General features: G+C 68.1%; 52 protein-coding genes and 1 tRNA gene (1 of these 53 cut by a window edge). 25 read left to right on the top strand and 28 right to left on the bottom strand.

Annotated features, from left to right (window positions below; genetic code table 11):
* The 5 genes from B5Y19_RS08490 to B5Y19_RS08470 form a co-directional block, all read right to left on the bottom strand.
* Window positions 1–467, bottom strand: the 5' portion of a protein-coding gene (locus B5Y19_RS08490; protein ID WP_055730796.1) for a F0F1 ATP synthase subunit A. 298 nt of this gene lie to the left of the window's left edge; only the first 467 of its 765 coding nucleotides appear in the window; its start codon is at window positions 465–467; the stop codon falls past the left edge of the window.
* A 43-nt stretch (window positions 468–510) separates the two neighbouring features.
* Window positions 511–861, bottom strand: coding sequence for an AtpZ/AtpI family protein (locus B5Y19_RS08485; protein WP_079591340.1), 351 nt, complete (start codon window positions 859–861; stop codon window positions 511–513).
* Between the two features lie 353 nt (window positions 862–1214).
* On the bottom strand, window positions 1215–4670 hold the full coding sequence (smc, locus tag B5Y19_RS08480; protein ID WP_079591339.1) for a chromosome segregation protein SMC: 3456 nt from the start codon (window positions 4668–4670) through the stop codon (window positions 1215–1217).
* A gap of 171 nt (window positions 4671–4841) precedes the next feature.
* On the bottom strand, window positions 4842–5462 hold the full coding sequence (locus B5Y19_RS08475) for a DsbA family protein (protein WP_055727074.1): 621 nt from the start codon (window positions 5460–5462) through the stop codon (window positions 4842–4844).
* Between the two features lie 94 nt (window positions 5463–5556).
* Window positions 5557–6054: a DUF721 domain-containing protein gene (locus B5Y19_RS08470; RefSeq protein WP_055727073.1), complete on the bottom strand. Its 498-nt coding sequence runs from the start codon at window positions 6052–6054 to the stop codon at window positions 5557–5559.
* 131 nt (window positions 6055–6185) lie between these two features.
* On the opposite strand from B5Y19_RS08470, the gene B5Y19_RS08465 reads away from it, so the two are divergent.
* The 5 genes from B5Y19_RS08465 (at window position 6186) to mutY (ending at window position 9781) form a co-directional block, all read left to right on the top strand.
* Window positions 6186–6395: a hypothetical protein gene (locus B5Y19_RS08465; protein WP_055727072.1), complete on the top strand. Its 210-nt coding sequence runs from the start codon at window positions 6186–6188 to the stop codon at window positions 6393–6395.
* Between the two features lie 52 nt (window positions 6396–6447).
* Window positions 6448–6825 carry a YkvA family protein gene (locus tag B5Y19_RS08460; RefSeq protein ID WP_055727071.1) on the top strand — a complete coding sequence of 126 codons (378 nt, stop codon included), beginning with the start codon at window positions 6448–6450 and terminating at the stop codon, window positions 6823–6825.
* Between the two features lie 124 nt (window positions 6826–6949).
* Window positions 6950–7399 (top strand): ribose 5-phosphate isomerase B, encoded by a 450-nt coding sequence (gene rpiB / locus B5Y19_RS08455; RefSeq protein ID WP_055727070.1) that lies wholly within the window; start codon window positions 6950–6952, stop codon window positions 7397–7399.
* 299 nt (window positions 7400–7698) lie between these two features.
* Window positions 7699–8526 (top strand): hypothetical protein, encoded by an 828-nt coding sequence (locus B5Y19_RS08450; protein WP_139384317.1) that lies wholly within the window; start codon window positions 7699–7701, stop codon window positions 8524–8526.
* 166 nt (window positions 8527–8692) lie between these two features.
* Window positions 8693–9781, top strand: coding sequence for an A/G-specific adenine glycosylase (gene mutY / locus B5Y19_RS08445; protein WP_055727068.1), 1089 nt, complete (start codon window positions 8693–8695; stop codon window positions 9779–9781).
* A 66-nt stretch (window positions 9782–9847) separates the two neighbouring features.
* Here mutY and B5Y19_RS08440 read toward each other — a convergent pair whose 3' ends face one another.
* The 4 genes from B5Y19_RS08440 to B5Y19_RS08425 all read right to left on the bottom strand — a co-directional run bounded on the left by B5Y19_RS08440 (window position 9848) and on the right by B5Y19_RS08425 (window position 14291).
* A complete protein-coding gene (locus tag B5Y19_RS08440; protein WP_055727067.1) occupies window positions 9848–10576 on the bottom strand; it encodes a papain-like cysteine protease family protein in 729 nt (242 codons plus the stop codon).
* A 104-nt stretch (window positions 10577–10680) separates the two neighbouring features.
* Complete coding sequence (locus B5Y19_RS08435; protein WP_079591336.1) at window positions 10681–11883, bottom strand: site-specific DNA-methyltransferase; 1203 nt, start codon at window positions 11881–11883, stop codon at window positions 10681–10683.
* A 423-nt stretch (window positions 11884–12306) separates the two neighbouring features.
* Entirely contained in the window at window positions 12307–12960 is a 654-nt protein-coding gene (locus B5Y19_RS08430; protein WP_411914147.1) for a ribonuclease HII, read from the bottom strand.
* A gap of 137 nt (window positions 12961–13097) precedes the next feature.
* Complete coding sequence (locus B5Y19_RS08425; protein ID WP_079591335.1) at window positions 13098–14291, bottom strand: PA0069 family radical SAM protein; 1194 nt, start codon at window positions 14289–14291, stop codon at window positions 13098–13100.
* 122 nt (window positions 14292–14413) lie between these two features.
* Here B5Y19_RS08425 and B5Y19_RS26060 point away from each other — a divergent pair, with 122 nt between their 5' ends.
* Together B5Y19_RS26060 and B5Y19_RS26595 are read left to right on the top strand one after the other, a co-directional pair.
* Window positions 14414–14896: a glycosyltransferase family 2 protein gene (locus B5Y19_RS26060; protein ID WP_055727064.1), complete on the top strand. Its 483-nt coding sequence runs from the start codon at window positions 14414–14416 to the stop codon at window positions 14894–14896.
* A 184-nt stretch (window positions 14897–15080) separates the two neighbouring features.
* The gene (locus tag B5Y19_RS26595; RefSeq protein WP_280174379.1) at window positions 15081–15209 is read left to right on the top strand and encodes a hypothetical protein; all 129 of its coding nucleotides are present in this window, start codon (window positions 15081–15083) and stop codon (window positions 15207–15209) included.
* Window positions 15210–15425: 216 nt separating this feature from the next.
* On the opposite strand, the gene B5Y19_RS08415 is transcribed toward B5Y19_RS26595, so the two are convergent.
* Window positions 15426–15767, bottom strand: coding sequence for a hypothetical protein (locus B5Y19_RS08415; protein ID WP_055727063.1), 342 nt, complete (start codon window positions 15765–15767; stop codon window positions 15426–15428).
* A 169-nt stretch (window positions 15768–15936) separates the two neighbouring features.
* Between B5Y19_RS08415 and B5Y19_RS08410 the strand changes: the two genes are divergently transcribed.
* Entirely contained in the window at window positions 15937–16455 is a 519-nt protein-coding gene (locus B5Y19_RS08410) for a 2'-5' RNA ligase family protein (RefSeq protein ID WP_055727062.1), read from the top strand.
* A 23-nt stretch (window positions 16456–16478) separates the two neighbouring features.
* Here the strand turns inward: B5Y19_RS08410 and ypfJ are convergent, their stop codons facing one another.
* The 4 genes from ypfJ to B5Y19_RS08390 form a co-directional block, all read right to left on the bottom strand.
* The gene (gene ypfJ / locus B5Y19_RS08405; protein WP_055727061.1) at window positions 16479–17366 is read right to left on the bottom strand and encodes a KPN_02809 family neutral zinc metallopeptidase; all 888 of its coding nucleotides are present in this window, start codon (window positions 17364–17366) and stop codon (window positions 16479–16481) included.
* Between the two features lie 98 nt (window positions 17367–17464).
* Window positions 17465–18469 carry a cytochrome d ubiquinol oxidase subunit II gene (gene cydB, locus B5Y19_RS08400; RefSeq protein ID WP_079591332.1) on the bottom strand — a complete coding sequence of 335 codons (1005 nt, stop codon included), beginning with the start codon at window positions 18467–18469 and terminating at the stop codon, window positions 17465–17467.
* Window positions 18470–18480: 11 nt separating this feature from the next.
* On the bottom strand, window positions 18481–19911 hold the full coding sequence (locus B5Y19_RS08395; protein ID WP_055727059.1) for a cytochrome ubiquinol oxidase subunit I: 1431 nt from the start codon (window positions 19909–19911) through the stop codon (window positions 18481–18483).
* 115 nt (window positions 19912–20026) lie between these two features.
* Window positions 20027–20848, bottom strand: a complete 822-nt coding sequence (locus B5Y19_RS08390; RefSeq protein ID WP_079591331.1) for a uracil-DNA glycosylase — start codon at window positions 20846–20848, stop codon at window positions 20027–20029.
* A 179-nt stretch (window positions 20849–21027) separates the two neighbouring features.
* Between B5Y19_RS08390 and B5Y19_RS08385 the strand changes: the two genes are divergently transcribed.
* The 3 genes from B5Y19_RS08385 (at window position 21028) to B5Y19_RS08375 (ending at window position 25846) form a co-directional block, all read left to right on the top strand.
* Window positions 21028–22701: an electron transfer flavoprotein-ubiquinone oxidoreductase gene (locus B5Y19_RS08385; RefSeq protein WP_411914149.1), complete on the top strand. Its 1674-nt coding sequence runs from the start codon at window positions 21028–21030 to the stop codon at window positions 22699–22701.
* 475 nt (window positions 22702–23176) lie between these two features.
* Window positions 23177–24934 (top strand): tetratricopeptide repeat protein, encoded by a 1758-nt coding sequence (locus B5Y19_RS08380; protein WP_139384345.1) that lies wholly within the window; start codon window positions 23177–23179, stop codon window positions 24932–24934.
* A gap of 36 nt (window positions 24935–24970) precedes the next feature.
* Entirely contained in the window at window positions 24971–25846 is an 876-nt protein-coding gene (locus B5Y19_RS08375) for a 4-(cytidine 5'-diphospho)-2-C-methyl-D-erythritol kinase (protein ID WP_055727101.1), read from the top strand.
* Between the two features lie 62 nt (window positions 25847–25908).
* On the opposite strand, the gene B5Y19_RS08370 is transcribed toward B5Y19_RS08375, so the two are convergent.
* Window positions 25909–26925 (bottom strand): polyprenyl synthetase family protein, encoded by a 1017-nt coding sequence (locus B5Y19_RS08370; RefSeq protein ID WP_055727102.1) that lies wholly within the window; start codon window positions 26923–26925, stop codon window positions 25909–25911.
* Window positions 26926–27174: 249 nt separating this feature from the next.
* Between B5Y19_RS08370 and B5Y19_RS08365 the strand changes: the two genes are divergently transcribed.
* The gene (locus B5Y19_RS08365; RefSeq protein ID WP_055727103.1) at window positions 27175–27399 is read left to right on the top strand and encodes a putative signal transducing protein; all 225 of its coding nucleotides are present in this window, start codon (window positions 27175–27177) and stop codon (window positions 27397–27399) included.
* Window positions 27392–28174 carry a tRNA1(Val) (adenine(37)-N6)-methyltransferase gene (locus B5Y19_RS08360; RefSeq protein ID WP_055727104.1) on the top strand — a complete coding sequence of 261 codons (783 nt, stop codon included), beginning with the start codon at window positions 27392–27394 and terminating at the stop codon, window positions 28172–28174. The genes B5Y19_RS08365 and B5Y19_RS08360 overlap by 8 nt, the downstream gene beginning before the upstream one ends.
* Here B5Y19_RS08360 and B5Y19_RS08355 read toward each other — a convergent pair.
* The 3 genes from B5Y19_RS08355 to B5Y19_RS08345 form a co-directional block, all read right to left on the bottom strand.
* Complete coding sequence (locus tag B5Y19_RS08355; RefSeq protein ID WP_244555532.1) at window positions 28165–28455, bottom strand: hypothetical protein; 291 nt, start codon at window positions 28453–28455, stop codon at window positions 28165–28167. The two genes, B5Y19_RS08360 and B5Y19_RS08355, sit on opposite strands and share 10 nt — an antisense overlap.
* Window positions 28456–28602: 147 nt before the next feature.
* Entirely contained in the window at window positions 28603–28875 is a 273-nt protein-coding gene (locus B5Y19_RS08350; protein ID WP_139384315.1) for a hypothetical protein, read from the bottom strand.
* A 144-nt stretch (window positions 28876–29019) separates the two neighbouring features.
* Window positions 29020–29313, bottom strand: coding sequence for a hypothetical protein (locus B5Y19_RS08345; protein ID WP_055727107.1), 294 nt, complete (start codon window positions 29311–29313; stop codon window positions 29020–29022).
* A gap of 252 nt (window positions 29314–29565) precedes the next feature.
* Here B5Y19_RS08345 and B5Y19_RS08340 point away from each other — a divergent pair, with 252 nt between their 5' ends.
* The 6 genes from B5Y19_RS08340 (at window position 29566) to upp (ending at window position 36510) form a co-directional block, all read left to right on the top strand.
* On the top strand, window positions 29566–30483 hold the full coding sequence (locus tag B5Y19_RS08340) for a glycine--tRNA ligase subunit alpha (RefSeq protein ID WP_055727108.1): 918 nt from the start codon (window positions 29566–29568) through the stop codon (window positions 30481–30483).
* Complete coding sequence (gene glyS / locus B5Y19_RS08335; RefSeq protein WP_055727109.1) at window positions 30483–32621, top strand: glycine--tRNA ligase subunit beta; 2139 nt, start codon at window positions 30483–30485, stop codon at window positions 32619–32621. The genes B5Y19_RS08340 and glyS overlap by 1 nt, the downstream gene beginning before the upstream one ends.
* A gap of 362 nt (window positions 32622–32983) precedes the next feature.
* Window positions 32984–33145, top strand: coding sequence for a Thivi_2564 family membrane protein (locus B5Y19_RS26055; RefSeq protein WP_176168593.1), 162 nt, complete (start codon window positions 32984–32986; stop codon window positions 33143–33145).
* Window positions 33146–33244: 99 nt separating this feature from the next.
* Window positions 33245–34507 (top strand): GTP cyclohydrolase II, encoded by a 1263-nt coding sequence (locus tag B5Y19_RS08330; protein WP_055727110.1) that lies wholly within the window; start codon window positions 33245–33247, stop codon window positions 34505–34507.
* A 27-nt stretch (window positions 34508–34534) separates the two neighbouring features.
* Window positions 34535–35752: a URC4/urg3 family protein gene (locus B5Y19_RS08325; RefSeq protein WP_055727111.1), complete on the top strand. Its 1218-nt coding sequence runs from the start codon at window positions 34535–34537 to the stop codon at window positions 35750–35752.
* Between the two features lie 116 nt (window positions 35753–35868).
* Complete coding sequence (upp, locus tag B5Y19_RS08320) at window positions 35869–36510, top strand: uracil phosphoribosyltransferase (protein WP_055727112.1); 642 nt, start codon at window positions 35869–35871, stop codon at window positions 36508–36510.
* 50 nt (window positions 36511–36560) lie between these two features.
* On the opposite strand, the gene B5Y19_RS26795 is transcribed toward upp, so the two are convergent.
* From B5Y19_RS26795 to B5Y19_RS08280, 8 genes are all read right to left on the bottom strand, one after another.
* Complete coding sequence (locus tag B5Y19_RS26795; RefSeq protein ID WP_055727113.1) at window positions 36561–36971, bottom strand: DUF1236 domain-containing protein; 411 nt, start codon at window positions 36969–36971, stop codon at window positions 36561–36563.
* A gap of 137 nt (window positions 36972–37108) precedes the next feature.
* Window positions 37109–37543 carry a DUF1236 domain-containing protein gene (locus B5Y19_RS08310; RefSeq protein WP_079591330.1) on the bottom strand — a complete coding sequence of 145 codons (435 nt, stop codon included), beginning with the start codon at window positions 37541–37543 and terminating at the stop codon, window positions 37109–37111.
* A 231-nt stretch (window positions 37544–37774) separates the two neighbouring features.
* Complete coding sequence (locus tag B5Y19_RS08305) at window positions 37775–38749, bottom strand: tripartite tricarboxylate transporter substrate-binding protein (protein ID WP_055729862.1); 975 nt, start codon at window positions 38747–38749, stop codon at window positions 37775–37777.
* A gap of 62 nt (window positions 38750–38811) precedes the next feature.
* On the bottom strand, window positions 38812–40314 hold the full coding sequence (locus B5Y19_RS08300) for a tripartite tricarboxylate transporter permease (RefSeq protein ID WP_055729863.1): 1503 nt from the start codon (window positions 40312–40314) through the stop codon (window positions 38812–38814).
* Between the two features lie 3 nt (window positions 40315–40317).
* A complete protein-coding gene (locus B5Y19_RS08295) occupies window positions 40318–40836 on the bottom strand; it encodes a tripartite tricarboxylate transporter TctB family protein (RefSeq protein WP_055729864.1) in 519 nt (172 codons plus the stop codon).
* Window positions 40836–41822 carry a LysR family transcriptional regulator gene (locus B5Y19_RS08290; protein WP_055729865.1) on the bottom strand — a complete coding sequence of 329 codons (987 nt, stop codon included), beginning with the start codon at window positions 41820–41822 and terminating at the stop codon, window positions 40836–40838. Before B5Y19_RS08290 ends, B5Y19_RS08295 begins: the two co-directional genes overlap by 1 nt.
* 128 nt (window positions 41823–41950) lie before the next feature.
* On the bottom strand, window positions 41951–42877 hold the full coding sequence (locus B5Y19_RS08285; RefSeq protein WP_244555531.1) for a DMT family transporter: 927 nt from the start codon (window positions 42875–42877) through the stop codon (window positions 41951–41953).
* Between the two features lie 72 nt (window positions 42878–42949).
* Entirely contained in the window at window positions 42950–43612 is a 663-nt protein-coding gene (locus B5Y19_RS08280) for a glutathione S-transferase family protein (RefSeq protein WP_055729867.1), read from the bottom strand.
* A gap of 332 nt (window positions 43613–43944) precedes the next feature.
* Here B5Y19_RS08280 and mgtE point away from each other — a divergent pair, with 332 nt between their 5' ends.
* Window positions 43945–45312, top strand: a complete 1368-nt coding sequence (mgtE, locus tag B5Y19_RS08275) for a magnesium transporter (protein WP_055729868.1) — start codon at window positions 43945–43947, stop codon at window positions 45310–45312.
* Between the two features lie 11 nt (window positions 45313–45323).
* Here mgtE and B5Y19_RS08270 read toward each other — a convergent pair whose 3' ends face one another.
* Together B5Y19_RS08270 and B5Y19_RS08265 are read right to left on the bottom strand one after the other, a co-directional pair.
* Window positions 45324–47039, bottom strand: a complete 1716-nt coding sequence (locus B5Y19_RS08270) for a GGDEF domain-containing protein (RefSeq protein ID WP_055729869.1) — start codon at window positions 47037–47039, stop codon at window positions 45324–45326.
* Between the two features lie 180 nt (window positions 47040–47219).
* Entirely contained in the window at window positions 47220–50084 is a 2865-nt protein-coding gene (locus tag B5Y19_RS08265; RefSeq protein ID WP_055729870.1) for an ATP-binding protein, read from the bottom strand.
* A gap of 222 nt (window positions 50085–50306) precedes the next feature.
* Between B5Y19_RS08265 and B5Y19_RS08260 the strand changes: the two genes are divergently transcribed.
* The 5 genes from B5Y19_RS08260 to B5Y19_RS08240 all read left to right on the top strand — a co-directional run.
* Window positions 50307–50702 (top strand): phasin, encoded by a 396-nt coding sequence (locus B5Y19_RS08260; protein WP_055729871.1) that lies wholly within the window; start codon window positions 50307–50309, stop codon window positions 50700–50702.
* Between the two features lie 93 nt (window positions 50703–50795).
* Complete coding sequence (locus B5Y19_RS26590) at window positions 50796–51623, top strand: phasin family protein (protein WP_055729872.1); 828 nt, start codon at window positions 50796–50798, stop codon at window positions 51621–51623.
* A gap of 147 nt (window positions 51624–51770) precedes the next feature.
* Window positions 51771–51847, top strand: a tRNA-His gene (locus B5Y19_RS08250).
* A gap of 338 nt (window positions 51848–52185) precedes the next feature.
* A complete protein-coding gene (locus B5Y19_RS08245; RefSeq protein WP_139384314.1) occupies window positions 52186–53427 on the top strand; it encodes a hypothetical protein in 1242 nt (413 codons plus the stop codon).
* Window positions 53424–54808: autotransporter outer membrane beta-barrel domain-containing protein (locus B5Y19_RS08240; RefSeq protein ID WP_139384313.1), on the top strand; the 1385-nt coding region annotated here is incomplete at its 3' end. The genes B5Y19_RS08245 and B5Y19_RS08240, both read left to right, overlap by 4 nt.

Below are 54808 nucleotides of genomic sequence, written 5' to 3'. Positions count from 1 at the left end.
CAGCCGGGGACGCCCGACGGCACGAACAGGCCGAAGAAATGGGTGCCGTGCTTCACGACGCCGTAGATCACCACGATGCTGATGACGAGCAGCGCCAGGGCGGCGGTGACGATGATCTGGCTGGTGACGGTGAAGGAGCCCGGCAGCAGGCCGAGCAGGTTGCTCGCCAGCACGAACATGAACAGCGAGAATACGAAGGGGAAGAACTTCAGGCCGTCCTTGCCCATGACGCCGGTCATGGTCGAGGCCACGAATTCATAGGCCATCTCGGCGAGCGACTGCAGGCGGCCGGGAACGACCGAACGCTGGCTCGAGCCATAGATCATGATCGCCGAGACGACGGCGAGCACGATCACCATCCACAGCGAGGTGTTGGTGAAGGAGAGATCGACGCCGAACGGCTTCAGCTCCACGATCGGGTTGATGTGGAATTGGTGGATCGGATCGATTCCGCCGCCAGCCGCCATGATCTCGTCCCTCGTCGCGCGGCCTTGCGGGCCGCCCCTTCGGTCAATCTTCCTTCGGGTCGCCCTTCGACCCGGAGGTCGGGCGCGAACCGAGCCGATAGACGGATCTGAAGCCCGCGATGGTTCCGATCACCATGAAGGCGATCAGCAGGAACGGGGACGTTCCCAGCCATCGGTCGCCGAGGTACCCGATCAGGGCGCCTGCGATGATGCCACCTGCGAGATCCGTCGCGGCGCGAAAGCCTGAGGACATTGCGCCCGCAAGGGCCTTGTCCTGTCCAACCGAGCTCGCGCCCGGCTTATCGCTCTCCTCCGCCCGCTTGATCGCGGACTTCAGGGAACCCAGTCTTGCGCGCAACTCCGAATCTGAGGCGTTTGGGTCGGGTTCGGACATGGTCTTGGCTCCGTCTTGATCGCGATAACGCCGCGATCTCGCGAAAAACCACTATAACCTCTGCCAAACCCGCGCATCGAGCCGTCGTCAGCACGGCCTCCTTTATTGACAGCCCCCCGCGCTGTCAAGGCACGTTGATAACATCTAACGCATTGGAATATTTAGAAAAACGGGTCAGATGCGACATTCTTGCCGCAATGCGGCGCCGATTGTGGCATTTTTTCATCCGGGCCGACGCGCTTTCCCACCCGCTCCGTGCCGTCATTGCGAGGAGGCGATCCAGGGAGACCGGGCCGAAGCTCTCGGCGAATCCTCCTGGATTGCTTCGCTGCGCTCGCAATGGCGGTTCGAGCCTAACCCGCCTCGCGGATGCGCTCGGCGGTGGAGAGGTCGACCGAAACCATCTGGCTGACGCCGCGCTCGGCCATGGTCACGCCGAAGAGGCGCTGCATCCGCGCCATGGTGATCGGGTTGTGGGTGATCAGGATGAAGCGCGTCTCGGTGTTCCGCGCCATGTCGACGAGCAGGTCGCAGTAGCGCTCGACATTGGCGTCGTCGAGCGGCGCGTCGACCTCGTCGAGCACGCAGATCGGCGAGGGATTGGTCAGGAACACCGCGAAGATTAGCGCGGTCGCGGTCAGCGCCTGCTCGCCGCCGGAGAGCAGCGTCATCACCTGCGGTTTCTTGCCGGGCGGGCGGGCGAAGATCTCGAGCCCGGCATCGAGCGGGTCTTCCGAATCCACCAGCCTGAGCTCGGCCTCGCCGCCGCCGAACAGGATGCCGAACAGCCGCTGGAAATGCTGGTTGACGATGTCGAAGGCGGCGATCAGCCGCTCGCGCCCTTCGCGGTTGAGCGCGCCGATCGCCTGGCGCAGGCGCCTGATCGCCTCGGTCAGGTCGTCGCGCTCGCCGGACAGCCCCTCGCGCTTGGTCCTGACTTCCGTGAGCTCGTCCTCGGCCCGCAGGTTGACGGCGCCGAGCCGCTCGCGCTCGCCCTTGAGGTTGGCGAGCCGCCGCTCGACCGCCTCCGGCTCCGGCAAGGCGTCGCCCGGCTTGATGCCGGCGATTCCCTGCAGCCCTTCGAGCCCGGTTTCGAGACGGTCCTCGATCTCGCGCGTGATGTCGGCCACGCGCTGGCGCGCCGCCTCCAGCCGCGCCTCGGCCGAGGCGCGGCGCTCGCGCGCGCCGGAGAGGCCTTCGAGCGCGATGCGGGCCTGCCGGTCGGCCTCGGCCAGCGCGGTCTCGCCGGCGGCGAGCCTGTCGGCCGCCTCGCGCCGTGCGCCTTCCGCCTGCTCGATCTCGGCGACGATTCGGCGCCGCTCGCTCAGGAAGGTGTCGGGCGCTTCCAGCAATGCCTGCCGCTCGGCCCCGGCCGCCGCGATCCGGCGCCGGGTCTCTTCGGCGGTCTGCAGGCTTGCTGCCGCGCGCTCGCGCCAGGCCGCAATGTCGGCGGCGATGGCGGCGCGGCGCCCGGCCCGCAGCTCGGCCTCCCGTGCCAGGGTCTGGACCCGGGCGCGTGCATCGGAGGCCGCCGCCCGGCATTCGCCCAGATGCAGCCGCGCCTTGAGCAGGGTGTTCTCGAGCTCGGCAGGGGCGGGGAGTGCCGCCAGTCCCGTCTCATGCGTCGTTGCCTGGGCGGCCGCGTCGGAGACGGCGGCCCCGAGCCGCTTGATCGCCTCGGCCAGGGTCGAGCGCTTGACCAGCGTCTCCGCCGCCTTGCGCTCGGCAGCGGCGAGCTGCTCGCGGGACTCGTCGACGCCGCGGCGTGCCTGCCGGGCCTCTTCGATCGCTGTCGTTTCCGCCTGCGCCGCCTGGCGGGCCGCGAGGGTGACGGCTTCCAGCGCCCGGCGGGCTTCCTCCGCCGCCACGCGCGCCGCCTTGGCCTCGCGCTCCAGATCCGCGAGGCGGTTTTTCTCGGAGAGTCGCCGCGCCGCCGGGGAGGGCGCTTCGGCGGCACTGGTGAAGCCGTCCCAGCGCCAGAGATCGCCTTCGCGCGAGACCAGGATCTGCCCCTGCTTCAGCTGACGCCGCAGCGCTTCGCCCTTGCCGCGCGCGACGATGCCGATCTGTGCCAGCCGCCGCCGCAGGGCCACTGGAGCCCTGACATGGTCGAGCAGCGGCTCGGCTGCTTCGGGCAAGGCGGGGTCGTCGCTGCCTTCGCCGGTATCGTCCCAATGTGCGGGGGCGGCGGCTTCTGTTGAGGCGTCGAGATCGTCGCCGAGGGCTGCGCCCAGCGCGACCTCGTAGCCCTTGGCGACGCTCAGCGCTTCGAGAATGGCGGGCCAGCGATCGCCGGCCGCCGGCGCGAGCAGCTTGCGCAGCGTGCCGATCTCGGTGTCGAGACGCTGTGCCCGGCGGTCGGCCTCGGCGAGCGGGTTGCGCAGCTCCGCCTCGCGCTCGCGTGCCGCTACGACTGCCGCTCGCGCCTTGCCGACATCGGCTTCGGCGGCCTTCATCGCCTTCTCGGCCGTTGCCAGGGCTTCGCGCAGCCTGTCGAGCAGCGTCTTCGCATTGGACGAATCGAGGATTTCGAGCTCGCGGCGCAGCTTGTCGCGCTCGCCGCTGGCGCGGTCCTGCCGCTGACGCGCCTCACGCAGCGACTGTTCCAGCGCGCTTCGGCGGGCCGCGAGATCGGAGAGAGCGGCCTGCGCGGCGGCATGCTCGCCTTCCGCCACGGCCAGCGCCCCTTCCGCTTCGCGCCGCGCCGCCTCCGCCGCTTCCGCGCCCGAGCCTGCACCGTCGCCCTCGCGGGCGAGCGCCTCGTCCTCCGCCGACAGCCGGGCGAGGCTTTCGGCCGCGTCGCGCCCGACGCTCTCCTGCCGCGCGAGATCGGCCTCGAGCTCGCCAAGCCGGCGCCCGAGTTCTTCTGCCCGCTGCCGGGCGCGGCGATTCTCGGCTTCGAGTTCGTCGAGGCCGCGCTTCAGCCGGACCAGTGCGGCGGCGGCGGCAGCTTCGCCTTCGCGCAGCGCCGGCATCTCATGGGCGGCGATGGCCTGCCGCTTGGCGGCTTCCGCCTGGATGCCGGTCTGGTCGGCGACGCCGCGCACCGCCTCCTCCAGCACATGCGAGGCCTGGGCTTCCTGGGCTCGGGCGTCATGCAGCGCGATCAGCGCCAGCGTCGCCTCGGCGCGACGGATATCGGCGGCGAGGCTGCGATAGCGCCCGGCCTGCCGCGCCTGCCGTTGCAGCGCCTCGATCTGCCCGTCGATTTCGCCGAGCACGTCTTCCAGGCGGGTCAGGTTCTCCTCGGCGCCCCTGAGCCGGAGCTCGGCCTCGTGGCGGCGGCTGTGCAGGCCGGCGATGCCGGCGGCATCCTCAAGGATGCGCCGGCGCGACTGCGGCTTGGCCGAGATGATCTCGCTGATCTGCCCTTGCCGCACCAGCGCCGGCGAGCGCGCCCCGGTTGCGGCGTCGGCGAAGAGGAGCTGCACGTCCCGGGCGCGGACTTCCTTGCCGTTGATGCGGTAGGTCGAACCTTCCTCGCGCTCGATCCGGCGCGTGACTTCGAGGACGTCGGTGTCGTTGAAGGCGGCCGGGGCCTTGCGGTCGCTGTTGTCTAGGGTCAGCGAGACCTCGGCCATGTTGCGGGCCGGGCGCTCGTTCGAGCCGCCGAAGATGACGTCGTCCATCCCCGAGCCGCGCATGTTCTTGAACGAGCTTTCGCCCATCACCCAGCGCAGGGCTTCGACGAGGTTGGACTTGCCGCAGCCATTGGGCCCGACGATGCCGGTCAGCCCCGGCTCGATCGCGAACTCGGTCGGCTCGACGAAGGTCTTGAAGCCGGTAAGCTTGAGGCGCGTCAGGTGCATGGCCGCGCCTCGCCTCTTGTCCTCACGGGCGTCATCCCGGGCGACCGCACTGAGACCCGGGATCCATTCCGGAACGCCTCCGTTTGGGGTTCGGGCATGGATCCCGGCTCTGCGCCGCTTGGCGGCCTGGCCGGGATGACGGCGTGAGCCGGTACTGCGAAAGCCGTCCGCTCACTTGGCGAGGAGCGGCTCCAGGATCTTGTCGAACTCGGCGATCGTGAGCGCACCGGAACGCTTCTGCCCGTTGATGAAAAAGGTCGGCGTCGAATCCACGCCAGCCTTGGCCCCGCCATCCTTCACGACCGTGACGGCGTCATAGATATCCTGCCGTTTCAAGCAGGCTTCGAAGGATTCCTGTGTGAAACCGGCCTGCTTGACCAGGGCGGACAGCGCATCGACCGGCTTCTCCGTGAAGGCCCAGTTGCGCTGCTGCGCGAACAGCAGGTCCGTCATCGGATAGAACTTCTCGTTGCCGTTGCAGCGCGACAGCATGAAGCCGGCCGTCGCCAGCGGATCGAGCGGGAACTCGCGCAGCGTGAAGCGCACCTTCCCGGTGTCGATGTACTTCTTCTTGAGCTCCGGCCAGGCCTCGGCGTGGAAATGCGCGCAGTGGCTGCAGGTCAGCGAGGCGTATTCGATGATCGTGACCTTGGCATCGGGCGAGCCGAGCCAGACATCGCCCAGCGGGCCGGCCTCGGGCATCTTGGTCTGGGCCCGCGCGGCGTTGAGGCCGGCGAGCGCGGCAGCGGCGATGCCGGCTGCGCCGGTCAGGAGCTGTCGCCTGTTCGTCATCGTGAGAAATCCCCGGAAAGGTCGAAATCGGTGGCGGAGCTATAGAGGTGAACGCGATTGTGGCAAGAGCGCATCGTGCCGCGCGGGGCCCTGCTCACGAAGCCGTGTCAGGGGCTCGCGCTTTCGCGTTGAGCGCGACGGCCCTGCCGAGCCGCGCCAGCGCCTCGCGTAAGCCCTCGTCGGCGACGCAGGCGACCTGCGCCTCGACGCGGGCGGCCTCCTCGCCGTCGAGCTTCGGCATCGGCCTGGCTGCGACCGGAGCCGCGACCGGCCCCTGCTTGAGCACGAGCTTGCCGACGGCGCGCCAGCCGAGATGGGTGTTGACCCGCTCGACCACCAGCGGCCCGAGCTGCTGCATCTCCAACGCGAAGGCGCCCTCGACGCGCACGACCATCGTGGCGGGTTCGGCCGGCTCGCCCGGCGCCGGACGGCGGCGCGGCCAGTCGATCTTGAGCGGGCGCGAGCGCGCGGCGAGCCGCTCGCCGACGATCTCGGGCCAGAGCGCGACGATGGCGCGCCCGGCAAAGCCCTGCGCGGCGAGAGCGGGCGCGATGCAGTCGTCGATCAGTTCTGCGAGGGGTCTGGCGGCCATGGCTTCATTGTGGGGGCGAGGCATGCTGCCCGCAAGCGGGAGATGCAGTCGATTGTGAGCGGCAGAAGGTTTGGCTCGCCGTCTCGGCTATGCGATCGTCGCTCCATCGCCAGTGAACAAGCGAGGGGCCTATGGATACGACCCAGGCGGCCAAGGACCGCATCACGCAAGTCCTGAAAAAGCATCTGGAGCTTGCGCAGGAACAGCTGGAAATGGCCGAGCAAGGCGTCCTTCTGTCGATCGAGGGTGCGCCGGAAGGGGTCAACCTGACCAAGGAAGCTCTGGCCATCCGCGTCGAGCAGTTGCAAGGGGCTCTCGATCGGCATCTGGGGCGCGGCTGAGGGCCCGCTCCCCACCGTTGCGGGCTTGTCCAGCTCATGCCACAGGTCCTCGATGCTGAAGCGCGTGAAGCAATGGGCACGACGGCTGAAGCGTGATGGCGTCACTCTCTGGATCGCGGCCCGCGATCCACGGACTCCCCGGCTCGCCAAGGTGATCGCAGCGGCAGTCGCCGCCTACGCTTTGAGCCCGGTCGACCTCGTTCCGGATTTCATTCCGATTCTCGGCTATCTGGACGATCTGTTGATCGTCCCGGCCGGAATCGCCCTGGCCGTTCGCCTCATTCCACCGGACCTGATGAACGATTTTCGCCGGCAGGCGGACGAGCGCGCCGCGCGACCGCGCAGCCTGTCAGGGGCGGTCGTCATCGTTTGCGTCTGGATATCTTGCCTGGCCGCTCTCGGCTTCTGGGCTCTGCGGTATTTCCGATAGCGGGCCGTCTCCGTTTTCGGCAGATTTCCGTCACGCGGTCGCTGGCAGAATTGACGAAGCAGGAAGCGCCTGATCCAACTCGGCCGAGCCGCCAGATTGCCTCGGAAAACGGGACGACTTCGCCGTGACAGCCAACAACCGCATCGCACTCTCGAGCGACCATACCGCCATTCAGCTCCGACAGGCCATTGCCGCTCATGTCGCCGCGCAGGGCTGGGAGGTGGTCGATATCGGCCCGACCACGTCGGAGAGCACTGACTATCCGCAGCACGGCAAGGCGGCGGCGCGGCTCGTCGCCTCCGGTGATTGCCGGCTCGGCATCATCCTGTGCGGCAGCGGCCAGGGCATCATGATGGCGGCGAACAAGGTCGAGGGCATCCGTTGCGGCGTCTGCTCCGACACGTTCTCGGCCCGCATGATCCGCCAGCACAATGACGCCAACATGCTGTCGATCGGCGCGCGCGTGGTGGGGGACTGGCTGGCGCTCGATATCGTCGATGCGTTCCTGACCGCCCCGTTCGAGGGTGGCCGGCATGCGACGCGGGTCGCGATGATCGGGTCGCCGGAGAGCTAGCGCCGTTCTTCGCTCGCCCGGTACGGCCGGCATCGCCGGGCGCCGCCCTGCGTGCGGGCGCGAGCGATGCCGTCATCGATTGGTTCGGCGAGCATGGCTGTACTGTGGGCACGACGCTTGTCGGCCGCAAGCGGCTGCATAGGAATGTGCTGCGCGATCGCCGCCGGTCGGCGACGCAGGACGGTGAGATCAGATTCGGTTGTGAAGATGTTCCACCGCACCGAAATGACCGTCGAACTCGATCGATCCATCAAGATCGCGCTGCCGCGATAGGCTGCTCCCATCAAGACATAAGGAAGATGATGTCGTTTTTTGCACGTGCCGGCCTCCTATTGGCCCTTGCATTGACCATGCCGACCGCTGTCGCCGCGCAGGGCACGCGGGTTTTCGATGCCCCCGATGGCTCCTATACGTTCAGCTATCCCCTGAATTTCGCGCTGGATCACGAGTTCGCCGATGGAACCGGCGACGTGACCGGCGTAACCGCGTCTTCGCCGACGAATGGCGATGTCATCGTCACCTTTCTCGGCCCTCGCGACGCGGGAGATTTCAAGGAGGTGAGCGAGACGACACGGCCCGACATCACGGACGCGTTCACGAAAGCGGTCGCGCGTTTGGCCTCGACCACGCTCAAATCCTCGTCCATGACCACGATGCTCGGCCGGCCCGCCGTCGACATGATCTTCCAGAACGCTCGAATGCCTTTCAGCAAGGAGCGTCCGCAGATCAAACGCTATGTTTTCACGATAGCGAGCGGCAAGGCTTACAATTTCGAATGCATCTACCGGGCAGACAAGGCCGAGCAATTCGCTCCGGCTTGTGATCTCGCCGTCTCGACGGTCCGGTTGCGGGACGGCGCGGCGAAAGCGAAGCCTGCGGCTGCGAACGATGGTGGCGGGGCTGCCCCTCCCGCTGCCGGAAGCTGCACCAGGGAGGAGCTCAACAAGCGTTCCATGCAGGTGACGGATATCACCTCCAACATGCTGATGAAGGATCAGTCGCCGGCGATGATCGAGCGCCTCAAGAAGGCCCATGACGCGATGAGGGCGGTCGACGAGCGTGCCAGCGCGGCTCCTTCCGCGCAGGATTGCAAGGACATCGACGCCATCATCGCTACGCTGAAATAGCGGCGTTGCGAGGCGGATCCCGCGCGCCTTGCTTGCAAAGCTCGGCATGCCCGGCGCGGCTTTCGCGCCGGGTCAAAAGGGCGGCGTTCCCGAGTGCGAGTCCAAACGCGATTTCCGTGATCCGCCAACCCTTCCATCGCCACGCCTTCTCGCGTTAGACCGGGGCATGGACGTCGCCGTTTCGATGCCTCGCGCCGCCGATCTTCTCGCCTGGTACGATCGGCATCGCCGGGCGCTGCCTTGGCGCGCGGGCGTGGGCGAGCGGCCCGATCCCTACCGGGTCTGGGCCTCCGAGATCATGCTGCAGCAGACCACGGTCACGGCGGTGAAGCCCTATTACGAACGCTTTATGGCCCGCTTCCCCACGGTGGCGGCGCTCGCAGCCGCGCCTTCCGAGGATGTCATGCAGGCCTGGGCCGGGCTCGGCTATTATTCCCGCGCCCGCAACCTCCATGCCTGCGCCAAGGCGGTGATGGAGCTGAATGGCGGCCGTTTTCCCGATAACGAGGAGGGGTTGCGCGCCTTGCCAGGCATCGGCGCCTATACGGCCGGCGCCGTCGCGGCGATCGCCTTCGGCCGGCCGGCCGCGGCCGTCGACGGCAATGTCGAACGCGTCATGACGCGGCTCTTCGCGATCGCGGACGAGTTGCCGGGGGCGAGGCCGCTGATTCGCGACAAGGTGCTGACCCTATTGCCGCATGACCGGCCGGGGGATTTCGCTCAGGCCCTGATGGATCTCGGCGCCACCATCTGCACGCCGCGCAACCCGGCCTGCGGGCTTTGCCCCTGGCGCGAGCCCTGCCAGGCGCGGGAGGAGGGCACGCAGGAGAGCTTTCCGCGCAAGGCGCCGAAGAAGGCGGGCCAGACCCGCTACGGCGCCGCCTTCGTTCTGACGCGTGCCGACGGCGCCATCCTGCTCAGGACACGGCCGGCCAAGGGGCTGCTCGGCGGCATGGCCGAGGTCCCGACCAGCGAATGGCGCGCCGATTACGAGCTCGACGGCGCCGCGCAGGACGCGCCGCTGGCCTTGCGCTGGACGCAGGTTGCGCAGCCGGTGCGCCACGTCTTCACCCATTTTCCGCTGGAGCTGACGGTGTTCACCGGCAGCGTGCCGACGCCGACGCCGGCACCGCCCGGCATGCGCTTCACGCCGCTGGCCGATCTCGCCGGCGAGCCGCTGCCGAGCGTCATGCTGAAGGTCGTCGAGCGCGCCGGGCTCTTTCGCATCGGTCCTAAAAGTGGAGTCCACCTTTAGGAAGAATTCCATGCGATAACAAATGCATAGGTCGCCGTTATCGCGTCCGGCAGGACGCGCGGCGATCTAGCGCTCGAAGACGCGGTAGGTCATCGTCGGCAGGTCGACCGACCATTTGAAGTAGCCCTTCGAGTAGATCTTGCCGCGGTTCGGCGGCCAGGGGTCGTGGATGCGTAGCGTCGTGCCAGTGCCGTCCGGATTGCCGTCGCCGCGCATGCCGACCACCACGATCATGTGGCCCGGGCTGCCGCGCCCGGCGGTGTATTCGTCGACGCGCCAGAGCATGTCGAACATCAGCGGCCCGCGCGAGAGCGCCTGCCTGAGCAGCTCGACCGACCAGGACATCGGCGCGTTGCAGCGCAGCCCGTGGATGCGGCCATAGCGCTGCCCGGTCACGACCGCCTGGTCGCTCTCCGACGAATTCGCCAGGGAGCCATCGGGAAGGATCATGTCCGGCGGCGTCTTCGCGATGATGATCGGAACGGTCGAGTTCTTCATCATCGCGGTCGAGGTCGCCCAGCAGGTCGTGTTGGTGGGCTGGGCGATGAAGGCGACCTTGTGCAGGATCGGCGTGAAGGCCTCGGTGTCATAGAGGCAGGATTGGGTCGCCGGCCCCGCCTCGGCATCCTCGACCAGCCAGTTCTTGCGCTGGAACGCGAGTACCGCGCTGCGGGTCAGGGCGCCGAACTGGCTGTCGGGCACGAGCGCTGGCCGCGGTTTCAGCTTGGCGTTGAGCGCTTCCTGAAGCTTCTTGACCTCGGTCCCGTGGGAGCCGGTCTTGAGGATCGTGGCCATGGTGCTCCCGCCCTCGCTGTCATGCATTCAGGATGCGCGCCCCGGCGGCGGGTGCGCGTCCTCTGAACGGATGACGGGAGGGCGGAGGCTCGTGGGGCGGCGGCTTAGGCGGCCGCCATCTGCGCCCTGATCTCGCCGCGCAGCGCGTCGAGAACGGTCAGCCCGCCCTGGCGCTCGACATGCCAGAAGGTCCAGCCATTGCAGGCCGGCAGGCCCTGCGCCAGCGCGCCGACCTTGTGAATCGAGCCGACCGCCGGGCCGAGCAACAGCGTGCCGTCGGCACGCACCACGGCCTTGTAGCGGCGCTTCTCGTCATGGACGGTCTCGCCCGCCTTCACCAGCCCGGCTTCCACCAGGCTGAGGAAGGGCACGCGCGGCTCGCTGCGCTTCGAGGGCGCGGTGGAGAAGGCTTCGGGCGCGAGCGGCGTCACCGCTGCGATGCGCTCACGCGCCGCCTTGGCGTAGACCGGATCGCGTTCAAGGCCGATGAAGCGGCGGCCGAGCGCCTTGGCGACGGCGCCGGTTGTCCCCGTTCCGAAGAAGGGGTCGAGCACGACGTCGCCGGGGTTGCTCGCCGAGAGCAGCACGCGGGCGAGCAGCGCTTCCGGCTTCTGCGTCGGATGCACCTTGGCGCCGTTGTCGTCCTTCAGGCGCTCCTCGCCGGTGCAGAGCGGCAGGTACCAGTCCGAGCGCATCTGCAGGTCGTCATTGCCGCCCTTCAGCGCCTCGTAATGGAAGGTGTATTTCGAGCTCTCGCCGCGGGCCGCCCAGATCAGCGTCTCATGGGCGTTGGTGAAGCGCCGGCCGCGGAAATTCGGCATCGGATTGGCCTTGCGCCAGACGATGTCGTTCAGCATCCAGAAGCCGAGATCCTGCAGCGTCGCGCCGACGCGGAAGATGTTGTGGTAGCTGCCGATGACCCACAGCGCCCCATCCGGCTTCAGCACGCGCCGCGCGGCCGCAAGCCAGGCGCGGGTGAACGCGTCATAGTCGGAGAAGGAGGCGAACTTGTCCCAGTCGTCGTCGACGGCGTCGACGAGGCTGTCGTCGGGCCGGCGCAGATCGCCACCGAGCTGGAGGTTATAGGGCGGGTCGGCAAAGATCAGATCGACACTTGCCGGAGGCAGGGCCTCCATCGCCGCGACGCAGTCGCCGACGAGGACCTGATCGAGCGGCAGCTCCTGCGGAGTGCTGCTGGTGTGGAGAAGGCTCTTGGCCTTCATCCGGGCCCCCAGCGCTGGCCGTCCGGTACGCGAAACCTGAATCCGGACGGGAGCGCTGGCGGTCCCGGTACGCGAGATACCCATGACGCCAAGACCGTTACGCAACTTCAACGAGCGCGATATTGGCCGGGACAGGGTAAAGGCCGGGTTTCCACGTTGAAAAAAATGCGTCCCGTTTTGGGGCTGCAGAAATTGCCTAGCCTATTGGCAAAAAAGGAGAATTCCTAACAGGAATTAACGTTTCTCGGTGCCGCTGGGGCAGCGCGGGCATCTGCGGCACGGGCTCTATGCCGCCATTGCGAGGCTTCGCGTAGCAAAGAGCCTGCAAGCCTTGGAAACGACACTCCCATCATGGTCGGGCTTGTCCCGACCATCCACGTCTTCGTCGATCGAGGTCGAGTTCGACGAAACCGGAACAGCGCCGTGTTCATGGGTTCCGGGCTCAGGCCTTTAGTCTGCCTCGGAATGACGGCGCGCTTCGTCCGAAAATGGGGCGTCGGCCGTTTCCTACCGGAACCAGACGCCCTTCACGGGGGCGAAGGAATAGCGGTGCTCGGGGCAGGGGCCGTGTTCGGCGATGGCCCGGCGATGCTGCGGGGTCGCATAGCCGACATGGCCGGAAAAGCCGTAGGCCGGATAGCGCCGGCACAGCCGCGCCATCATCCGGTCGCGGGTCACCTTGGCGACGATCGAGGCCGCGGCGATGGACGCGACCGCTCCATCGCCCTGGATGATCGCCTCGCAGCCGCAGCCGAACTGCGGCGGGTCGTTGCCGTCGACCAGCACATGCAGCGGCGCGAGCGGCAGGCCTGCGACTGCCCGGCGCATCGCCAGCAGCGTCGCCTGCCGGATATTGATCCGGTCGATCTCGGCGGCGGTCGCGCTGGCGACGCTGACGGCGAGCGCCCGCTCCATGATCTCGCCGAAGAGTTCTTCGCGCACGGGCGCGGGCAGCTTCTTCGAATCGTCGAGCCCGTGCGGCACCCGAGCGGGGTCGAGGATGACGGCGGCCGCCACGACGGGCCCCGCCAGCGGCCCGCGGCCGACCTCGTCGATGCCGGCGAGCGGCCACAGGCCGTTGGCGATGGCGTTCGTCTCGCGGTTGAAGTCGGCGGGCATGGCGGGGTTATGCAGCATCCATTCCCAAGGAGCCAGAGACATTCCCGGCCCTCTGCGCTGGATTGCGTTTCGCTCGCTCCGCCATGGGCCGGGCTTGTCCCGGCCATCCGCGTCTTCGTCATGCTGTGTTCAAGGCGTGGATGCTCGCCATAACGGCGGGCAGGGCGTCGATCTGCTCTTCAGAACAGGCTGAGCTGCGCCTTTTCCTTTTCCGGCTTCAGGAACAGGTCGGTGCGCAGCCGCCGCCGGGTCGCGTTGAAGCCGATGCGCTCGGCCGCCAGCTCGAAGCGCCGCCCGATCATCCAGGCATAGGGGCCGGAGCCGACCATGCGCTGGCCCCATTGCGAATCGTAGTCCTTGCCGCCGCGCGTCGAGCGGATCAGCGACATCACGTGCCGGAGCTTGTCCGGGTGATGGGTCAGCAGCCATTCCTGCACGATGTCGCGCACCTCGAGCGGCAATCTGAGCAGGACGTAGCCGGCCTCCTGCGCACCGGCTGCCTTGGCGGAATCGAGGATGCGCTCGATCTCGTGCTCGTTGATCGCCGGCACGATCGGCGCGACCAGAACCGTCACCGGGATGCCGGCTTCCGACAATCTCCTGATCGTCTCCAGCCGCTTCATTGGCGAGGCGGCGCGCGGCTCCATCCCCCGCGCGGTCTTGGGATCGAGCGTCGTCACCGAGATCGCGACCTTGGCCAGCCCCTTCGCGGCCATCGGCGCCAGGATATCGATGTCGCGCTGGACCAGCGCCGATTTGGTGACGATGCCCACGGGATGATTGAACTTCGCCAGAACCTCGAGGATCTGCCGCATGATCCGGAGTTTCTTCTCGATGGGCTGGTAGGCGTCGGTATTGGTGCCGATCGCGATGGTGCGCGGCTGGTAGGAGGGGGCGGAAAGCTCCTTCTCCAGCAGCGCCGCCGCGTCGGGCTTGGCCGTCAGCTTGCTCTCGAAGTCGAGGCCCGGCGACAGCCCGAGATAGGCATGGGTCGGCCGCGCGAAGCAGTAGACGCAGCCATGCTCGCAGCCGCGATAGGGGTTGATCGAGCGGTCGAAGGAGATGTCGGGCGAGTCGTTGCGCGTGATGATGTTGCGCGCCTTCTCATAGGCGATCTCCGTCTTGAACGGCGGCAGTTCCTCCAGCGAGCCCCAGCCATCATCCTCCGCGACGCGCTGTTCGGCCTCGTAGCGCCCGCCGGGGTTGATGGTGGCGCCGCGCCCGCGGCGCCGTTCCGGGTCGATGCGGCTGCCGACATAGGCCATCGGGTCGGCAGGCGCGACGATCGGAGCGGAGATGCTCGCCGTCTGCCCGTCATGCCGCTTGAGCGCGCGGGGCGCCTTCGGCTGCGAGGTTGGTTTTGGCTGAAGCATGATCGAGAGCCGTATCGCTGATCGGAATCATCGTCGCTGATGGGCGCTATTGTGAACATAACGAGAACAAAGCGCAAGCGGCAGGATTGCGGCGTGCTGCGCTGCCGCATAAGACTCTGCGTATGCTCACAGCCGTGATCAGGGCAGACGGTTCCCCGCAAGCACTTGCCGCCACGCTCTCCGTGCTGGTCCCGGCCGTGGCCGAAGGCTTTTTGGGGCATGCCGTGATCGTCGACCCGGCGGGCAACCTCGAGATCGAGCGCATCGCCGATGCGACGGGAGCCCGCTATCTCAGCGGCGGGGGCGAGGCCTGGCAACGCGGCGCGGGCGAGGCGCGGGGCGACTGGATCGTTCTGCTCGATGCCGGAGACGTGCCTCAGACGCATTGGGTGGAGACGGCGGAGCGCCATCTCCTGCTGGCATCCGGGCAGCCGGCGCTGATTCCGCTGGAGGGCGGGGTGGCTTCCCTGCGGGAGCGCGCTGCCGTCGCCTTCGCCGGCCGGCAGCTCCGGCCCGGGCTGATCCTGCCGAAGGCGGCGGCACAGGCCGGGCGGCTGGGGCGGCGGCCGAAACGCCTGCCGGTGCGGCGGGCCAGGGCCGGCTAGAGCGGCTGCGGGCGCCCGTCACGGGGAAGGGGCGGACGCTGCCTTTTGTCGCAAGAATCCGGGCCGGAGCGGCGCCTCTCGGCATGGCAAGCGCTATGTGGCGTTGCGTCAAACTTGTGCATCGCAACATAAATCCCTATCTTCCGCCTGCCCGAAGCACCTCACCGATTGAAAGGAGAGACTCATGCTTGATCGGCACGATTCCGATGGCGCGCTCGAGACCGAGTGCGAGCAGGCGGAAGATCGCGAGGAGCGGCAGGACGAAACGGAGACGTTTTCGCCCCGCGAGCACCAGCAAGGATTCTGGAGCTGAAGCCAGATCCGGCCGGGCTGACTGAGCCCGGTCAGTGATTGTGTCTCTCCGCTGTCGAAGGAGGGCGCCTGGCCCAATCGGATCGCCCTGCCATCCGATCGGACGAGGCGCTGGACGCGTCACGAAGACGAAGCGGAGGGCTGAATGCAGCCCTCCGCCCCAAAATCCAGGCATCGAGATCAGCCCCACCGAGCTTTTCCGGTGGGGCTCTGCGGATCACCAGCGGTCGTAGTAGTGGCGGCGGTAGCCATGGGCCGGCGCCCAGGGCGGCGGTCCGCCATAGCGGGGGCCGTAGCCATATCCGCGCCCATAGCCATACCCATAGCCACGGTCGTAGCCATAGCCGCCGCGCCCATAGCGCTGCCGCTCCAGATTCTGCTGGATGATCATCATCCGCTCGCGCTTCGCCGCACTGGCGGTGAAGGCGGCGGGCAGTCCGTCGAGCTGCTGCGCGACGGCTGGCGCAAGCGCCTCGCTGGCCAGCGCCGTGGGGGTGTGCAGAACGGTCGCGGTTGCCGCGCTGGCCACGAGGGCCGCAGCGATCACAAGCCGACGCATGGGATTCTCCTTCTTCAAGTCTCGCCCACTTGAGCAGGTCCATGAGTAACGCAGGATGAACGGCGCGGTTCGGCCGGCGGGAAGGGCTTCCCGCTGCACGGGGCGTTTCCCGGCTGCAGGCCTCCGTCGAGATTGCGATGGCCGGGAAAGCGGTTCACAGCTTCCGGCGATGATCGGCATCACCCTCCACACCGCGTCGGAAGCGCGCCCGTTCTGGCTCCTGGTCGACAGGGCGGCCGGGCTCGAAGCCTCGTCCTCGATCCGTGCCCTGGGCTATCCACCGCATGTCACGCTGGTGCGCTATACGGGCACCTCTCCCGATCTATTGCGTGATGCCGCGGGGCTGCTCGAGACGGAGGCGCCGTTCTCGCTGACCTTCGATCGCGTCGGCATTTTCGACGTCGATCCGATCGTTCTGTGGCTGTCGCCGCAGCGCGACCGGCGCCTCGTCGATCTGCACGCGAAGATTCATAGGGTGGTCGACCCGGCGCTGTGCGATCCGCATTATCGCCCGGAGCAATGGCGGCCGCACCTGACGCTTGCCATGGCCATCCCCCGGACTGAGCGTGAGCGGGCGCTTGCACTCGTCGCGCAGCGCTTTGAACCGTTCAGCCTGGTCTTCGATGTCGCCGAATGCGTCGCCTGGCCGCCGATTCGCGTCCTGAGCACGCTGCGGCTCGGCGGCTGAGCCCCATCCCGCGGCTGGTGCGCCTACACCTGGTTCCGGAACGTGTCGCAGCTCTGCATCGAGCCCGACTGGAAGCCGATATTGAACCACTTCGTCCGCTGCGCCGAGGAGCCATGGGTGAAGGAATCGGGCACGACAACGCCCTGCGAGGCGCGCTGCAGCTTGTCGTCGCCGATGGCGGAGGCGGTGCGGATCGCCTCCTCGATGTCGCCCTGGTCGAGCCGGCCCATCGCCTGGATGTTATGCGCCCAGACACCGGCGAAGCAGTCCGCCTGCAGCTCGATTCGGACCGAGATCGCGTTCGCATCGCGTTCGGAGGAGCGTTCGCGGATCTGGTTGGCCTTGGGCAGGATGCCGAGCAGGTTCTGGATGTGGTGGCCGACCTCGTGGCCGATCACATAGGCATAGGCGAAGTCGCCGCCGCCACCGAGCTTGCGCTGCATCTCCTGGAAGAAGGAGGTGTCGAGATAGACCCGCTTGTCGACCGGGCAATAGAACGGCCCCATCGCCGACTGGGCCGTGCCGCAGCCCGAGCGATCGATGCCGGAGAACAGCACCAGCCGCGGCGCCTGGTAGCGCATGTTGGCCTGCTGCGGCAGCACCTTCGACCAGACGTCCTCATTCTGCGCCAGGACGGCGGAGACGAAGCGGCCCATCTCGTCCTGCGGCGGGCCGGAGGAGCGGCGCGTCTCCTGCGTCTGCTGGCGCCCGCCGATGCCGCCGATCATCTCCGCCCCGCCGATCAGCAGGCGGGGATCGATGCCGAGCGCCCAACCGAGCAGGCCGAGCACGACCATCGTGCCGATGCCGATGCCGCCGCGCCCGCCCGGCATGCCGGCGAAGCCGCCGCCACCACCGCTGCCGCGCCGGTCCTCGAGGTTCTCGGACTGGCGATAGTCTTCCCACTGCATGGACGGTTCCTCGACGAAACTCCCCGCAATCTCGCCAAGAGCGGCGGGGAACTCAAGTCGTCTTTGCACCCACCCGGCTGAACGCCGGCTGACCGCGCTCAGTGGTAGCCGCTGTCGGCCCTGACCTTGCCGCGGAAGGTCCAGTACACGAAGGCCGTGTAGAACAGGATCATCGGCAGCAGGAACGAGACCCCGATCAAGACGAAGATGTGAGAGGAGGGCGCTGCGGCCGCATCCCAGATCGTCACGTCCGGCGGCACGAGATAGGGGAAATTCGAGATCGACAGCCCCAGGAAGCAGAGCAGGAAGATCGCGATGGTCAGCGCGAAGGGCGTGAACTCATGCGCGCCGTGGAGCCGCCGCCAGGCCAGGTAGCCGCACAGCGCCGTCAGCACCGGGAAGGGCCAGAGCCAGGCGAGATTGGCCGGGGTGAACCAGCGCTCGGCGATGCGCGGATGCGCATAGGGGGTCCATAGCGAGACCAGGGCGGCGAAGGCCAGCAGGCCGATCAGCAGCGTCTTCGCCTGGCGCCGCGCCCGTTCGGCGACGGGGCCCTCGGTCTTGAAGACAAGCCAGGTCGCGCCGAGCAGGGCGTAGCCGACGACGACGCCGGCGCCGCACATCACCGTGAACGGCGTCAGCCAGTCGAAGGGGCCGCCCGCGAACTGGCCGTTCTCGACCTTGATGCCCTGGATCAGCCCACCGAGCACGAGGCCCTGCGCGAAGGCGGCCACCGTCGACCCCAGCCAGAAGGCGAGGTCCCAGCGCCGGTGATGCGGCTTGGCCACCCAGCGGAACTCGAAGGCGACGCCGCGGAAGATCAGCGCCAGCAGCATCAGGATGATCGGGATGTAGAAGGCCGGCATGATGATGGCGTAGGCCTGCGGGAAGGCGACCCAGAGGCCGCCTCCGCCCAGCACCAGCCAGGTCTCGTTGCCGTCCCAGAAGGGCGCGACCGAGTTCATCATTTGATCGCGCTCGCCTTCCTCCTTCGTTGTCGGAAACAGGATGGCGATGCCGAGGTCGAAGCCGTCGAGCACGACATAGAGCATCACGGCGGTGCCGATCAGCCCGGCCCAGATCACGGGGAGATACCATTCCATGGCCTGTCTCCTCAGATCGCCGGCTGGATCTTGTCGTCGCCGGGGTGGCCGTCGCCGAAGATCGCGGCGGCTTCGCCCTGCGCCGCCTTGAGCGTGCGCTTCGACGGCTGTTCGGGCGGGTCCTCGCCGGATATCTCGTCCGGTCCCTTGTCGATCAGCCTGTTGATCAGCAGGATTCCGGCGGTGAACACGACCGAATAGACGCAGACGAACAGGGCGAGCGAGATCGCGACCTGTGTCGTCGTCACCGGCGAGACTGCGTCGGCGGAGCGGATGATGCCTGTCGCCAGCCAGGGCTGGCGGCCGACCTCGGTGACGAACCAGCCCGCCAGGATGGCGAGGAAGCCCGCCGGCCAGGAATACTGTGCGATCCAGAGCCAGCGCCGCGATTCGAACACCGTGCCCTTGCGCCAGAGCCAGGCGCCGACCCAGCCGAACAGGATCATCAGCACGCCGATCCCGACCATCGCCCGGAAGGCGAAGAAGGGGATCAGGACGGGCGGGCGGTCCTGCGGCGCGAAATCCTTCAGGCTCGGGAACAGCGCGTCCATGCTGCCATGGGTCAGCAGGCTGGCGACGCCGGGGATCGAGATCTCGAAGCGGTTGAGCTCGGCCTTCTCGTCGGGCCAGCCGAAGAGCACGAGGGCGCCCGGCTTCGAGGAATCCCAATGCGCCTCGATCGCGGCGAGCTTGGCCGGCTGGTAGGTCGCGGTGTCGCGGCCGTGGAAGTCGCCGATCACGGCCTGGAGCGGCGCGGTCAGCGCGATCATCAGGATCGCCATGCGCACCATCGTCTTGGCCGATTCGGTGCGGTGCCCGGCGAGCAGATGGCGCGCGCCGGTCGCCAGCACGACGAAGGCGGTCGTCAGATAGGCCGCGGTCATCATATGGGCGAAGCGCAGCGGGAAGGTCGGGCTGAAGACGATCTTCATCCAGTCGACCGGATAGGCGACGCCGTCGCGCACCTCATGCCCGACCGGGTACTGCATCCAGCTGTTGGCGGAGAGGATCCAGAAGCCCGAGAGCGCCGTGCCGCCGGCGACGATCACCGCCGAGGTGAAGTGCAGCCAGGGCGGCACCCGCTTCCAGCCGAACAGCATCACGCCGAGGAAGGAGGCCTCGAGGAAGAAGGCCGAGAGCACCTCGTAGCCGATCAGCGGGCCGACGATGTTGCCGACGGCCGTCGAGAACCGGCTCCAGTTCGTGCCGAACTGATAGGACAGCACGATGCCGGAGACCACGCCCATCGCGAAGGACACCGCGAAGATCTTGGTCCAGAACCGGGCGAGCAGGTGGAACTTCTGGTCTCCTGTCTTCAGCCAGAGGCCGAGCAGCGTCGCGATATAGGCCGAGAGCCCGATCGTGAAGGCCGGGAAGACGATGTGGAAGGAGACAGTGAAGGCGAACTGGAGGCGTGAGAGCAGAAAGGCATCGATGACCATCGCAGAACTCCTCCGGCCACGCCAAGACGGCGCTGGGTTCCGCCCGCTGGGGCGCTTCTGGATGTGATCTAATGTGAGCTTGCCCTGCTCGGCGCCTGCGCGCAACGTCGCTGCGTCAATTCTTCCCGTCGAGCGCCGCCCTGAGCGCGCGCAGGTCGCGCCAGGACAGGCGCTTGTCGAGCGGCCGGCGCAGCAGATAGGCCGGGTGCAGCGTCGCGATCGCGCGGATGCGCCGCGCGCCGGTGTCGTACTCCACCCATTTGCCGCGCGAGGCCATGATCCCCTTGAAGCCGAGCAGGCCCTGCGCCGAAGGCGCGCCGACGCAGACCAGGATGTCGGGGTCGGCAAGTTCGATCTGGCGCTGGATGAAGGGCAGGCAGATCGCCACCTCCTGCGGCGTCGGCGTGCGGTTGCCCGGCGGGCGCCAGGGCAGCAGGTTGGCGATGTAGACGTCGTTCTGGCGGTTGAGCCCGATCGCGGCCAGCATGCGGTCGAGCAACTGCCCGGAGCGCCCGACGAAGGGCAGGCCGAGCCGGTCCTCGTCGGCGCCCGGCGCTTCGCCGACCATCATCACCCGGCCCTCGGGATTGCCGTCGGCGAAGACGAGGTTCTTGGCGGTGGCTTTCAGCGCGCAGCCCTCGAACTTGGCCAGCGCTTCCTTCAATTCGTCGAGCGTGCGCGCCTCGCGGGCGAGGGCCTTGGCGCTGACGGTCGCGTCGTCGGGCGCAGTCGCGGCCGCCGCGATCGGCCGGGCCGGCGCGGCCGGGCGGCCGGGCAGCGACCGCAGCTGCGGCCGACCGGCGCCGGCGGGCGCCGGCTCGGCGAAATGGTTGCGCGGCGTTTCGTCGAGCGCTTCCGTGACGCCCATCTCGGCGTACCAGCTCAGGAGCTCGTAGGGGTCAGGCGCGTCGGGGCCGGCTGCATCGGACAGGCTCATGGGCGCATCCTATACGCTGCAAGGCCGCTCCGCGAGCCAACGCAGTTGCAAAATGGAACGAGCGCTTGGATAGAGGGGTTCCAGACTGAGCAGCCGCCACGCGTTGAATGAGGCGGTAAGATGGTTCATATATAAACTAATTACTGCGGCGCGGGCTGCTGGCGGAGGGCAGGATGGATCTGAAGGAAGCGCAGAGCGAACCGCGCGAGAGCATGGACTATGACGTCGTCATCGTCGGTGCGGGCCCTGCAGGTCTGGCCGCGGCGATCCGGCTGAAGCAGCTCGACGAGAACATCTCCGTCGTCGTGGTCGAGAAGGGGGCCGAGGTCGGCGCCCACATCCTTTCCGGCGCCGTGATCGACCCGATCGGCCTCGATCGGCTGGTGCCGGACTGGCGCCAAGATCCCGAGCGTCCCCTGACCACCGAGGTCAAGGAAGACGTCTTCTATTTCCTGACCCAGCCGAACGGCATCCGCTTGCCGAATTTCGGCATGCCGTCGCTGATGAACAACCACGGCAACTTCGTCGGCTCGCTCGGGCTGGTGGCGAAGTTCCTGGCGGGGCGGGCCGAGGCGCTGGGCGTCGAGATCTATCCGGGCTTCGCCGCTGCCGAGCTGCTCTACAATGAGGACGGCTCGGTTGCCGGCATCGCCACCGGCGACATGGGCATCGCCAAGGACGGCACGGTCTCCGACCGCTTCACCCGCGGCATGGAGCTGCGCGGCCGCTACACGCTGCTGGGCGAGGGCGCGCGCGGCTCGCTCTCCAAGATCGCGATCAAGAAATACGGCCTCGACGCCGGTCGCGAACCGCAGAAATACGGCATCGGCCTGAAGGAGCTCTGGCAGGTCAAGCCGGAGAAGTTCCACAAGGGCCGCGTCCAGCACTCCTTCGGCTGGCCGCTCGACAACCGCACCGGCGGGGGCTCCTTCCTCTACCATTTCGACGACAACCTCGTCGCGGTCGGCTTCGTCGTCCATCTCAACTACGAGAACCCGACGCTCTCGCCCTTCGACGAGTTCCAGCGCTTCAAGACCCACCCGTTGATCCGTGACACCTTCGAAGGCGGCAAGCGCATCTCCTATGGCTCGCGCGCCATCACCGAGGGCGGTTTCCAGTCGGTGCCGAAGCTGACCTTCCCGGGTGGCGCGCTGATCGGCTGCGCCGCCGGCTTCGTCAACGTGCCGCGGATCAAGGGCAGCCACAACGCGGTGCTCTCGGGCATGCTGGCGGCGGAGAAGCTCGTGCCGGCGCTGCAGGCGGGCCGCAGCCACGACGAGGTCGTCGAGATCGAGAACGAATGGCGCGACAGCGCCATCGGCAAGGACCTGAAGCGAGTCCGCAACGTCAAGCCGCTCTGGTCGAAGTTCGGCACGCTCGTCGGCATCGGGCTCGGCGGCATCGACATGTGGCTGAACCAGCTCTTCGGCTGGTCGCCCTTCGGCACGCTCAAGCACGGCAAGCCGGATTACGCGACGCTGAAGCCGCTCGCCGAGGTCACGCCGATCACCTATCCCAAGCCGGACGGCAAGATCTCGTTCGACAAGCTGTCCTCGGTCTTCCTGTCCTCGACCAATCATGAGGAAGACCAGCCGGCGCATCTGAAGCTGACCGATCCCTCGATCCCGATCGCGAAGAACCTGCCTGTTTATGGCGAGCCGGCCCGGCTCTACTGCCCGGCGGGCGTCTACGAGGTGGTCTATGACGACGCCGAGGCGAAGACCAATCCGCGCTTCGTGATCAACGCGCAGAACTGCGTCCACTGCAAGACCTGCGACATCAAGGACCCGGCCCAGAACATCACCTGGACGGTGCCGGAAGGCGGCGGCGGGCCAGGCTACGCGAATATGTGATCGGTGCCGCTGCCACATTCGGGCAAAGGAAAAGGGCGCGCCGCCGGCGCGCCCTTTGTCTTCTGCGGAAGGATGATCAGCCCTTGCGGACGACCGGAGCGGTCGGCTTGGGCTCGTCCTTGGCGCAGCCGGCTGCGAAGCCGGCAAGAAGGGCGACGGCGGCAAAGCTCAGAACAATCTTTTTCATTTGAATGTTCCCAGTATGAGGCGCTGCGTGAACTGCGAGCGGCCTGAATATAGGGCCGAATCGTTGAACGATGACTGCTGTTTTCTGACGTGGTTAGCAACGGCAGGCATATTTCGGTTGCTGTTGCGCCGCCGCTACGAACCTCGCCGATTCGCATGGAGCCCGGCTTGCCGGCTCGCCCGGAAACCGCCATCTTGACGGCCTACGCGAGCGATCACGGTCCGCTGGAAGAGTGCGCCCCGGAGCGGTGAGGCGGTGGACCGAGGGAGAATGGCAGTCGTGACATTTATGAAGAAGGTGCGTGCCTCCGGTACGGCTGCTGCCTTGTCGCTGTTGATGGTTCTGCCGGTGGCCGCTGCGGCCCAGGGTGCCACCGCGCCACGCTCGGCCGATTCGCTGGAGCCGGGGGACAGCCTCGAGGGCAACTATCTCGCCGCCATCGTCGCCGGCGCTTCGCGCGATCTCGGCGCGGCGTCCGTCTATCTGCGCGAGGCCGTGCGCGAGGATCCGCAGAACAACGACCTGCTGGAGCGGGCCTTCGTCGCCTTCCTGGCCGATGGCTCGATGTCCGACGCCTTCCGCGCCGCCGACAAGCTGATCCAGCAGGATCCGAGCAACGGCCTGGCGCAGCTCGTGATCGGTATCCGCTCGATCAAGCAGAAGAGCTACCAGACGGCGCGCAACCATCTCCAGCGCGGCGGACGCGGTCGCGCGGCCGACATCACCGCGACGCTGCTCTCGGCCTGGTCCTATCTCGGCTCGGGCAACTCCCGCCGTGCGATCGAGACGCTGGAACGCCTCAAGGGCGAGCCGTCCTATAATCTCTTCCGCGACTATCATGCCGGGCTGATCCTCGATGCCGCCGGCCGCAAGGCCGATGCCGAGAAACGCCTGAAATCGGCTTATGACGCCGAGAAGACCACTCTCCGGCTCGTCGATCTCTGGGCGCGTTTCCAGGCCCGCAGCGGCGATTTCAACGGCGCAGCCGAAACCTATGCCGCCTTCGACCGCCTCCTGCCGAATCACCCCGTCATCCGCGACGGCATGGCGCTGGTGGCGAAGAAGGAGGCGCCGCCGCGCCAGATCTCGACGGCGCAGCAGGGGGCAGCCGAGGTGCTCTACGGCCTCGCCAGCGCCGGCAACCGCCAGGGCGACGAGGCCGCCGCGCTGCTCTATCTGCGGATGGCGATCTATCTCGATCCCGGCCACGACCTCGCCATCCTGACGCTCGGCGACATCCTCGAGCGCGCCCGCCAGCCCGAGGACGCGGTCGCCGTCTACGAGAAGATGCCGGTCTCCTCGCCGCTGCGCCCGAATGCCGAAATCCAGGCCGGGCTCGCGCTGGAGAACCTCGGCAAGCCCGAGGAGGCGGTGAAGCATCTGGAGAAGGTCATCGCCGAGCGGCCGGACGATGTCGACGCGCTCTCCGCGCTCGGCAACATCTACCGCTCGCGCAAGCAGTTCGCGGAAGCCGCCGCCTCCTATGACAAGGCGATCGCGAAGCTCGCCTCGCCGGGCCGCGCCAACTGGGACCTGTTCTATTTCCGCGGCATCGCGCGCGAGCGCACCAACCGCTGGCCGGAGGCCGAGGCCGATCTGCGCAAGGCGCTGGAGCTCTTGCCCGATCCGCTCGGGCGCGAGCGCGCGCTGGTGCTGAACTATCTCGGCTATTCGCTGGTCGACAAGCACCTCAAGCTCGACGAAGGGCTCGACATGCTGCGCCGGGCCGTCGAGCTCAGGCCGCGTGACGGCTACATCATCGATTCGCTCGGCTGGGCCTATTACCGCCTCGGCCGCTACGAGGACGCCTCGCGCGAGATCGAGCGCGCCATGGAGCTGCGCCCCTCGGACCCGGTGATCAACGATCATCTCGGTGACGTCTACTGGCGCACCGGCCGGCAGCTCGAGGCGAAGTTCCAGTGGAACCACGCCCGCGATCTCAAGCCCGAGCCCGAGGACCTGCCCAAGATCCTGCGCAAGATCGAGCGCGGGCTGGAGGACCCCTCCGCCAACGCCGTCGACGACGCCAAGAAGGACGGCGGCTGAGGCGAGCTGCCTCGCCGGGGATGAGCGGGTTCGGCCGTGGCTCTACCGCTGACGACGCGCGCGCGCGCCAAGGTCAATCTCGACCTGCGGGTCCTGGGCCGGCGCGCCGACGGCTATCACGAGCTTGAAAGCCTCGTCGCCTTCGCCGGCGTCGGCGACCTGCTGACGCTGGATCCCGGAGCGCCGCTCTCCCTCTCGATCGCGGGCCCGCGCGCCGAAGGGCTGGCCGTGGATGACGGCAACCTCGTCCTGCGCGCTGCCGGCGCGCTGGCGGCCGCGCGCCCCGGCCTGCGGCTCGGGCGCTTCCATCTCGTCAAGCGGCTGCCGGTGGCGTCGGGGATCGGCGGCGGCTCGGCCGATGCGGCCGCGGCGCTGCGCCTGCTCGCCCGCCTGAACGGCATCGCGCTGACCGATCCGCTGTTGCACGTCATCGCCGCGCGGGTCGGTGCCGATGTCCCGGTCTGCCTCGATTCGCGGACAAGGCTGATGGCGGGGATCGGCGAACGGCTCGGGCCGCAGCTGCGCCTGCCCCCGCTCTTCGCCGTGCTGGTCAATCCGGGCGTGGCGGTGGAAACTGCGGCGGTATTCCGCGCGCTCGGCCTTGCGCCCGGGCAGCGATTGGCCTCGGCCGGCACCATGTCCAGCACGGTTCCGACCTCCGCGCCGGAACTGCTCGGCAAGCTTGCCGCATCGGGGAATGATCTCGCAGCGCCGGCCCGCAGCGTCGCTCCCGCGATCGACGCGGTGCTGGAGCGTCTCTCCGGCCTGCCGGGATGCCGGCTCGCCCGTATGTCCGGTTCCGGCGCGACCTGCTTCGCGCTGTTCGACGATTGCGGCGCCAGCGCCGTAGCCGCAAAGGCGCTGCAGCGCGAGCGGCCGGGCTGGTGGATCAAGCCGACCGTTTTTCGCTGATCGTCATTGCGAGTGAATCGCGACTTTTCCTTCTCCCCTTGGGGGAGAAGGATTCGCTCGCCTCAGTGCGCCCGCGCGACGCAGAAATCGACGGCCGCGTTGAGCGCCTGCTTCATCGGCGAGGCGGGGAAGAGGCCGAGCGCGTCCTTGGCCATGTTCGCATAATGCTCGGCGCGGGCGATGGTGTCGTCGAGCGCGCGATGGCGGCGCATGATCGCCTGCGCCTCCTCGAGATCGCCGTCGCGGATCTCGCCGTCCTGCAGCGTGCGCTTCCAGAAGGCGCGCTCCGCTTCGCCGCCGCGCCGGAAGGAGAGCACGACGGGCAAGGTGATCTTGCCCTCGCGGAAATCGTCGCCGGTGTTCTTGCCGAGCTTGGCCGCGACGCCGCCATAGTCGAGCGCGTCGTCGATGAGCTGGAAGGCGATGCCGAGATTGAGGCCATAGCTGCGGCAGGCGGCTGCGTCGGCCTTGGAAGAACCGGCGATCACCGGCCCGACCTCGCAGGCGGCGGCGAAGAGTTCGGCCGTCTTGCCGCGGATCACCGCGAGATACTCGTCCTCGGTCGTCTCGGTGTTCTTGGCGACCGAAAGCTGGAAGACCTCGCCTTCCGCGATCACCGCCGCGGCGGTGGAGAGGATGTCGAGCGCACGCAGCGAGCCGACCTCGACCATCATCTTGAAGGCCTGGCCGAGCAGGAAGTCGCCGACCAGAACGCTCGCCTCGTTGCCCCAGAGCATGCGGGCCGCGAGCTTGCCGCGGCGCATGTCGCTCTCGTCGACGACGTCGTCATGCAGCAGGGTGGCGGTGTGCATGAACTCGACCGAGGCCGCGAGCTTGACGTGACCCTCGCCCTGGTAGCCGCAGAGATTGGCCATGGCGAGCGTCAGCATCGGCCGCAGGCGCTTGCCACCCGAGGAGATCAGGTGGTTGGCGACCTCGGGGATCATCGTCACGTCGGAGCCGGTCCGCGACAAAATCATCGCGTTGACGCGTTCCATGTCGGCGCGCGTCAGGCCGACCAGCGGCTCGATGCTCGCCTGATTCGATTCCCGTTCCTCGAGGGATACGACGATACCCACTGAACGATCTCCGGGTCAGTTCCTGAGCCCGCTCCGGTCGGCTTGCGCCGTAAGCCGATCGGAATGGGCCCAACCTTGCGATGAGAGACGGATACGCCGACCAGGTCGGCTCGACCTCATCGGATCCGGCTCTGGCGCCGGGGCGGCGCGCCCGAGCCATGCCACAACCGTGACATGGGACGCCAGCCCCTGCAAACCGGCGCGACGCCGCACCTTGCGCAAACCGGCCAGCTTAGGCTCCATGGCGCGATGCACGAACTCATGCGCACCAACGACCTCGTCCTGCTCGGCGCCGTCGAGGCCCTGCTCGAATCCGCCGGGCTCGACTGCCTGATCGCGGACCAGCACATCAGCGCGCTGGAGGGCATGATCGGCGCCTTTCCGCGTCGCCTGCTGGTGCGCGAGGCGGACAAGCGCCGGGCCCGGGCGCTGCTGGTCGAGGCCGGCTACGGCGCCGAGCTTGGCGATGAATGAGGCGGAATCCGCCCCCGGCCTCGGTGAGATCGTCGAGGACCGGCTGCTCGACGGGCGCCTGATCCTGCGCCAGCCCCGCAAGGGCCATCGCGCCGGCACCGACGCGATCCTGCTCGCCGCCTCCTTGCCCGAACTCGATGGCGGGGCGCTGCTGGATATCGGCGCGGGCGTGGGCACGGTCGGGCTCGCCGCTGCCTGCCTGCGACCGGGGCTGCGCGCCACCCTGATCGAACGCGATCCGGAGCTGGCCGCCCTGGCGCGCCGGAATGCGGAGCTGAACGGCCTGGCCGGCCGCATCATGGTCGTCTCGGCCGATATCACGGCGCCCGCCTCCGAGTTGGCGGCGGCGGGGCTGGAGGCGGCCTCCTGTGATGCGGTGGCGATGAACCCGCCCTTCTACCCTGCGGGCGGGACTCGCGCGTCACCGACGCCCAATCGCAGGGCGGCCCATGTCGCGGAGGGCGATCTCGCCGCCTGGCTGCGGGCCGCGCGTCGCATGCTGAAACCGGGCGGGCTGCTCGCGGTGATCCACCGGGCCGAGGCGCTGCCGGACCTGCTCGCCGGGCTCGGCACCGGCTTCGGCGCGGTGACGGTCCGGCCGGTCCATGGCCTCGCCGACAGGCCCGCGATCCGCGTCATCGTCACCGCGGTCCTGAACAGCAGAAAGCCGGCAGGGTTGCTGCCGGCTTTCGTGATCAATGGGCCCGATGGCCGTCTCACCCCGGAGAGCGACGCCGTGCATCGCGGCCGGGCGCGCCTCGCGGCTTACCAGTAGTAGCGCGGCGGCGGAGCGAAGAGCGGCGGCGGGGGCGGCGGACCATAGAACCGCGGGCCGTAGTAGCGGCGCGGACCATAGTAGCGCGGGCCGTAATAGCGCGGTGGGCCGTAATAGCGCCGCGGGCCGTAATAGCGGCGCGGACCATAATACTGGGCCTGCGTGACCAAGCCGTCGGCGGCGCTGGCCAGCGGCACGGGTGCGATGGGAGCGGCGGTGGCCGGGGAGGCGCTCAGGGCGGCCACGCCCAGCGTGCCTGCCGTCGCGACGGTAAGAAGCATCGTCCGGAACATTCGGATCCTCCGTGAGATGGCGCCAGCGGCCTCTGCCTGCGGAACGCCGTCCTTGGAACTTGGGGCCGAACGGCGCGGATTCGCCGTCCAGCTGGTTTTCATTGGCGGCCCGATCATGGCCGCAATACGGCCGCGTCAGCGGCAGACGCGCACCGGGCGGATCACCCAGCGCCAGCCGTTCCAGACCCGGCGCTCCGACCAGAAGCAGCGCGGGCGGTAATAGGGGCGCGGGCCGTAGTAGCGGCGCGGGCCGCGGTAATACTGCGCCTGCTCGATCAGTCCGTGCCCGGCCTGCGCGGTTTGGCCGGCCGGCGCCGCAATCGGAGCGGCGGCAGCGGGCATCACCATCAGGGCGACGCCGCCAAGGGCGCCTGCCACCGTGGCTGCAAGGAGCGTGGTCCGGATCATCTTCGTCTCCATAATCTGGCGCCATCGGTGCGGGCCGGTGGATCGCAAGTCGTCCCTGCTGGGAAATCTAGGCCTTCTCACCTGAACGGCGCGAAACCACACCGTTCAGCTTGTCTTCATCTCGTCGGTTCGGATCGGCCTGCCTCAGCGGCGGCAGACGCGCACCGGGCGCATCACCCAGTGCCGGCCGTTCCAGAACCGCCGGTGCTCGGTCCAGCAGCGCTGGCGATGCCAATGACGGGGGCGGTGGTAATGGCCGCGATAATGCGGGCGGCCCCTGTGCCAGACCTGCTGGACGAGGCCGGCCTCGCCGGCGGAAGTCGAAATCGGCTGCAGGCCGGCGGAGGCCGGCGTGGCCGAGGCGGGGGCGCTGCTGATAGCGGCACCGAGCAAGGTTGCAGCGCCGAAGGCGGCAGCAATGATGCGGGTCGTCAGCATGGGTTACTCCTTTATCCGGCCGTCGGCTCGCATCGAATGCTCGCCCCGAACATCGCAAGCCTGACGGTTGCGGCCGTCGATAACCGACTGTTCATGAACGAAACCTGTCTGGCCGGGGCTTCGCCTGGCGCTTGACCATGGCGGGCCCGAACCCTAATCACCCCGACATTCCTCTGTTATCGGAAAGGTTGCCGGCACTTGTCCGCCCCCGCACCACATTCGCTTTCGACTATCCCGGCTTCGTCTCCGGCGATGGATCCGACCCGCTCCTTCCAGGGGCTGCTGCTGACGCTGCAGCGCTTCTGGGCCGAGCGAGGTTGCGTGGTGCTGCAGCCCTACGACATGGAGGTCGGCGCCGGCACCTTCCACCCGGCGACGACGCTGCGGGCGCTCGGGCCGAAGCCCTGGCGCGCAGCCTATGTCCAGCCCTCGCGCCGCCCCAAGGACGGACGTTATGGCGAGAACCCCAACCGCCTGCAGCATTACTACCAGTTCCAGGTCATCCTGAAGCCGTCGCCGCCGGACCTGCAGCAGCTCTATCTCGACTCGCTCAGGGCCATCGGCGTCGATCTCGGCCTGCATGACGTGCGCTTCGTCGAGGACGATTGGGAAAGCCCGACGCTGGGCGCCTGGGGCCTCGGCTGGGAATGCTGGTGCGACGGCATGGAGGTGAGCCAGTTCACCTATTTCCAGCAGGTCGCAGGCGTCGAATGCGCCCCGGTCGCGGGTGAGTTGACCTACGGCCTCGAGCGTCTGGCGATGTATGTTCAGGGCGTCGAGAACGTCTACGATCTCAACTTTAACGGCCTCGATGGCGAGGGCCGGATCTCCTATGGCGACGTCTTCCTGCAGGCCGAGCAGGAATATTCGCGGCACAATTTCGAGCATGCCAACACCGAGATGCTGTTCCGGCACTTCTCGGATGCGGAGGCCGAATGCAAGGCCCTGCTCGCCGCCGGCGAGCCGGCCGCCGGCGCCAACCAGCCGCGTCACGAACTCGCCCTGCCGGCCTATGACCAGTGCATCAAGGCCAGCCACATCTTCAACCTGCTCGATGCCCGCGGCGTGATCTCGGTCACCGAGCGGCAGAGCTACATCCTGCGCGTGCGCGAGCTCGCCAAGGCCTGCGGCGCAGCCTGGCTGAAGACCGTCGGCGGGGGAGCTGCGTGATGCCCGATCTTCTGCTCGAACTCTTCTCGGAAGAAATTCCCGCGCGCATGCAGCGCAAGGCCGCCGAGGACCTCAAGAAGCTCGTCACCGATGCGCTGGTCGAGCGCGGCCTCGTCTATGAGGGCGCCAGGGCCTTCGCCACGCCGCGCCGCCTCGCGCTGCATGTCGCCGGCCTGCCCGTGCGCGGCCGCGACGTGCGCGAGGAGCGCAAGGGTCCGCGCGTCGGCGCCCCCGATGCCGCCGTCCAGGGCTTCCTCAAGGCGGCGGGCCTGGCTTCGCTCGACCAGGCGACCATCGTCAGCGACCCGAAGAAGGGCGATAGCTACGTCGCCGTCATCGAGAAGCCGGGGCAGGAGACGATCCAGGCCATTGCCGAGATCGTGCCGGCGGTGATCCGCACCTTCCCCTGGCCGAAGTCGATGCGCTGGGGCAAGGCCTCGGCCGCTGGCGCCAGCCTGCGCTGGGTCCGCCCCCTGCACTCGATCCTCTGCACCTTCGGCGCCGAGACCGAGGACCCGGAGGTGGTGCATTTCGATGTCGACGGCATCGTCTCGGGCAACGTCACCTATGGCCACCGCTTCCATGCGCCCGGTCCGATCACGGTGCGGCGCCTGGAGGACTATGTCGCCTCGCTCGAGAAGGCGAAGGTCGTGCTCGATGCCGACCGGCGCAAGGAGATCATCCTCGCTGACGCCCGCAACCTCGCCTTCGCGCAGGGCCTCGACCTCGTCGAGGACGAGGGGCTGCTGGAGGAGGTCGCCGGCCTCGTCGAATGGCCGGTGGTGCTGATGGGCTCCTTCGAGGAGCGCTTCCTCGACATCCCCGGCGAGGCCATCCGCGCCACCATCCGCGCGAACCAGAAATGCTTCGTGCTGCGCGACCCCGCGGCCGGAAACATCGCCAGCCGCTTCATCCTGGTCTCGAACCTGATGGCCAGCGACGGCGGCGCGGCGATCACCGCCGGCAACGGCCGCGTCGTCCGGGCGCGCCTCTCGGATGCCGCCTATTTCTGGCAGACCGATCGCGGCTCGCTGCCGGATCTCGATACCTTCAAGGACAGCGCCGAGAAGCTCGGGCTCGATCTCGCCAAACCGCTCGACCAGCGCATGGCCAAGCTCGACAAGCTCGGCGTCGTCTTCCACGCCAAGCTCGGCACGCAAGGCGAGCGCGTCCAGCGTATCGCCGCGCTGGCGAAGGAACTGGCCCCGATCGTCGGAGCCGATCCGGCGAAGGCCGAGCGCGCGGCAAAACTCGCCAAGGCCGACCTGCCGACCGAGATGGTCGGAGAGTTCCCGGAACTGCAGGGCCTGATGGGCCGGAAATACGCGGAATTGCAGGGCGAGGATGCTTCGGTCGCGGCTGCGGTCGAGGAGCACTACAAGCCGCTCGGCCCGTCGGACCGCGTGCCGAACGATCCAGTCTCGGTCGCCGTGGCGCTGGCCGACAAGCTCGACACGCTCGTCGGCTTCTGGGCCATCGACGAGAAGCCGACCGGGAGCAAGGACCCCTATGCGCTGCGCCGTGCGGCGCTGGGCGTGATCCGGCTGGTGGTGGAGAATGGAGTGCGGTTCCCGCTGACACAGACGGTCAAGGACGCGGACCTCCTCTCCTTCTTCCACGACCGCCTGAAGGTCATGCTTCGCGACCAGGGCGCGCGGCATGATCTGGTCGATGCCGTGCTGGGCGAGGGCAGCTCTGCCAACGACGACCTTCTCCTCATCACTCGCCGTGTCGCCGCGCTCGGCCGCTTCCTCGACACCGAGGACGGCAAGAACCTGCTCGCGGGCTACAAACGCGCCGCCAATATCCTCAAGGCCGAGGAGAAGAAGGATGGGGAGGGCGCCTTCGCCGGCGCGCCGGATCTGCATCTCATCGCGGAAGCGGGCCTGATCGAGGAGAAGGCGCTCGCCGTCGCGCTGGCGCAGGCCACGCCGAAGGCCGAGGCCGCCGTCGCCGCCGAGGACTACGAGGGTGCCATGGCCGCTCTCGCGGAGCTGCGCCCCGCCGTCGATGCCTTCTTCGACAAGGTCACGGTCAACGATCCCGATCCGGCCCAGCGCGCCAACCGCCTGAAGCTGCTCAACCAGCTCCGTCAGGCGACCCGCGCGGTCGCGGATTTCGACCGCATCGCGGGCTGATCCGCCGTCATGCTCGGGCTTGACCCGAGCATCTCGGAAGCCAGTTCCTTCTGGTCCTGAGATTCTCGGGTCTGCGCTTCGCTCCGCCCGAGAATGACGCTTCTTGGTCATGCTCGCCCCTGTGGCGAGCACCCACGTCTTGAGCACGACCTTCGGCCAGCGAAGGCGTGGATGGTCGGGACAGGCCCGACCATCACGCCGCTGCTTCCCGTGCCGATCGCCACCGCCCCTTCGTCGGGAAAGTCCGAAACGGAACCTCTTCCCACCCTGCGACGTTTTGTCGGCGGGGCTGACATGCCGCGAATGCGTCGCGGTGGGGCTTCCGGGGGGCCGGCTACCGGCCGAGACAAAGGGCTGAAAGCATGGGCATTCTGATTTCGCTGCTGATCACCGTTCTCGTTATCGGCCTCGTCCTCTACCTCGTGCGGATGCTGCCGCTCGACGGGCAGATCAAGAACGTCGTCCAGATCATCGTGATCGTGATCGGCATCATCTCGCTGCTGCGCTATCTTGCTGTTTTTTAAGGCGATTGACGGCGTCCACGCGCTGGTACACACTTCTTGAGGTCCAGAGGGCCCCGGACGCTCCCGTCTCGGGGCCCTTTCCTGTTTCAGGGCGAGACCATGAACGCGCCGAACCGCACGGGCCACATCCGTCTGACCTCCCATCCCGAACCGGGCAGCGCCGCCGCCCGCTTCCCGATCCGATGGGGCGCTCCGACGGCGGCCGAGCGCGGCCCGATCATCGCCTCGACCACCAACCCGGCCGACCGCAACGTCATAGGCGCCCATGGCGGCTCCTATTCGGTGTATCGCGCGCTCGCGATCTCGGCGCGCGCGATGAACCCCTCGCAGCGCCCGGATCTGACCAACACCCATCCGACGGCCGAGATCACGCCGCAACCGCAATGGGCCGATCCGAAGAAGATCGTTTCGCTCGATCCCTTCGGGCATACGGTGGCGCAGGATTTCGGCAAGCTGATCGGCGAGGGCGTCGACATTCGCCCCTCGATCGCGATCACCAAGGCGCGGCTCAACCTGCCGGAGATCCTCGCCGCCATGGGTGCGCATCGCCTCGCCGCGGACGGCCACATCCTGCATCCGTCCGGCGACATCTCCGTCACCAAGATCGCGGTCGACCCGGTCTGGTATCTGCCGGGCATCGCCGAGCGCTTCGGCACGACCGAGAACGAGCTGCGCCGCACGCTCTTCGAGCAGACCGGCGGCATGTATCCCGAGCTGGTGACGCGGCCGGACCTCAAGGTCTTCCTGCCGCCGATCGGCTCGATCACGGCCTATGTCATGGGCGAGGTCTCCGCGCTCGCCGATCCCAGGAAGCGCATCGCCTGCCGCGTCCATGACGAGTGCAACGGCTCGGACGTCTTCGGCTCGGACATCTGCACCTGCCGGCCCTACCTGATCCACGGCATCGAGGAATGCGTGAAGGAGGCGCAGAGCGGCGGCGTCGGCCTGATCGTCTACAACCGCAAGGAGGGGCGGGCGCTCGGCGAGGTGACCAAGTTCCTCGTCTACAACGCCCGCAAGCGCCAGGAGGGCGGCGATTCCGCCGCGACCTATTTCGAGCGCACCGAATGCGTCGCCGGTGTGCAGGATGCCCGCTTCCAGCAGCTCATGCCCGATGTGCTGCACTGGCTCGGCGTGACGCGGATCGACCGGCTGATGTCGATGTCGAACATGAAGTACGACGCCATGGTCGAGAGCGGCATCGCTATTGGCGAGCGCGTCGCCATCCCGCCCGAGCTCGTCCCCCCGGACGCTTCCGTCGAGATCGAGGCCAAGAAGGCGGCCGGCTATTACTCGCCGGACGGAGCCCCCGGCGACAACGCGCTCAAGGGGACGGTCGGCCGCGACCTCGACAAGTTCTGATTCCGCCCACGCCCAGCCGAGTTGACGATGCCTGACCGCGATCCCGAGACGTTCCGTGCCCTGTTGAAACCTGCCGCCGTGCGCGAGCGCGCGCGGGAGATGCTGGAGCTCGGGCTCGCCGGCCGGCTGCTGCATTTCGAGATCCGTCCGGAGCGGCTGGAGGCCTGCGCCGACTATGTGCTCGAGACCATTCGCGCGAATTATCCGACGCTCGACATCCCCTTCCATGCGCGCTGGCGCCATTTTGTCGTCGCGGGCGACGATCGCTGGCGCAGGCTCGACCAGGCTGCCGGCTTCTCCGATCCGGCAGCCCGCGGCCGCGCCGCCTATGACCTCGCGGTGGTTAGCGTCCTGCTCGATGCCGGGGCCGGGCCGGACTGGCGCTATCGCGACACGGTGACCGGCCGCGACATCGGCCGCTCCGAGGGACTCGCGCTGGCTTCGCTCGACATGTTCGCGGCGGGCCTGTTCTCCAGCGATCCGGCCGATCCGCTGCGTGCCGACGCCGCCGCCCTCAGGCATCTCGACGCCGCGGCCCTGGCGCAGGGCTTCCAGGCCGGGCCGGACAATCCGCTGCTCGCGCTCGAAGGGCGCGCGGCGCTGCTGAATCGCCTCGGCGAGGAGCTGGAGCGGCAGGGGCTGGCGCGTCCCGGCGACCTGTTCGACCGCTTCGCTGCCGCCGCCGAGACCGGGATGCTGCGTGCGCCGCACATGCTCGGCGAGGTGCTGGCGACCTTCGGCGGCATCTGGCCTTCGCGGCTGATGCTGGCGGGCGTGGCGCTGGGCGATACCTGGCGCCACCCGCTGGTCGCGCCGGGCGAGCCGACCGAGGGACTGGTTCCCTTCCACAAGCTCTCGCAATGGCTGACCTATTCGCTGATCGAGCCGCTGCAATGGGCCGGCATCACCGTCGTCGGCATCGACGAGCTGACAGGCCTGCCCGAATACCGCAACGGCGGGCTGTTCCTCGACAGCGGCGTACTCGCGCTGAAGGATGAGGCGGATGCGCGGAAGGCCCACGAGGTTTCCTCGCCTCTGGTGGTCGAGTGGCGGGCGCTGACCGTCGCACTGCTCGACGAAATCGCGGCGCTGATCCGCCGGCGGCTGCGCCGCTCGCGCGAAGAACTGCCGCTCGCCAAGGTGCTCGAAGGCGGCAGCTGGGCCGCAGGCCGACGCATCGCGCGTGAAAAGCGTGTGGATGGCGGCCCGCCGCTGAGCATCGTCAGCGACGGCACTGTATTTTAGGTTCCGCGTCGGTCCTTGGTCACTCCCGGGCGAGTGCAAGGACCCCGGATTGGCGCGGCCGGGGCCGCCTGTCCGGGGTTGCGGCGAAGGTTGAGAAGAAGAGGGGAAACGGGCGTATGACTGCGAGCCAGGACGGCGTCACCGTCGTCGATCACCCGCTGGTCCAGCACAAGCTGACGCTGATGCGCGAGAAGGACCGCTCGACCAAGAGCTTCCGCCAGCTCCTCAACGAGATCGGCATGCTGCTCTGCTACGAGGTGACGCGCGACCTTCCGACCGAGCTGATCGAGATCGAGACGCCGCTGCAGAAATCGATGCAGCCGATCATCTCCGGCAAGAAGCTGGTCTTCGCCCCGATCCTGCGGGCGGGCGTCGGCTTCCTCGACGGCATGCTTGAGCTCGTGCCGGCGGCGCGCGTCGCCCATATCGGCCTTTACCGCGATCCCGACACGCTCCAGGCGGTGGAATATTACTTCAAGGCGCCGTCGGACATCGCCGACCGCATGATCGTGGTGATGGACCCGATGCTGGCGACGGCCAACTCCGCCGTAGCCGCGGTCGAGCGTCTCAAGGAGCGCGGGGCGAAGGATCTGCGCTTCGTCTGCCTGCTCGCCGCCCCGGAAGGCATCGCCCGGCTACGCGGCGCCCATCCCGATGTCCGGATCTGGACGGCGGCGATCGACGAGCGCCTCAACGACCACGGCTACATCGTACCGGGCCTCGGCGATGCCGGCGACCGGATGTTCGGCACGCGCTGAGCCTCGCTAGGCCCCGCGCCGTTCCCGGCCCGGGGCCATGCTGTGTTGTGTCACTCGATGATTTCGACCACGCGGCGCGTGCGCGGCTCGACGATGACGGCTTCGTTGTTCACGACGGTGTAGCGATAGCCGGGCGCACCATATTCCGCGGGCACGTTGCGATAGACGACGCCGCGCGCCGGCAGCACGGTGCCGACTTCGACCGGCTCGGCATAGCGATATGACCGCATGCGCTGCGCCATCACATAGTTCCGGAAGGCGGCATCGTCGTTGATCATCCCGGCGGCGTGAGCCCGTGGGGGCGGCGCGAAGAACGGCACGAAGTTCGTCTCCCTGCCGGCCAGGACCGGGTCATGCATGGAGCCGCCGTTGGGATCGCGGATGATGGGTCCCTTGTCCTGCGCGAAAGCGGTTGCGGGAATGGCTGCAAGAACGGCTGCCAGTAGAAGCCGCTTGATCATGATCGACCTCCGATATCTGCCTCGCCCCATGGCAAGAATGCGCGCAGCCTGCGGCAGTTTCGTGCCTCGCCGATCACAAGAACGAGATAGGCCCGCCCCGTTGCCGGGACGGGCCCATTCATGCAGAGGGACGGGTGTCAATCGATGATCTGCACCACGCGGCGAGTCTGCGGCTCGACGATGACGGTGCGGTCGTTCACCACCGTGTAGCTGTAGTTCGAGGCGCTGGGGCCGTACTCGGCCGGCAGGCGGCGATAAACGACGCCCTCGGCCGGGAGCACCGTGCCGACCGCGACCGGCTCGGCATAGGTGTAGGACGGCACGCGCTGCTCGACGACATAGGTCCGGAACTTGGGCTCCGCGACGTCGCCGACGATCGCACCGACGACCGCGCCGCCGACGCCGCCGACGACCGCACCCACCGGGCCGCCGACAACCGCGCCGCCGACCGCACCCGCCGCAGCGCCGCTGGTCGCGCCGCCGACGGCGCCGCCTGAGGGCGGCTGGCTCTGGGCGAAGGCGACGGCCGGGGTGATGGTCAGGGCGGCTACAAGAGCAAGTTTCTTGAACATGATGTCTCTCCTTTCGAAGCGAACTTCGGAGAGACAACCGGATGGCCGGCGGAGCTGTTCCACCATGGCGGGGTCACGAGATGTTAACGCCCGGCAACGGGCCACAAAAATCGCTGATGAAACAATGGCTTGTCAGTTCAGGAGTCTTGCGGGAGAAGCCGCGGCCCCGGGCGAAACGAAAACGGCGGGCCCGACAGGGCCCGCCGCCGATCGTGTCGTTTCGCGGCCGGGTTACTGCTTCGGGGCGGCGGAGAGCGCCGGCGTCAGCTTGTCGGCGTCGCGCTTGATCAGGGCGGCGAAGCCGGCCGGGGTACGCTCCTCCGCCGTCGGCAGCACGGTGCCGAGATCGAGCAGGCGCTTCTTGGTGCCCTCGTCATTGAGCGCCTTGTTGAGGGCGTCGACCAGCTTGTCCACGGCCTCCTTGGGCATGCCCTTCGGCCCGGCGATGCCGTTCCAGGCCTCGATCTGGTAGTCCGGCAGGCCGGCTTCCTTGGTGGTCGGGACGTCGGGCAGCGCCGGCGAGCGCTCGGCCGAGGCGATGGCATAGGCCTTGATCGTGTTGGAGCGGACCTGTTCGGCCACCGAGACGATCTGGTCGCACATGAAGTCGACCTGGCCGGAGACGAGGTCGTTCAGCGCCGGGCCCGTGCCGCGATAGGCGACCGCGTTGATCTTCGGCGTGCCGAGAATGCCCTTGAACAGGGTGCAGGTGGTCCAGGAGACTGAGCCGAGGCCGGCATGGGCCTCGTTGAACTTGTCCGGGTTGGCCTTGACGGCGGCGACGAAGGCCTTGAGGTCGGGCGCCTCGAGGTTCTTGCGCGCGACGATCAGGATCGGCGTGCCGCCGGCGAGGCCGATGGTCTGCATGCCGTTGATCGGGTCGTATTTCAGGCCCGGATAGGTGGCGGGCGCCGCCGAGAAGGTGCCGAGATGGCCCATCGCGATGGTGTAGCCGTCCGGCGCGGCGGTCACGGCGCGGGTGATGCCGGTGGTGCCGCCGGCGCCCGCGACGTTCTCGATCACGATCTGCTGGCCGAGCGTCTTCGACATGTTGTCGGCGACGATGCGGGCGATGATGTCGGTCGGCCCGCCAGCTGCGAAGGGCACGATCATGGTGATCGGCTTCGTGGGATAGCCTTGCGCCTGGGCGCCGCCGGCGAAGCTCAGCGCCGCGGCGGCGGCGAGGCCAAGAACAAGCTTCTTCATAGATGTTCCCTCCCTAGGGTTTGATTGAAAATTGGGGGGGCGCCCTGCCTGGGGCAACCCCGTCATTCGGTGAAGACCTCGTCGCGCTTCTTCGCGATCGACGGCAGCAGCGCGATGACCAGCACCAGCACGGCGACGACAAGCAGCCCGGCGGAGATCGGCCGCTCGACGAAGGTCATGAATGAGCCGCGCGAGATGATCAGCGCCTGCCGGAGCTTCTCCTCCATCAGCTTGCCGAGCACGAAGCCAAGCAGCATCGGCGCGGGCTCGAAGCCGAGCTTGATCAGCAGGTAGCCGAACAGGCCGAACAGCGCCGTGAAGGCGACGTCGAGCGGCTGGTTGTTCACCGAGTAGATGCCGATGCAGCAGAAGATCAGGATCGCCGGGAACATCAGTCGGTAGGGCACCTGCAGCAGTTTCACCCACACGCCGACCAGCGGCAGGTTGATGATCAGGAGCATCAGGTTGCCGACCCACATCGAGGCGACCATGCCCCAGAACAGTTCGGGGTTGCGGGTCATCACCTGCGGGCCGGGGATGATGCCGTGGATCGTCATCGCGCCGACCATCAGCGCCATCACCGCATTCGGCGGGATGCCGAGGGTGAGCAGCGGAATGAAGGCGGTCTGCGCGCCGGCGTTGTTGGCCGATTCCGGCCCGGCGACGCCCTCGATCGCGCCCTTGCCGAAGCGCGACGGATCCTTGGCGATCTTCTTCTCCACGGTGTAGCTGGCGAAGGGGCCGAGGACGGCGCCGTTGCCGGGCAGGATGCCGAGAATGCCGCCGATGAAGGTGCCGCGCAGCACGGGGGCGGCAGACTGCTTGAGGTCGTCCCACCCGGGCAAAAGCCGCCCGATCTTGGCCTTGACCACGTCGCGCGCCTCTGGGTTCTCGAGGTTGCGCAGCACTTCGGCGAAGCCGAACACGCCCATCGCCAGCACCGAGAAGTCGATGCCGTCCATCAGCGAGGCGACGCCGAAGGTCAGCCGCTCCTGCCCGGTCTCGAGATCGGTGCCGACCGTCGAGAGCAGCAGGCCCAGCATGATCATGCAGAAGGCCTTGAGGATCGAGCCGCGCGCCAGCACGACGGCGAAGCACAGGCCCATCACCATCAGCGAGAAATACTCGGCCGGGCCGAACAGCAGGGCGAGCTTGGTCAGCGGCGCGCCGAGCGCGGCGATGATCACGGTCGCGACGCAGCCGGCGAAGAAGGAGCCGATCGCCGCCGTGCCGAGCGCGATGCCGGCGCGGCCCTGCTTGGCCATCTGGTGGCCGTCCAGGGTCGTGACGACGGCGGTCGCCTCTCCCGGAATGTTGACCAGGATCGCGGTGGTGGAGCCGCCGTATTGGGCGCCGTAATAGATGCCCGCCAGCATGATCAGCGCGCCGGTCGGGTCGAGGCCGAAGGTGATCGGCAGCAGGATCGAGATCGTCGCGATCGGGCCCACGCCGGGCAGCACGCCGATCAGCGTGCCGATCAGGCAGCCGGCGAAGCAGAGCGCGATGTTCTTGAATGTCAGGGCGACGCCGAAGCCGAGCGAAAGATGGGCGAATGTCTCCATCATCGCTCAGATACCCAGAAGCCAGGGTGCGAGCGGGATCGGCAGGCCCAACGCGTATTTGAACAGCAGGATGCAGCCGGCCGACATGGCGACGGCGAAGATCAGCAGCTCCTTGATCCGGCGGTCGTCGGCTGCGAGGCCGGAGAAGGCGATCAGCAGCGGCCCGGCGACGAGCAGGCCCAATGCCGGCACCCGGATCGGGCCGAATTCGAAGCCGCGGATGGTGAGGGCGAACAGGCAGGCTCCGCCCAGCGCGAAGAAGATGCCCTTCCAGGACCAGCCCTGGAGCTTCTCGCCATGGTAGCGCAGTGAGGTTAGCACGAGCAGCGCGCCCAGCGCCGCGCAGATCACGGCGAAGGCCTTCGGCAGCATGCCGGGGCCGAGCTGGCGCAGGCTGCCTGCCGGCAGGTCCCAGGTGAAGACGAAGGCGCCGAATGCCAGAACGATCATGAACAGGCCGCCGGCCAGATCCTGTGTCGATCGCACGCGCAGGCCCTGCGCCCGTTCTATCTGGTTGAGACTCATCAGGCTCCTCCGATCGGCGACCCTGCGCGGGCTGTCCGTTTCTGCGGTTTGGGGGAAGGGGCGAGGGAGAGGGACTGGCGATCGTCGAGCAGCGTGACGCTCTCTCTCAGGATGGCCAGGAAGTCGTCGCGGGAGGGCAGCTTCTGCTGCGGCCGCCAGGCGACGCCGACGAGCGCGCCGGGCGGCGGTGGGTCGAGCAGCGCCCCGCGCAGGCGCCGCATCGTCACGCCGGGGAAGGATAGCCGTGAGACCCAGTCCGGTGCCAGCGCCATGCCGAGGCCGGCCGCGACCGCCGACATCATGGCGGGCTTCTCGGTAGCCTCGATGGTGACGTTCGGCACCGCGCCGACGCTCTCGAAATAGGCCATGACGAGGTCGTAGGCATAGGGCCGGATGCGCTTGGACGGCACGACGAAGGGCTCGCCGACGAGATCGAGCATCGTCAGATGCTCGCGTGCCGCCAGCGGGTGCGCCTCGTTGAGCACCACGATCGGCCGTTCCACCCGCAGGATCTCGAAGGCGCAATCGGTCGGCTTGCGCGGGGGGCGGGTGAGGGCGAGGTCGAGCTTGCCGGATTCCAGCATCTGGATCAGCGCGGCCGTCATCGCCTCGACGAACTTGATCTCGATGCCGGGGAACCGCGCCCGGAAGGCGACCAGCGCTTCCGGCACGAAGCTCGACGAAGCCGCGTCGATCGCGCCGACGCGCAGCACCTTGCCCGAGGCGAGCGAGGCCTCGCGCACGGCGCGGGACGCATGCTCCATCTTGACGAGGATGCCCTTCGCCTCCTCGAGCATGATCAGCCCGGCCCGGGTCATCGCGACCTGACGGGTCGTGCGCGTCAGCAGGGCGACGCCGAGTTCGTCCTCAAGGGCGCTGATCTGTCGTGAGAGGGCGGGCGGCGCGACGCCGAGCCGCTCGGCCGCGCGGCCGAAATGCAGCTCTTCCGCCACCGCGATGAAGCATCGCAGTTGCCGCACATCCATTGGCCGTCCCCTGTTCCCCGGTACCGCTTGCCGCGATATCTCTTCAGTGGGCCGTGCCCAATAGCGACTCCAGCCGATGAGTCGACCCTATAGCAATTCATAATTTTTGGGCAATAAAGTCTTTGGGCCTAGGCCGGCCTCGCGCGCGCCGGGCCGAACAGCCGCCCGTCGATCAGCGCGAGCCCGGCGGCGATCGCCGCCATCCCCAGGAAATGCCGTGGCAGCAGCGCTTCGCCGAGGATGCCCCAGCCCAGCAGGATGGCGCTGACCGGAATCAGGAACGTCACCAGCATGACGTTGGTGCCGCCGGCCCGGCGCATGATTCGGAAGAAGATGACATAGGCCAGTGCCGTCGAGAGCAGCGCCAGCCCGATGAGCGACAAAGCGACCGGGGCGCTCGGCACGGGCAGCTTCCAGGGCGGATGGAAGGCGATCACCAGCGGGATGGTCATCACGGTCGTGGCGCTGACCTGTCCCGCGGCCGTGACCAGGGGCGGCAGACCTCGGAACCGCCGGCCGTAGAGGCCGGCAAAGCCATAGGACAGGGCGGCTGCCAGGCAGGCCAGCTGCGGCAGCAACGCGCCCGAGACACCGCCGATCGCATCGGGGCCCATCAGGATCGCGACGCCGACGATGCCGGCGCCGACCCCGGCGAGCTTGAGCCCGGTCGCCTTCTCGTCCTGCCCGAAGAGATGGGCGACGATGACGCCGAAGAGCGGCGTCGTGGCGTTGAGGATCGAGGCGAGGCCGCTGGCGATCTGCGTCTGGCCCCAGAAGATCAGCCCGAACGGGATCAGGTTGTTGAGCAGGCCCATGCCGAAGAAGGCGAGCCACATCCGCCCGCCGACGCGCATCGACAGCCCCGACAGACGCACCACCAGCAGCAGCGCCGCAGCCGCCATGCCGACGCGCGCCAGCACCACCGCGAGCGGGGGCCATTCCGAGACGGCGATCTTGCCGAAGAAGAAGGAGGCGCCCCAAAGCAGGGAGAGCAGCAGGAGCAGGAGCCAGTCGCTCAGGTCCATGACGGGCTGCGAGGGGGAGGGCGATGACATCTGGGGCCTGCACGATGAAAGCGAGCCGGAGCGATAGGCTCGCACCGGCTCGCTCTCCACCCGTTTCCTGCCTCAGGCGGCTTCGGCGTCGCGCGCCTGCCACATCGCCTTGAAGGCCGGCCGCGCCTGGCAGGCGTCGAGCCAGGCCTTGACGTGGGGATGGGCATCGAAGAGCTGCGTCGCCGGCTTGGCGTAGCGGATCACCTCGGCGACGTTGATGTCGGCGACGGTGAAGCGGCCGCCCATCACATAGCCATTGCCCTCGGCCAGCGTCCGGTCGAGCACCGAGAAGGGGCCGGGCAGGGCTGCGAGCGCGGCCTCGACCAGCTCGGGCTTGCGCTTCTCCGGCGGATAGGCGGCGAGATGGAACTGCAGGTTGAGCGCATGGGTCTCGCACTCGGTCGCGGCCCAGAGCGCCCACATCACCGCGAGGCCTTCCTCCTGCGCGTTCTGCGGTGCCAGCGGCCCGCCATGCTTGCGCGCGAGGTAGAGGTTGATCGCCAGCGATTCGTGCAGTTTGAAGCCGTTGTCGTCGATGCTCGGGATATGGCCGTTCGGGTTGATCCTGAGGAATTCGGCGCTGCGGGTGTGCAGGGGCACGCCCGGGGCCTGCGGGTCCGGCAGGCGGTAGGCCTGGATCACCGGCACATGCGTGAACGGCAGGCCGAGCTCGTTGGCGAGCCAGATGACGCGCGTCGCGCGCGAGCGGTAGCAGCCGTAGATGGTCAGGGACATCGGCGGAGTTCCAGCGAGAGAGAGCGGATCGACGACGGATCCGGCACAGGCGCCGATTCCGTCGTCGCGACAATAGGACGGGCGCCGATCACGGCCAATGCGCATGATCAGACGCCCGGGCGTGCAGAATCCGTTTGACCTCGGCGCGCGTCGGGTGCATTGGCCTCCTGCTTCCGGCCTCCGGCCGGCTGCTCACAGGAAACTTCAACCCGATGCCAAGCGACAGTCCCAGCCGACAGTCGAAGCCGTCTGCCGCCGCCTCGCGCGCCTGACCGGGTTGCCCGGCTCGCCTGCGATCCGGCCATGACGGCCCGATCGCAAGGAATAGAGCCATGAACGATACCGCCGCCACGACGGACCTCCTTGCCGTGACGCTGGCCCAGACGCTGGCGCAGGAACACGTCGCCGACATCGTCGAGACGCTGAACGAGCAGGATATCGCGACCATCGCGCATGTCCTGGGCGAGCTGCCCTTCGAGCGGGCCGTCGAGGTGCTCGATCAGCCTGAATTCGGCGCCGCCGCCGAGGCGCTTGCGCTACTGCCCGAGGGCCGCGCCGGCGCGCTGCTCTCCGCCATGTCGGCCGACCGCGCCGCCGACGTCTTCCAGGAATTCGACGAGGAGACCGCGGCGCGCCTGAGCGGGCGCATCGACCGCCAGACCCGCTCGGATCTCAAGAAGCTGCTGGCCTATCCCGAGCACAGCGCCGGCTCGATCATGACGACGGAGTTCGTCAGCGTACCCTCGAGCTGGTCGGTGCAGCAGACGATCGACCATATCCGCCGCGTCGAGCGCTCGCGCGAGACGGTCTATGCGATCTATGTGCTCGATGCCGCCACGCGGAAGCTGGTGCGCGCGGTCTCGCTGCGGCGCCTGATCGCCGGCGATCCGGACGCGCCGGTCGAATCGGTGGTGCCGGCGCACAAGCCGATCACGGTGACGCCCGAGATCGACCGGGAGGAGGTGGCGCGCCTCATCACCAAATACGACCTGCTCGCCGTTCCGGTCGTGGATGACGACGACCATGTCATCGGCATCGTCACCTTCGACGACGTCATCGACGCCATGATCGCCGAGACGACCGAGGACGTGCAGAAGCTCGGCGGCATGGAGGCGCTCGACCAGCCCTACAACGAGATCGGCTTCCTCGGCATGATCCGCAAACGCGCCGGCTGGCTTTCGATCCTGCTGCTCGGCGAGATGCTGACCGCCTCGGTCATGCAGCATTTCGAGGGCGAGCTCGAGAAGGCGATCGTGCTGACGCTGTTCATCCCGCTGATCATGAGCTCGGGCGGCAATTCCGGCTCGCAGGCGACCTCGCTGATCATCCGGGCGCTGGCGCTGCGCGAGGTCACGCTGAAGGACTGGTGGCGGGTCGCGCTGCGCGAGGTGCCGACCGGCCTGACGCTCGGCACCATTCTCGGTGCGATCGGCGTGGTTCGCATCATCCTGTGGCAATGGGCCGGCTTCTACGATTACGGGCCGCACTGGGTGCTGGTGGCGGCGACGGTCGGCGCCGCGCTGCTGGGCATCGTCACCTTCGGCTCGCTCGCCGGCTCGATGCTGCCCTTCGCGCTGAAGCGGCTCGGCTTCGACCCGGCCAGCGCCTCGGCGCCCTTCGTGGCGACGCTGGTCGATGTCACCGGCCTGATCATCTATTTCGGCGTCGCCGCCCTGATCCTGACCGGGACGATGCTGTAGCCGGAACGGGATCAGGCCTCTGCGATCGCGACGCGGTTGCGGCCCTCCCGTTTGGCGCGATAGAGCGCGGAATCGGCGGCTCTGAGCAATTCGGGCCACATCTGTGGCCCGGCATTGGCCGTGGCGACGCCGATGCTCACGGTTATGGCGATCTCCGTCCCGTTATCCAGCCTGACGGGCCGGGCTTCGATCCAGCCGCGGAGCCTCTCCGCGACATCCGCGAGCGTGTCCGTTTCCGCGGCATGGTCGTCGAGGATGAGGATGGCGAACTCCTCGCCACCGAAGCGGGCGACGACGTCTTCGTCGCGCAGCGCTTCCTGCAGCCTCTGGGCGAGGGCGCGCAGCGCCGCGTCCCCGGCGACGTGGCCGAGGTCGTCGTTGATGGCCTTGAAGTGGTCGATGTCGAGCAGGATAAGCCCGACCGTCCGCTTCCTTTCGGGGTTGCCGGCAATCTTCTGCACCAGCCTTTCGAGGGCGCCGCGGTTGAGGACGCCGGTCAGCCCATCGGTGTCGGCCTGAATTCGCAGGCGCGCGGTCAGCCGCAGCCGCTCGGCATCGAGCTGCTCACGTTCGATCAATCGGCTGCGCAGTGTCTCCAGCGCCTGGAACAGGTCGCGCATTTCGCTGCGCAGCTGCTTGGGAACCGCGGGCTGGTGGAGCTTGCCGTTTGCCAGGTCGACGACGCGGGTATGCGCCAGCATGAGCGGCCTGAACAGGAAGCGACGGCTGATGAACAGCAGCGCCAGCTGGACCGCCAGCACCAGCGCCGTGCCGATCACCGCGAGGACGAAATCAGCCCTGGCATGGCGGTAGGTCGCATCGAAGCGCTGGGCGACGGAGCTGATGAAACGATCGCGCAGCTGTTCGATCGGCGTGAAGCTGGGCACGATCGCATCGGTGAAATGCTCGGGAGAGCCGCGATACTGGCTGGCATCCAGTTGCGCCCGTGTCTGTTCGATCAGCCGGATCCCCTTGCCGAAGAAGAGCTCTTCGGTGTCCTGACGCGCCCGTGCTGCGAGGCCGGCCACGTGCACGGCGGTTTGCGAATCGATAAGCCGCCACAGCTCGAGGATGCGCCCGCGCGTCTCTTCGAAAGCCTGCCGGGAAGCGCCGGCGAGCGGCTCGCCGCGGACGATCGAGATGACGAGATAGGAGCCCAGCCGCCCGGCATAGTCCCGCAGCTCACCGAGCATGCGGGCGACCAGCGCATGGCCGATCAGCGCGGAATCGCCTGCGAGGAGCTTGTCCATCGCCATGTCGGCGACGGGCATCGTCGCATCATAGGCGGTGAACATCGCCAGGATCGCCGCCTCGATGTCACTGCCGCCGCGCTGGGCACGGGGCCGTGCCAGCAGCGCATCGACCTCGCCGCGCGCCCGGTCGAGCTGGGCCTGCATCGGCGCGGCGACTGGTGCCAGCGCAGGCGGAATGCGGGCGATCGCGGCATCGCTCGCGCGACGGAAGGCCTGCAGGCGGAGCCGCACCGGGTCATGCTCGGTCAGATCGCCGCCGAGGGCGGCGTTGGTGGGGCCGCGCTCGGCCGAGATCCGGTTGGCTGCATCGAGCACCAGGCTGAAGGCGTCGAGGCGGGCGAGGGTCCGTGCACTGCCGCTGAGCGCGGCGTAGTGGTGCCAGAGCAGGCTGCCGCCGAGCGCGAGCGAACAGGCGAGCATGAGCCCAATCGCCGCGAGTGCGGACTGGGTGAGGGTGAATTGCCGGATGCGCATGATGCGACGCGTGGATATCCTCGCTCTCGGAGAGGCCTCTTCGGCTTCCGGGTGGGGGTCGCGCTACGCGTCCGATATCATCCAGGACGGGGTATGGGAAGGGCGTTGCCCAAAGGGCATCTCTCGGCGATGCCGTCCGGCGGCGCCGTTGCCGGCAGGGCGAACGGGGATCCCGCCGCCTCAGCTCGCCAGCACGCGCTGGGGCGGGAAGGTGATCTCGACCAGCGTGCCTTCCTTCTTGACGCTGGTGATCGACATGGCGGCACGGTTGGCCTCGACGAGCGCCTTGGTCAGCGGCAGGCCCAGGCCCGTGCCGCCCGAGCGACGCGTCGTCGGCACCTGCCGGAAGGGTTCGAGGGCGAGCTTGAGCTCGTCGTCGTCCATGCCGATGCCGGTGTCGCGCACCCGCAGGATCGCCTCTCCCTGATCGCCGAGAGCCGTCGAGATGATGACCTGCCCGCCGGCATCGGTGAACTTCACCGCATTCGAGAGCAGGTTGATCGCGATCTGGCGGATCGAGCGTTCGTCGGCGACGACCGGCGGCAGCTTCGGTGACAGCCCCGAGCGCAGCACCACGCGCCCGCGCTGCGCTTCCGGCTGCAGCAGCGCGACCGTCGAGAGCGCGATCTCGTTCAGATTGACGCCGACGAAGTCGAGCTCGAGCTTGCCGGCCTCGATCTTGGCGAGGTCGAGCAGATCGTTGACCAGGCTAATGACGTAGCCGCCCGACTGGTGGATGTCGCGCAGATATTCCTTGTAGCGCTCGTTGGCGATCGGCCCGAAGCGCTCTTCCGCCATCACCTCGGCGAACCCGATGATGGCGTTGAGAGGCGTGCGGATCTCATGGCTGATCTTGGCCAGTACGTCGGATTTCTGAGCGCTCGCCATCTCGGCGGCCTTGCGCGCGTCGACGAGCTCGCCCTCGGTCTTCTTCCAGGCGGTGATGTCGCGCAGCACCGCGCAGAAGCGCCGCTCCGCGCCATGGGAGATCTCGCCCATCGTCATGAAGAGCGGGATCTTGCCGCCCTGGCGCACGCGGCCGACGACCTCGCGCCCGTCGTTGAGTACCGAGGCGACGCCGCCGCCCTTTAGCCCTTCGAGATAGTCGAGAGCCGGTGCATGGCTCTCGCCCGCGAAGAGCAGCGTGAAGAGCTCACCCGTGACCTCGCGCTGGTCATAGCCGAACAGCGCCTCGGCGGTCTTGTTCAGCGACAGGATGCGACCGCTGTCGTCGATGGTGACGACGCCGTCCGTCGCGGTGTCGAGCATGGCGGTCAGCTCGGCGATGCGGGCGTCGCGGGCTTCGGCATCCAGCCGCAGCGCTTCGACGCGTGCCGCCGATTCGGCTTCCTCGGCAGCAAACTCGGCGGCAAGCTCCGCTTCCTCGGCCTCTTCCGGCGTCAGGACCTGGACCTCGCCGCCGCCGGCGGGATGGCGGAATGCCATCAGCGTCGCCGGCTCGTCCTGCCAGTGGACGCTGGAGAGAACCGCATCGACCTCGACGAGATGGCCGAGGCGGTCGATCAGCGTCATCGCTCCGCCCTCGGCGCGCGAGACCTCCTTGATCAGGCGGCTGACCTGGCCCCCCGCCTTCAGGTCGGCGAGGTCGGCGAAATCGAGCAGGTCGAGCAGCGTGCGGTTGGCGTAGAGCGCCTCGTCGCCGCGATTGACCAATACGGCGATCGGCAGGCGATCGAGGACGTCGGCGTGGGAATTGCGCTGGCGCGCCGGCAATGCGGCGTCCGGCTCCGCTTCCGCGGCGTCGCGCTCCTTCACCTGCAGCGGTGCGACCGGCGGCAGACGCGGGCTGGCCGGCTCGTCGTCGCCGGCGAGCCGCGCCCCCAGGGCCTTGGCGATCTCGCGGAACGCGTTGCGCTCGGCCGAGCTCAGATGCGGCTTCGACGGCTCCAGCACGGGGCGCAGCGCGGCGAGCTGGCCGCCATTGCGCAGCGGAACGATGTTGTCGCCCTTCGGCTCCGCGCTCGCGGTCGGCGAGGCCTCGGCCGGCGGTTCCTGCGGCTGATCCTCGACGCTGTCGCTGTCGACGGACGCGGATGGCTCGCTCTCGGTGGCGCTGGCTTTCCGTCCGGCATCGTCCTGCGGGGCCTGCGGGGCCTGCGGCTCGGCATCGTCCTTGCTGGAAATCGGCTCGGCGAGGGAAGAGGACTCCGCTTCGGGCCGTTCGTCCGGGGTCGGATCATTCTCCGCCGCGGCGTCGATCGCCGCCGGCGGCCCGGTTTCGGCCTCCGAGGGGAAGGGCTCGCGCTCGTTCAACCGGGCGACGCCGAAGCCGCGAAACCCGGTGAGAGCGCGCGCAGCGTCGAGAACCGGCACGCCCGAAAGCTCGACCCGCACCGCTTCGCCGGGCGTGTCGGTGCGCCAGAGCAGGTCGTGGCCGCTCCAGGTCGCGGTGCCGGCAAGCCGGTCGAGCAGGCCGCCGTCACGGTCGAGAATCGTCGAGCCGAGCAGGTCGTGCCAGCGCCGGCCGATCAGGTTGGCCGCCGCGGCGCCCGTGAAGGCGGTGACGTTGTCGGAGAGCGTCGTCAGGCGTCCGTCGTCGCCGCTCTGCCAGAGGAAGCGAATCACGGCCGGTTTCACCGGCGCGGGTTCGTCGCGAGTGGGTTCGGGCGCCGGCGTCGGCCGGGCCGTTTCCGGTGCAGGGGTGATTCCGAGGCGCCGCAGCTCCGCCGCCGGGATGGCGATCGCCAGCACGGTGCCGCCATCCGGCAGGGCGAGCAGCTTGCAGCCGCAGGTCACGGGCACGGCGGCGAAGCCGGGCGCGAGTCGCAGCCTTTCGAGCCGGATACCCGCCGTCGAGGCCAGCCCGCCAGCCAGTGCGTCGAGGCGCTGCCGGGCTTGCGCCGGTAAACTGATTCGTGCCTCATCCTGGCCGAGCAGCGCCTGCCCGGCGGCGTTGAGGAAGCCCGGCCGGCCGTTGACGGGGTCCCAGAGCAGCAGCGCGCCGCCTGCCGCAAAGGACGCAAGGGCGGCGTCCTCGGCCGCCGCCGCGCCCCGTCGCGCCCAGTCCTGTCCGGCTTCGCTCATGCCTGCCTGCTCGTTCGATCCGCGCCCGTTATGCCTAACAAAACTTTAATAGCTCCCAAACGGCGGCGAATCCATGGAACCAAAGATCGCTCTCCCGCTTCTCCTCCAAACAGCGTTAACATGGGCCCGGGCGCCGCGAGGCGTGCTGTTGTCACTGCACTGCAACAATGATATTGCATTGCACAATAAATTAGGGACGGGTCGCGAGAGAAGGAGGGTTTCATGAACGGCAAGCAGCCTTACGAAGTGCCGACGGAGATGCGCGAATTCGCCGAGCGTAGCGTCGAGCAGGCCCGCAAGGCCTTCGACGGCTTCATCGGTGCGGCCCAGAAGGCTGTGGACAGCGCCCATGGCTCGGCCGAGAGCGCCCGCGCCAACACGCAGGAAGCGACCCGCAAGGCCATCGCCTATGCCGAGAGCAACGTCGCCGCGGCCTTCGATTTCGCTCAGAAGCTGGTGCAGTCCAAGGACCTCGCTGAGGTCATGCAGCATCAGTCCGATTTCCTGAAGTCGCAGGTCGCCTCGTTCCAGAACCAGCTCAAGGACCTGGGCGCCGCTGCCCAGGACGCTGCGGCGAAGGCGGCCGAAACCGTCAGCAAGGCGACGAAGGGGCGTTGAGCCCCTTTTTGATTCGCGACGCCGGCGATCCATGATTGTCCCGGCCGGGTCTTTGGGCCCGGCCTTCGCGCTTGCCGTTGAAGGAGAGCCGCCATGGTCAAGCCTGCCCCGACCAGGACGAAATCCAAGGCCCCGGTCAGCCTGTCGCCGGTGAAGGCGCTGTCCTCGCCGTCCGCCGAGACCGCTGCCGCCAAGCCGCCGGTGGCCAACCCGGCTCCGGCCAAGGCGCCGCCGGCGGAAGCGTCCGCGAGCCCCGCTGTCGCCGCCAGGCCGGTCGCGACCAGGCCGGCAACCGCTATGTCGTCGCCTGTCGTTCCGCCGGCGCCTGCCGCCGCGCCCGCCAAGGCCGCTTCCAGCTCAACGGCGCCGAAGCCGGTGAAGAAGATCGCTGCCGCCAAGGTTCGGCGCGAGAAGCCGGTCGCGAAAGTCCCGGCGCCGAAGATCGCTGCGAAGCACAAGGTGGCGGAGCCCGTGGCTTCCGCGCCTGCCAAGGCCTCTGCTCCCGCCAAGGCCGTGTCCGGCGCCGCGGCAGCGAGCCCGAAGCCGCTCGCCACGCCGCAGCCGCCCGCCCAGCCGGCGCCCGCCGCCAGGGCCGAGACCTCTGCCGCTGCCGTCGCGCCTTCGCTCGAATCGGTGCCGCTGCCCCGCCCGCCGGAAGTAGCGACTGTCACGACCGCGACGGTGATGAGCCAGACGCTGACCATGGCGCGGGCCTTCGGAGCGCTGCAGGCGCGCATGCTCGACCATGCCTGCGCCGAGCTCGAGGCGACGCTGGGCGAGGCGCAGACGCTGGCACGCACCAGTAGCGCCTCGGAAGCCATCACGCTCCAGGCCAAGGCCGTTCGGCGCAGCTACGAATCCTATGCCGAGCATCTGAGGGAGCTGGCGCGCATCGCCAACGCGGCGCTTCGCAAGGACTGACGACCGCCTCTGCTGCGTCGATTCGGGCGGTATCGAAATTCCGGTGACGGAGTTGAATTACGCAGTTGCAAAAGCGGGGCGCCGGCACTAGGGTCCGCGCCGCTGACGCCCCCCGCCGAGGCGGCCGGTCGTCACGCCCAGGTTTGGGCAGCCATAGCTCAGTTGGTTAGAGCGCTAGATTGTGGATCTAGAGGTCCCCCGTTCGAGCCGGGGTGGCTGTACCATTCTTTCAGAAAATTAAGAGCGTTGCGCCGGGCGGCGGCGGTTCGCCGCGGCCCCGGCCGATCTCGGAAAGGCGATGCCCTCTGAAGCAAGGCGGCCGCAAGCTCCTCTCTCCGTCCACGGGTTTGCGAAGAGGCGCGCTGGTGAGCGCGTGCTGTGCTTTTCGTGGATAGTAGCCGGTAGCAATCATTTAATTGAATCAGAGTGAATGAATTCTGAGAGCGTCATTGACGCTTCCTTCTTTCGTCTTCACGCTGTCGACAGCGTTGATTCGCTTCGGCGAAGATACTGAAGTCTACTTCTATGGCTGCTGTCTTTGTTCTCTGCTCGGAGGACTGGTATGGCGTTCGCTCAGGAGTGCTTTGGGAGTGTGAGGGCGAGCCGGCCCGCGACGCCCTTTCTGACGGGTGTTTCGGTGCTCGTCTTGCTGGCGCTGGCAGGTCCGGTTCACGCGCAGACGATCGGGCCCAGCCCTCCTACGATCACCGCCACGATAAATGTCACTACCGGAACCACCACCGTCCTGGGTGGCACGGCCGTCCAAACCGGTCTGGCCGTCGATGCGACGAACGTCACCGGCGGTAGTCTGGTGCTCGACAGCCTTTTGGGTCCTGCGCCGGGCCTCATCGCCTTGCAGACCCTGAATGGCAACGCACTCCAGGCGGCGGGCGGCACCATCACGGTGCCCAGCGGCAATGTCAGCATCCTCACGCAGGGCGGGCACGCCGCGTTGGCCAATGGGGCAGCCAGCGGCATCACCCTCAACGGAGTGGCGATCACCACGACCGGCACAGGTGCAGGCCTTGCCTCGATCGGCGGTACGATCGACGCCACCAATGTGGTGATCAATAATACCGGCACTTCCACGCCGAACGTCTCGGCCGGGCATGGTGCGGTGGCCGAATCCGGCGGGACCGTCAACCTTCACGCTGGGACAAGCATCGCAACCGGTGCTTTCAATGCCGTGGGGCTTGGCGCATCCGGTCCCGGCAGCCGCGTCATTGCCGACGCGCTCATTCCCGTCTCGATGAACGGTCGCGGCGCGATGGGCGTCTACCTGCATGATGGCGGGCAAGTGACGCTGCTTCCCGGCTCCACGCTCAATCTGAATGCCACGAGCAGCATCGGCGTTTCCGTCGACAACACGACTGTTGCCGGTGCGATCGGCAGCGGATTGACGATCAGCCTCAACGCGAGCGGCGTCGGAGGGCAGGCCGGAAGCACGGGTGTCGCGGCTTTCAACAACGGCACGATCACGCTTGATAACCTGACCGTGACCGGCCCGAACGCGGCGGCGGGTGCCTGGGCGCGCGCCAGCGGAAACATCACCCTGACCGGACGCAGCGTCATCAACATCAGCGCCGAGCAGAACCCGACCTCCTACACGCTTCTGACCAACAATCTGGTCACATCGAGCGGTCAGGTCGGGTCGATCTTCGGGGTGACGAGCGCGATCCCGATCAGCGGGCTGCTGGCGCAAGGCGCTGGCGCCGTGATCACCAGCATCGGCACGACCATCACCGTCTCGACCCCGAACGCAGCAGCCGGTGTCGACGCCGGCCTGGCGGCCTCGTCGACATGACCGACAACACGATCACGACGACGGGCACCACCTCCTTCGGCGTGCGTGTCGATTCGGAGGGTCGCGTCGTCGGGCGCGATTCCCGCATCACGACATCGGGCGGAGGCGCCGCGCTGTTCATCAATGGCGGCTTCGGCTCGATCGACCTGACCAACACGACGACGCTCGCGACCGGGACGGGGACGGCGGGGCTCGTCTCGCTCAACCTGACGCCGGCGGCGGTCATTCCGGTGACCCTGACGGGCGGCAGCCTCGTCAGCACCGCCGATACCGCAGTCATCGCCCAGGGCCCGCTCAACCTGACGGCCAGCGGCACGACGATTACGGGAAGCAACTTCCTGCTCCGGGCCTTCAACAACGGCGCCGGCTTTCAGCCCACCGCGGTGCAGTTCGACGCGTCCAACGGCAGCGTGCTGACCGGCGATGCGTTGGTTCAGTCGCTGAGCACGGCGAACATCAATCTCTCGACCGGTTCGAGCTGGACCGGGGCGGCCTTCGACGTCACCAATGTCGGCATCGATCCGACCAGCCGCTGGACCGTGACAGCGAGTTCCACGGTGACCCAGAACACCAGCAATGCCGGCCTGATCCAGTTCACGCCCCCGGGTGGCGACCCCGCTGTCCTCGCCAGCTACAAGACGCTGACCACGCAGAACTATATCGGCTCGGGTGGTCAGATCGGCCTCAATACCTTCCTCGGAACCGACGGGTCGCCGTCCGACCGCCTCGTCATCAACGGGGGCGTGGCCTCGGGCAGCTCGGCCTTGCTGGTCTCGAACACCACCGGGCCGGGCGATCTCACGCTGGGCAACGGCATTCTCGTGGTCCAGGCGCAGAATGGTGGAACGACCGTTCCCGGCACCTTCGCGCTGGGGCGCCCCGTCGTCGCCGGTCCGTATGAGTATTCGCTCTATCGCGGCAGCTTCGATGCCTCGGGGCCGGACAACTGGTACCTGCGCTCGGTTGTCAGCCCGACGCCGCCTGAGCCGACGCCGCCCGGCCCGGGCCCGACCCCGCAGCCGCCGGCGCCGATCCCGGACTACCGCCGCGAGGTCTCGCTCTATGCGGCGCTGCCGGCGATGGGGCTGATCTACGGGCGCACCATCATCGACAGCCTGCATGAGCGCATGGGCGAATTGCGTCCGCTCGAGACCGCTCCCGTCACCGAGGAGCGCACGATCTGGTGCAAGAATCCGGAGAAGAACTTCCGCTGCACCACCGTCGTGCGCCTGCCCGACAGCGTGGTGGCGGCCAATCGCTCCTATGCCTCGGCCGGCTGGGCCCGGATCATCGGCACGCACGGTAACCAGGATGGCGGGCCGGGCGGGATCTTCCGCAACGGCCCGAATTTCGACTACGACATCTATGCGCTGCAGGCCGG

The sequence above is a fragment of the Allobosea thiooxidans genome (assembly GCF_900168195.1).
In the GTDB taxonomy this organism is placed as follows: Bacteria; Pseudomonadota; Alphaproteobacteria; order Rhizobiales; family Beijerinckiaceae; genus Allobosea; species Allobosea thiooxidans.
The sequence above is the reverse complement of the archived record's forward strand: the minus strand, read 5'-3'. Positions and strand labels throughout refer to the sequence as shown.

What these genes read in the sequence shown, in the direction of transcription:
- B5Y19_RS08485 (WP_079591340.1), bottom strand. Translation starts at nt 861, where the DNA reads ATGTCCGAACCCGACCCAAACGCCTCAGATTCGGAGTTGCGCGCAAGA.
- smc (WP_079591339.1), bottom strand. Translation starts at nt 4,670, where the DNA reads ATGCACCTGACGCGCCTCAAGCTTACCGGCTTCAAGACCTTCGTCGAG.
- B5Y19_RS08475 (WP_055727074.1), bottom strand. Translation starts at nt 5,462, where the DNA reads ATGACGAACAGGCGACAGCTCCTGACCGGCGCAGCCGGCATCGCCGCT.
- B5Y19_RS08470 (WP_055727073.1), bottom strand. Translation starts at nt 6,054, where the DNA reads ATGGCCGCCAGACCCCTCGCAGAACTGATCGACGACTGCATCGCGCCC.
- B5Y19_RS08465 (WP_055727072.1), top strand. Translation starts at nt 6,186, where the DNA reads ATGGATACGACCCAGGCGGCCAAGGACCGCATCACGCAAGTCCTGAAA.
- B5Y19_RS08460 (WP_055727071.1), top strand. Translation starts at nt 6,448, where the DNA reads ATGCTGAAGCGCGTGAAGCAATGGGCACGACGGCTGAAGCGTGATGGC.
- B5Y19_RS08450 (WP_139384317.1), top strand. Translation starts at nt 7,699, where the DNA reads ATGATGTCGTTTTTTGCACGTGCCGGCCTCCTATTGGCCCTTGCATTG.
- mutY (WP_055727068.1), top strand. Translation starts at nt 8,693, where the DNA reads ATGGACGTCGCCGTTTCGATGCCTCGCGCCGCCGATCTTCTCGCCTGG.
- B5Y19_RS08440 (WP_055727067.1), bottom strand. Translation starts at nt 10,576, where the DNA reads ATGGCCACGATCCTCAAGACCGGCTCCCACGGGACCGAGGTCAAGAAG.
- B5Y19_RS08435 (WP_079591336.1), bottom strand. Translation starts at nt 11,883, where the DNA reads ATGGGTATCTCGCGTACCGGGACCGCCAGCGCTCCCGTCCGGATTCAG.
- B5Y19_RS08430 (WP_411914147.1), bottom strand. Translation starts at nt 12,960, where the DNA reads ATGTCTCTGGCTCCTTGGGAATGGATGCTGCATAACCCCGCCATGCCC.
- B5Y19_RS08425 (WP_079591335.1), bottom strand. Translation starts at nt 14,291, where the DNA reads ATGCTTCAGCCAAAACCAACCTCGCAGCCGAAGGCGCCCCGCGCGCTC.
- B5Y19_RS26060 (WP_055727064.1), top strand. Translation starts at nt 14,414, where the DNA reads ATGCTCACAGCCGTGATCAGGGCAGACGGTTCCCCGCAAGCACTTGCC.
- B5Y19_RS26595 (WP_280174379.1), top strand. Translation starts at nt 15,081, where the DNA reads ATGCTTGATCGGCACGATTCCGATGGCGCGCTCGAGACCGAGTGCGAG.
- B5Y19_RS08415 (WP_055727063.1), bottom strand. Translation starts at nt 15,767, where the DNA reads ATGCGTCGGCTTGTGATCGCTGCGGCCCTCGTGGCCAGCGCGGCAACC.
- B5Y19_RS08410 (WP_055727062.1), top strand. Translation starts at nt 15,937, where the DNA reads ATGATCGGCATCACCCTCCACACCGCGTCGGAAGCGCGCCCGTTCTGG.
- ypfJ (WP_055727061.1), bottom strand. Translation starts at nt 17,366, where the DNA reads ATGCAGTGGGAAGACTATCGCCAGTCCGAGAACCTCGAGGACCGGCGC.
- cydB (WP_079591332.1), bottom strand. Translation starts at nt 18,469, where the DNA reads ATGGAATGGTATCTCCCCGTGATCTGGGCCGGGCTGATCGGCACCGCC.
- B5Y19_RS08395 (WP_055727059.1), bottom strand. Translation starts at nt 19,911, where the DNA reads ATGGTCATCGATGCCTTTCTGCTCTCACGCCTCCAGTTCGCCTTCACT.
- B5Y19_RS08390 (WP_079591331.1), bottom strand. Translation starts at nt 20,848, where the DNA reads ATGAGCCTGTCCGATGCAGCCGGCCCCGACGCGCCTGACCCCTACGAG.
- B5Y19_RS08380 (WP_139384345.1), top strand. Translation starts at nt 23,177, where the DNA reads ATGAAGAAGGTGCGTGCCTCCGGTACGGCTGCTGCCTTGTCGCTGTTG.
- B5Y19_RS08365 (WP_055727103.1), top strand. Translation starts at nt 27,175, where the DNA reads ATGCACGAACTCATGCGCACCAACGACCTCGTCCTGCTCGGCGCCGTC.
- B5Y19_RS08360 (WP_055727104.1), top strand. Translation starts at nt 27,392, where the DNA reads ATGAATGAGGCGGAATCCGCCCCCGGCCTCGGTGAGATCGTCGAGGAC.
- B5Y19_RS08355 (WP_244555532.1), bottom strand. Translation starts at nt 28,455, where the DNA reads ATGCTTCTTACCGTCGCGACGGCAGGCACGCTGGGCGTGGCCGCCCTG.
- B5Y19_RS08350 (WP_139384315.1), bottom strand. Translation starts at nt 28,875, where the DNA reads ATGATCCGGACCACGCTCCTTGCAGCCACGGTGGCAGGCGCCCTTGGC.
- B5Y19_RS08345 (WP_055727107.1), bottom strand. Translation starts at nt 29,313, where the DNA reads ATGCTGACGACCCGCATCATTGCTGCCGCCTTCGGCGCTGCAACCTTG.
- B5Y19_RS08340 (WP_055727108.1), top strand. Translation starts at nt 29,566, where the DNA reads ATGGATCCGACCCGCTCCTTCCAGGGGCTGCTGCTGACGCTGCAGCGC.
- glyS (WP_055727109.1), top strand. Translation starts at nt 30,483, where the DNA reads ATGCCCGATCTTCTGCTCGAACTCTTCTCGGAAGAAATTCCCGCGCGC.
- B5Y19_RS26055 (WP_176168593.1), top strand. Translation starts at nt 32,984, where the DNA reads ATGGGCATTCTGATTTCGCTGCTGATCACCGTTCTCGTTATCGGCCTC.
- B5Y19_RS08330 (WP_055727110.1), top strand. Translation starts at nt 33,245, where the DNA reads ATGAACGCGCCGAACCGCACGGGCCACATCCGTCTGACCTCCCATCCC.
- B5Y19_RS08325 (WP_055727111.1), top strand. Translation starts at nt 34,535, where the DNA reads ATGCCTGACCGCGATCCCGAGACGTTCCGTGCCCTGTTGAAACCTGCC.
- upp (WP_055727112.1), top strand. Translation starts at nt 35,869, where the DNA reads ATGACTGCGAGCCAGGACGGCGTCACCGTCGTCGATCACCCGCTGGTC.
- B5Y19_RS26795 (WP_055727113.1), bottom strand. Translation starts at nt 36,971, where the DNA reads ATGATCAAGCGGCTTCTACTGGCAGCCGTTCTTGCAGCCATTCCCGCA.
- B5Y19_RS08310 (WP_079591330.1), bottom strand. Translation starts at nt 37,543, where the DNA reads ATGTTCAAGAAACTTGCTCTTGTAGCCGCCCTGACCATCACCCCGGCC.
- B5Y19_RS08305 (WP_055729862.1), bottom strand. Translation starts at nt 38,749, where the DNA reads ATGAAGAAGCTTGTTCTTGGCCTCGCCGCCGCCGCGGCGCTGAGCTTC.
- B5Y19_RS08300 (WP_055729863.1), bottom strand. Translation starts at nt 40,314, where the DNA reads ATGATGGAGACATTCGCCCATCTTTCGCTCGGCTTCGGCGTCGCCCTG.
- B5Y19_RS08295 (WP_055729864.1), bottom strand. Translation starts at nt 40,836, where the DNA reads ATGAGTCTCAACCAGATAGAACGGGCGCAGGGCCTGCGCGTGCGATCG.
- B5Y19_RS08290 (WP_055729865.1), bottom strand. Translation starts at nt 41,822, where the DNA reads ATGGATGTGCGGCAACTGCGATGCTTCATCGCGGTGGCGGAAGAGCTG.
- B5Y19_RS08285 (WP_244555531.1), bottom strand. Translation starts at nt 42,877, where the DNA reads ATGTCATCGCCCTCCCCCTCGCAGCCCGTCATGGACCTGAGCGACTGG.
- B5Y19_RS08280 (WP_055729867.1), bottom strand. Translation starts at nt 43,612, where the DNA reads ATGTCCCTGACCATCTACGGCTGCTACCGCTCGCGCGCGACGCGCGTC.
- mgtE (WP_055729868.1), top strand. Translation starts at nt 43,945, where the DNA reads ATGAACGATACCGCCGCCACGACGGACCTCCTTGCCGTGACGCTGGCC.
- B5Y19_RS08270 (WP_055729869.1), bottom strand. Translation starts at nt 47,039, where the DNA reads ATGCGCATCCGGCAATTCACCCTCACCCAGTCCGCACTCGCGGCGATT.
- B5Y19_RS08265 (WP_055729870.1), bottom strand. Translation starts at nt 50,084, where the DNA reads ATGAGCGAAGCCGGACAGGACTGGGCGCGACGGGGCGCGGCGGCGGCC.
- B5Y19_RS08260 (WP_055729871.1), top strand. Translation starts at nt 50,307, where the DNA reads ATGAACGGCAAGCAGCCTTACGAAGTGCCGACGGAGATGCGCGAATTC.
- B5Y19_RS26590 (WP_055729872.1), top strand. Translation starts at nt 50,796, where the DNA reads ATGGTCAAGCCTGCCCCGACCAGGACGAAATCCAAGGCCCCGGTCAGC.
- B5Y19_RS08245 (WP_139384314.1), top strand. Translation starts at nt 52,186, where the DNA reads ATGGCGTTCGCTCAGGAGTGCTTTGGGAGTGTGAGGGCGAGCCGGCCC.